Genomic DNA, 56447 nt, shown 5'->3' on the forward strand with positions numbered 1-56447 from the left:
ATGCGGCGTTGAAGAGCCGCACCGAATGGCTGAACGGCCACAATTTCCACGCACTGCATTTCACCGGCCCCGGCACCGACCTGACCGTCGGGCTGGCCGACGGCCACGAGTGGATGGGCGGCGCCTCGACCGCCAAGAACGGCATCACCTGCAACCCGAACATCCCGACCGAAGAGGTTTTCACCACGCCGCATGCAAGGCGCGTCGAAGGCCACGTCACGAGCACCAAGCCTCTGTCCTACCAGGGCACGCTGATCGACGGCATTGCGGTGCGTTTCGAGGCGGGCCGCATCGTCGAGGCCAAGGCCTCGAAAGGTGAGGATGTGCTGCAGAAGGTGCTCGATACCGACGAAGGCTCGCGCCGTCTCGGCGAGGTGGCGCTGGTGCCGCATTCCTCGCCGATCGCCAAGAGCGGGCTGCTGTTTTTCAACACGCTGTTCGACGAGAACGCCGCCTGCCACATCGCGCTTGGCCAGTGCTACTCGAAGTGCTTTGTCGACGGCGCCTCGCTCAGCCAGGACGAGATCGCGGCGCGCGGCGGCAACAAGAGTTTCATCCACATCGACTGGATGATTGGCTCGGACAAGATCGATATAGACGGCGTCCACAAGGACAGCAGCCGCGTGCCGGTGATGCGCAAGGGCGAGTGGGTTTAAGAGCACCAGCACGCAGCCGCGCCGGTGACGCATGCGGGGTTGGCAATGGAACTCGCGGTCAAGCGCATCTATGAGCCGCCGTCGCCCGATGACGGGCAGCGGGTGCTGGTGGACCGCATATGGCCGCGCGGCATCGCCAAGCAGGACGCGGCGCTGACGCTATGGCTGAGGGACATCGCGCCAAGCGACGCGTTGCGCAAATGGTTTGGCCATGAGCCGGCGCGCTGGGCGGAGTTCCAGCGGCGATACAGCGATGAGCTCGACCGGAACGGCGAGGCGGTGGCGGAACTGCGCGCCTTGCTGCGTGAGGGCAAGGTGACGCTGCTCTACGGCGCGCATGACGAGGCCCATAATAATGCGGTCGCGCTGGCGAGCTATTTGCATGGGAAAACCACAAGCGTCTGATACGATCGATATTCATGCCGGCAGGACAGAGGGGGGCGCGACGGATCGCGGTCGGTCGGTTCTACTTCCTACCGATCGCCTCTTGATAAACATCAGGCTTGAAGCCAACCAGTATGCGATCGCCAAGTTCCAGCACCGGACGCTTGATCATCGTCGGCTTTGCCAGCATCAGCGCCTTGGCCTTCCTTTCATCCAGGCCCATCCTGTCCTCCCCCGACAGTTCGCGAAACGTCGTGCTCGCCTTGTTGAGCAGAATTTCCCAGCCGACTTTGCCTGACCAGCCGTTCAGCCGATCCGCATCCAGCCCGTCGACCCTGTAGTCATGAAAGCGATAGGCAACATCATGGCTCGCCAGCCAGGAACGGGCCTTCTTGATCGTATCGCAATTGGTGATGCCATACATGGTGATCGTCAAAAACGGATCCTCGGACCGGTCGAATCTGACGGCACCCTAAAACCGCACCTCGCAGTTTTCCAGCGGCCTTGCCGGGCATCCATGATTTTCGCCCTTGCCAATAGTAAGGAATTTCCCTAAGTGTTTCTAAGCCAACTCTGGTCACGCGGAATGGCCGAGGCAAGGAAACGACTATGACGAGCCTGCAGACCGAAAGCCCCCCGCCCGTCGACGGCATTTTCCGGGCGCTCGCCGATCCGACCCGGCGACGCGTGGTCGAACGACTGAACCGAAGCCCCGCCTCGGTCAGCGAGCTTGCCCAGCCGTTCGAGATGGCCCTGCCATCGTTCATCGAGCATCTCAGGGTTTTGGAAGGCTGCGGGCTGGTGCATTCGGAGAAGGCAGGCCGCGTCAGGACCTACCGGCTCGCGCCGGAGCCGCTGAAGCTCGCGGAAAACTGGCTGGCCGAGCAGCGAGCGCTGTGGGAGCGCCGTCTCGACCAGTTCGACGACTACGTGCTGAAACTCAAGGAGAAAGACAGATGAACATGGCTCCGTTGTTCCAACCCGATCCGAAGCTCGACCTCGTGCTCGAACGGTCGATCGAGGCGCCGCGCGAACTGCTGTGGATGGCCTTGACGAAGCCCGAGCATGTCCGCCAATGGTTCACGCCGAAGCCGTGGATCATCACCGATTGCGAGATCGACCTGCGGCCCGGCGGCCTGTTCCGCACCCGCATGCAGTCGCCCGACGGCAAGGAGGTCAACGACAGGCGTTGCTGCTACCTCGAGATCGTCCAGGACGAGCGGCTGGTGTGGACCGATGCGCTGCTGCCAGGCTACCGGCCGTCAGGCGACCCGTTCATTACAGCCGTCATATCGCTGCAATCGCGGGGCGAGGCGACGCGCTACACCGCGACCGCCATCCACCGCGACGAAGCCACGCGCAACAGCCACGAGGAGATGGGCTTCTACGACGGCTGGGGCACGGTGGCGGATCAGTTGGCGGGTTACGTCAAAACGATCTGAGCTTCTCGAAGACGGCCAGGTCATCCTCCCGGCCGCCATGCTTATTGTTCAACCTTGCAGCGGCTCCCGGAAGCCGGTGGTATTTCCGGCCTCAATAGTAGAACCGCTCTTCTGTGATCTTGCCGTTCTTGACCGTGTACAGACCAACCTCATCTATGGTGGCACGTTCGCCGGTAGCTTTGGGCGTTATGTCAAACTTGAAGCGCACTGCGAACTGGTCGCCGTTGACATATGGGCCCTCGACCGAACCGCCATGCACTTCGTTGTTCTCTTGCCACCACTGGTTCTTTTGCTTCAGAGCTTCCTTGCCACGGGAGACGGCCATCGGCCCCTCCATGGCTTCGTAGCTGGCGACGTCGTCGGCATTGTACTTCTCAGCAGCACCTTGGTGATCGCCCTGCTTGAGGAGCTCGGTGAAATCCTTGGCAATTTCCGTGATCGTCATGGGGGTTCCTCCTGTTAAGACGCATTGGAAGTAGCGGGTCGCGTGCTGGCCTGCCATCGTCAATCCCGAGACAGCTGACATGCCATGTCAGGATGATGAATATCGTGCGGGGGCTCTACATCCCGGCCAAGGCATCGTCTTGGCCGTTCAATTGCCAACGTGCGCGCTCGCGGTAAATCCCCTTGCCGATTACACTGTGGATCAGCACAAAATCCCGGACTGTCCAGCCAATTGGATCAATCGACCGTTCGCGAAATCCTGGGGACACGGACTTCGTCACGAAGCAGCGTAACATGCGGTTCAATGGACTTCGTGAGAAAGAGCTTTAGCGGGCTGTCGGAAATCAGAGCGGTGAGATTGCGCCAGAATTCTTGGAGCGCTGGATTGCTGTCACCGTTGCGCAGAACCAGCGAACCACCACCAAAAGCCGTCAGGCGATCGAAAGAAACATCGAACGGTTTTGCAACGATCATCGAGCCGATATGCCGAGCGATTTCAACCAGCTCTTCCGGATACCCATCATGGTCACCGAGGCCGACGAGCGAGATATGGATGTGCTTTTCCGGAACAAACCAGCCTTGCAGCCCTAACTCTCGATTCAAGGCGATAGCCTTTCGCGCCAAGGGACCAGCGACCGCGCTCTCAGCCAAGATGGCGAAGAATATGCGGTCGTCGAAACGTCGCTTGGACCGCTCCCATCGGAAAAAGGTCTGGCCGTTGTTCGCGGCTCCGAATGCAGGTTGCCCACTCATAATTGATCTCTCGTCCGGCAAATTGTATCCGACCGAGAAATTTAGAACAAACAGAGAACTCGTCAAATGGAAACGCAACGGGCGCTGAATGCTTTCCGCGCCAACACCCGCGATTTCAGCTGTCGAGGAAGCCCTGCCGAGCAGGAATTCGAACTCTGCGCCCCGTTGCCGATAGTGTGGGAACACTCCGGTTTTCTGGAAGTTGAAAATCAGACTAGCTGGGCAGCATAGGGCAGTTGGCGCCGCGGCGCAGGCTGATATGCGCCACATCGCCGACGCTGAATTGAGAACCCTCTGTCGGGCGTGGCGCGTCGATCACCACCTGTGTCCCCTGCCCCAGCTCTGCATGAAGGCGCAAGGTGCGGCCGTGGAAGACGATGCTGTTCACCCGCACCGGTACAGTGCCGGCCGTGGCCTCGGTCGTCGCCAAAAGATCCTCCGGACGCACGCCGATGGTGCGCACCGTGCCCTCGCCAGGCAGTTCGCCCGTCTCCGAAACCGCTTCCAGCGGCAGGGCGCCGGCGGCGAACCGCAAGCGCTCGCCGTCGCGGCCGACAAAGCGCGACTGCAGAAGGTTCATCGTGCCGATGAAGCTGGCGACGAATTTGGTTGCGGGCCGGTCGTAGAGGGTCGCCGGCGGCGCGGTCTGCTCGATGCGGCCTTTGTTCATGACGACGATGCGGTCAGAGATCGACAGCGCCTCGGTCTGATCGTGCGTGACCATGACGAAAGTGGTGCCGAGGCGCGACTGCAGGCGCTTCAACTCGACCTGCATCTGTTCGCGCAGATGCGCATCGAGCGCCGACAGCGGCTCGTCGAGCAGCAGCACGCGCGGTTCGCAGACTATGGCGCGGGCAAGCGCGACGCGCTGGCGCTGGCCACCCGACAGTTCGGACACGCGGGCGCCGAGCTTGTCGGCAAGGCCGACCATGTCGAGCGCCGCGCCGACGCGCTTCGCCTGTTCGGCACCGGCGAGCTTGCGCAGCGACAAGCCGAAGCCGACATTTTCGGCGACGTTCATGTGCGGAAACAGCGCGTAGTCCTGGAATACGGTGTTGACCGGGCGGTCGAAGGGCCTGAGCCCCGTGATGTCGCGCCCTTCGAGCAGGACCCTGCCGCTCGACGGGCCTTCGAAACCAGCGATGACCCGCAGGCTGGTGGTCTTGCCGCAGCCGGACGGTCCGAGCAGGGTCAGGAACTCGCCGCGCGAAATATTGAGATCGACAGTGTCGAGCCCGACGATGCCGCCGGGGAAAATCTTGGAGACCTTGTCCAGCCGGACGAGCGGATCAGGCGCCATCACGAACCTCGGACGGCTTGGTGGTGTTGACCCACAGGATCTGGCAGCGCTCGCTGCCCGGATTGCGGAAGGCATGCAGCAAGGTGCTCTTGAAGGCGAAGCTGTCACCGGCCTTCAGCCCGTATCTGGTCGAATCGACCACCAGCTCGACCTCGCCCGACAGGACGAAGCCGAATTCATGGCCGGCATGGGCGTAGGCTTCGGCGGTGCCGCCACCGGCTTCCACCGTCACCAGCATCCCGGTCAGCGTGGCAGCCGGCGGCGACAGCAGCGCCTTGGCGATGCCTTCCGACTTGACCGGGATCTGACGCCGGCTGTTGGCGCGAACGCAATACAGATCGTTGCCGGCATCGTTGCCATCAACAATCAGCGCCGACGGCTCGATGTCGAGGGCGGCGGCAAGCGGCCAGATCACTCGCACCCGCAATGACGACATGCCGCGCTCGATCTGGCTCAGCGCACCGATCGAGACGCCGGCTTTGGCGGCGAGTTCGGCCAGGGAGAGATTGCGCTCCAGCCTGAGCGCCCGCACGCGCCGGCCGACCCTGACGTCGGCGTCATCCTTCGGCTTCTCAGCCGCTTCGTCCAGCATGTCCATTCGTTCGTCCTTATTTGGTAAGGTTTTCCCTCCCCTTGTGGGAGAAGGTGGATCGACGCGAAGCGCCGAGACGGATGAGGGGTGTTGGCCGGAGTGCCGTCGGTGCCATCTGGAACACCCCTCATCCGTCGCCTTCGGCGACACTTCTCCCGCAAGGGGAGAAGGAAGTACGAACTCAGCCGCCCGCCTTGACCTTCTCGAACATCTTGGCGAGTTCGTCATTCTGTTTCATCGGCCCGGTGAAGATCGTGGTCTTCAGCATCACCTCGGGATCGGAAGGCAGCTGCAGTTTCTCCAACTCCTCCTTCGGCACGGCGGCGAAAGCCGAGCTGATCGAGCTGCCATAGCCGTAGGCCTGGATCAGATACTTTCCGGAATCCGTCTCCAGCCGGCTGTTGATGAAGTCATAGGCTAGGTCGACGTTCTTGGCGTCCTTGAGCATGACGAAGCCGCAAGCCCAGGTCAGCATGCCTTCTTTCGGCTTCATGAACTCGACAGGCACGCCCTGCTTCTTCAGCGAGGTGGCCGAGGCGTTCCAGGTCATGGCCGCGACCAGCTGCCCGCTCGCCAATGCTTGCTCGACCGAGGTCATGTCGGTGGTGTAGTTCGAGAGCAGCGGGCGCTGCTCGCGAAGTTTTTCTGCCACCTTGTCCATCTGTTCCGGTGTCATGTCGAATGGATTGACGCCGGCGAGAAGGGCCGCCACCACCGGTGTGTCGTGGACGGCATCGATGGTCGCCATCCGCCCGGCATATTGCTTGTCCCAAAGCAGGTTCCAACTGGCTTCCGGGTTCTTCACCAGATCGGTGCGATAGAGGATCGCGGTATTGCCCCAGTCCCACGGCACCATCCAGACCTTGCCGTCGCCGGCCTGCAGGTCGGGCAGGTTCTTGAAGACCGGGAAGATCGAATCCCAGTTCTTGATGCGCTTGGTGTCGATCGGCTGCAGCAGGCCTTCCTTGTTCCAGCGCGCCACCTTGTCATAGCATGGGTGCGCGATATCGGGGCGGAAGCCGGCCTTGACCTTGGTGAAAGCGTCATCGTCGTCGCCAAACATCGAAGCTTCGACACCATCGGGGTGCGCGGCGAGGAAGCTCTTGTTGAAGTCGGGCAGTTCATAACCCGACCAGGTGAAATATTGCAGCTTGTCCCCGGCAAAGGCGACAGTCGACGCAAGCGCCAGCGCGAAGGCAGCCAGTCCGGTTTTCGCTGTCTTTGCCGTTATCGATTTCAGGTCGAATGCCATTGCAGTTCTCCTCCTTCGGTTTCTTCTGGTTTTGACAGGTTGGCGCGCGCTGACCGCCGGGTGGCAGCAAGCCCGCGATGGCGAAGCATTTCGGCGAGTGCGGCGATGAGAAACGACACGGCCAGGATCGCGGTGCCGAGCGCCATGACGGTCGGCAGCGATTTCGGGAAGCGCAGCTGGCTCCAGATATAAAGCGGCAGCGTCGGCTCGGTGCCGGCAAGGAAGAAGGCGACGATGAACTCGTCGAAGGAGGTCAGGAAGGCCAGCATGAACGCCGAAATAATGGCCGGCAGGCTGAGCGGCAGCATCACCCGTCTGAAGGTCGTCCAGTCGGAAGCGCCGAGGTCGAGCGCTGCCTCGCGGATGGTCTTCGGGATGGCGGCGAAGCGGCTGCGCATGACCACCACCGTCGTCGGCAGCGCCACCAACACATGGCCGAGCACAATGGCAATGCGCGACGGCCCCAAGCCGGCGAGGTTGACCAGGATGAGCAGCGATATGCCGACGATGACGCCTGGGATCAGGATCGGCAGCCGCGCTATAGCACTGATCGTGGCGGCCAGCGGCGAGCGGCCGTAGAGGTCCATATAGGACACGGTCACGCCGCAGAGTGTTGCGCCAGTGGCAGCAGTTGCGCCGATGACGAGGCTGGTGGCAAGCGCGCTGGACAGCGCCGAATTGCCGTAAAGCGTGCCGTACCACTCAAGCGTGAAGCCTTGCAGCGGAAACGCCGCCTGGATCGAATCGTTGAAGGAAAACAGCGGGATCAGCAATATCGGCAGATACAGGAACACCAGATAGGCAAGGACGTAGGCTCCCAGCCAGCCGCCGCCCTGCCTTGCATCGATACGCGCCGTGTTCATGTGCGGCTGCCGTATCGGCGGTCGGCGAAGCGCACCACCAGCACCACGGCGAGAATGACCAGCATGACGGCGACGGCGAGTGCGGCGCCGAACGGCCAGTCATTTGCCTTGCCGAACTCGGCCTGGATCAGCGTACCGATCATGGTGCTGGCCGGGCCGCCGACCAACGCCGGGGTGACATAGTCGCCGACGGTCGGCACGAAGACGACGAGGGCCGCCGCCAGCACGCCCGGCATCGAATTGGGCAGCACGATGCGGCGGAAGCTGGTGAACGGTTTTGCGCCGAGATCGGAAGCGGCTTCGAGCAGCGATTTCGGGATCGTGTCCAGCGCCACATAGATGGGCAGGATGGCGAACGGGGCATAAGCGTGGGCAAGCGTGACGACGACCGCTGCCGGTGTGTTGAGAAAGGCCAATGTCGGCTCCGACCAGATGCCGCTTTCGATCAGCGCCGAGTTGAGCACGCCATTATAGGCAAGCACGATCTTCCAAGCGAAGACGCGCAGCAGATAGCTGGTCCAAAACGGCAGGGTCAGCAGGAACAGCAGCAGCCCGCGTCGCCGCCCGGCATGAAAGGCCAGATAGTAGGCGACAGGATACGCCGTGACGACCGTTGCCAGCGTCACCACGCCGGCGATACCCAGCGAGCGCAGCGTCACCGTCCAGTACAGCGGATCGGTTGCCACGGTGACGAAATTAGCAAGGGTGAAACCAGCCCCCAGCAGCGAGCCGTCATTGCCGCGGAAGGCGAGGAAGAACACAAGGCCAAGGGCGAAAAGGATCAGCACAAAGGTGACGAGCCCGCCCGGCAGCAGCATGGCGAAACGGAAACCCGGCGAAGACCGGGTTTCCGGCAGCGGCTGGGTTGCGGCGATGGTCGACATCGACTGCCTATGGTATTTGAAATCGACTAAGCTTTTTTCATATTCGTGAAGCTGTCAAGCTGTTTCACGTTCGGGAATGAACGTCAGCGTTCGAAGGCGTCCAGCATTCGGTACCAGGCGATGGTCGCGGCAACGCCGACCTGCCGAAAGGCGTGAAACGGAATCGGCCGGATCGGCGAGATCGGGAACGGCAATTGCCTGGTGTCGCCGCTCGACAGGTAGGAGGCGATGCGCTCGCCAAGGGCGGTCATCAGGCCGATGCCGCGGCCCTGGCAGCCAACCACCGCCAGCAGACCCTTCTCTGGCTCGTGGATATGCGGGAGATGGTCCGGCGTCATTGCAACCCGGCCGAACCAGCGCTTTTCAATGGCCACGTCGGACAGCGCCGGGTAGAGTCGCAGCAGCGCGCGTTCCAGATGCGCCCAGTCGGCCGGGCCGTTCGGCAAGGCCATGCGGCCGCGTCCGCCAAGCACCAGCCGACCATCGGCACTCTTGCGGTAATAGACGAGGATGCGGCGCGAATCCGAAACCGCCTGCCCCTCCGGCAGGATCGCCGCCGCGAGATTGGACGATAGCGGCGCTGTCGCGATCTGAAAGGAATGCAGCGGGACGATCGTCTCGGCGAGGCCGGGAAGCAGGCCGCCAGTATAGGCGTTGGTCGCCAGGACGACCGCCCTGGCCTTGAGTTCGGCGCCGCTTTCCGTGGCAACGTGCCAAATACCAGCATCCTTGCTGATCTGCATCACGTTCTGGCGCTCGGCGATCTTTACGCTTGCCGCTGCAGCGACGCGCGCCAGTTCCGACGTGTAGGCGAGCGGATCGATGACGCCGGCACGGCGATCGAGCCAGCCGCCGAGATAGCCTTGCGCGCCGGTCATCGTCGCGATCTCCGTCCCGCTCAGCAACCGGACATCGGCGCCCCGCGCCCGCCACTGCCGATCCCGATTCGCCGCCGCTATCAGCGCGGTCTCGGTGTGCGCGGCCTGAATCCAGCCATTGCGAACGAACGGCACCGCCAGTTTTTCGTCGCGGATCAATTCGAAGACGGCGTCCGCCGTCGAGGCGGCAAAGTTGACGAGCGCCTCACCGCGTTCGAGAGCAAAATGCTCCAGCAGCCAGTCCGGATCGTATTTCAGGCCAGGAATAACCTGACCGCCGTTCAGACCGGACGCGCCATTGCCAATTTCGCCGGCCTCCAGCACCTGGACCGCAAGGCCGAGCCGGGCAGCGTGCAAGGCCGTTGACAGCCCCATGATGCCGCCGCCGACGATGACGACATCGACGCATTGGCCGGCTGGAAAAAGCGACTGGAACGCGGTGGCTGTCCGCGGCTTCTGCCAGATTGGGTCGGAAAACCGTAAGAGCAAGCGTCACCTGGAGACTTCAGTAGGTGAAAAACCCTAGCGACGGTTTCATTATTTTGAAAGAGCGTTTTCCGTCGCCGTTGGCGCACGTCAGGCTCGATCAAGGTCCAGCGATGCGAAGACCCAAAGAATTGACAAAGCTCGCCCTGCAAGCGGGATAGACCTTTGGCGGGAATTTGTTGAAAGTGCCGCGGCCGAAGGACAAGACAACAGGAAATACAAGCCATGACGAACGCCACACATTTGCCCGCCGAAGGCCTCTTCGTGGGCCGCGCCCGGGCGAGCGATGCTTCCCATCCGCTGGTGGTCACGGTGCGTGACGGCACGGTCTTCGACATCATGTCAAATGTGGCACCGACCGTACGCGACGTTTGCGAATTGCCGGATCCGGCAGCGCACGTCCGCTCGGCAAAGGGGCGGCCGATCGGCCCGCTCGATGCCATTGCGGCCAACAGTTTCGAGACAGCGCGCGATCCGGGGAAACCGTACCTGCTGTCCCCCGTCGACCTGCAGGCGATCAAGGCGTCTGGCGTCACCTTTGTCGTCAGCCTGCTCGAACGGGTGATCGAGGAGCAGGCGCGCGGTTCGGCGGAAAAGGCCGACGCCATTCGCGCCGACATCGCCGGGCTGATCGGCCACGACCTGTCGAAGCTCAAGCCCGGCTCGCCGGAAGCGATGGAGATCAAGGCCAAGCTGATTGCGCGCGGCGCCTGGTCGCAATATCTGGAAGTCGGCATAGGCCCCGATGCCGAGATCTTCACCAAATGCCAGCCGATGGCCTCGGTCGGCTTCGGCGCCGATGTCGGCCTGCATCCGGTTTCGACATGGAACAATCCGGAGCCGGAGATCGCCATGATTGCTGCGAGCAGCGGCAGGATCGTCGGGGCGACGATCGGCAACGACGTCAACCTGCGCGACGTCGAGGGGCGCTCGGCGCTGCTGCTCGGCAAAGCCAAGGACAACAACGCTTCGGCAGCACTTGGCCCCTTTATCCGGCTGTTCGATGAGACATTTTCCATCGGCGACGTGAAGCAGGCGATCGTACGGTTGAAAGTCGAAGGCGAGGATGGGTTCTCGCTGGAGGGCGCCAGTTCGATGGCCGAGATCAGCCGCTCGCCAGAAGAGTTGGTCGCCGCCGCCATGGGGCCACATCATCAATACCCGGACGGGCTGGCACTCTATCTCGGCACGATGTTCGTGCCGTCGAAGGATCGCGGCGAAACAGGCAAAGGCTTTACCCACAAGGTCGGCGACATCGTCACCATATCGTCGGAGAAGTTCGGTGCCTTGGTCAACCGCGTGCGGCTGTCACCCGACTGCCCACACTGGACCTACGGCGCCAGCCATCTGATGCGTGACCTCGCAAGGGCCGACCTCATCTAGTCCCCCAGCCTCACATCCGATAGATCTAGAATTCTCTGATTGGAAATTACCTGCTCGTCGGCATTCGGGAGAGTCCATTGATCGTCGCTCTTGAGGGCAAGACCCTTGTCGTTACCGGCGGGACGCAAGGGCTTGGCGAGACCATCGCCCGGCTGGCCTCAGCCGGCGGCGGCGAAGGGATCGCCATTGTCGGCCGCAATGCCGAGCGTGGCGCACGCATCGCCGAAGAGCTTTCACGACCAAGCCGGCCCGTCGTCTTCATCCAGGCCGAGCTTGGAGATCCGGCCGCGCCTGCAGCTGTCATGGCGGAAGCGATCAAAAGACTCGGCCGCATCGATTGTCTGGTGAACGCTGCGGCCCTCACCGACCGGGCCTCGCTGGAAACTGGCACAATCGACGACTGGGACAGGTTGTTTTCCGTCAATGCGCGCGCGCCGTTCTTCCTCATGCAAGCGGCCGTAGCCGACATGAAGACACGGCAGGCGGCGGGCGCCATCGTCAACATACTGTCGGTGAATGCGCATTGCGGTGCGCCGGACCTTGCCATCTATTCCGCCACCAAGGGCGCGCTTTCGACGCTGACCAGAAACATTGCCAACGCGCATCTTTCCGATCGCATCCGCGTCAACGGCATCAACATGGGCTGGGTAGCGACGCCGGCCGAACAAGAGATGCAGGCGCGCACGCTGGGCAAGGGCGAAAACTGGGCAAAGATCGCCGCCGCCGGCCTGCCGCTTGGTCGATTGCTGACCATGGACGAAGTCGCCCAGCTAACGCTGTTCCTGCTCAGCGACGCCTCCGGGCTGATGACCGGGACGCTTATCGACCTAGAGCAATCCGTGCTCGGCGCGCCGCCGCGCGGCATTGCGTGACGGTCGCAGGGCCGATCGTCGGCCGCCTGGAAAATATCAGCCAAACTGATGCAATCTGATGGGATTGCTGATGGCGTCGTGCATTGCGCCAACGTCCATTGGCGGATGGAGGCTTGCCATCGATCGAAAAAGGGAATGCTCTAATGCGCCCAGGTCGACGCTGGCAAAATGCGCACCACCGTTTTGGCCGCGCACGGCCTTTCGCGGTGATCGTCGTCGGAGGAGGAGTTCGGTTCAAATGGGAGGAAATCACATGCTGACGAGGCTAAGACTGCTTGTACTTGGCTTGGTAGTGGCGCTGGCCATTCCGGCCGCGGCACAGGCCAAGACGTTCTACTGGATTTCGCATGGCGGCCCGGCCGATCCGGTCTGGACCTACTTCCTTGCCGGGGCCAAGCAATGGGCGGCGGACACCGGCAACACTGTCAACACATCGTTCCACAATGGCGACGTGGCGTCGCAGCAGGAGGCTATTCGCGCCGCGATTTCCGCCAAGGCCGACGGCATCACCACGACCAGCCCTGATCCGGGCAGCCTTGTCGAGATCGTCAAGGAAGCGCGGGCGGCGAACATCCCGATCATCAACTTCAACACGCCCGACCCGAAGGCGGACTTCAACGCCTATGTCGGCGGCGACAACGTCACCTTCGGCAAGCACTGGGCGCAGTATCTGGTCGACAAGGGCCTGGTGAAGAAGGGCGACTTCGTCTGGATGCCGGTCGAGATTCCCGGCGCCACCTATGGCGTCCAGGAAGAGGAAGGCATCAAGAGCGTGTTCGAGCCGCTCGGCATCACCTACGAAATCACCGAAGCGACGCTCGACCAGGCCGAAGTGATCAACCGCATGGTCGATTACCTCACCGCCAACAGGGCCAAGGTCAAGGCGGTTATCGGCCTCGGCGACCTGGTCACCGGTTCGATCAAGCGAGTGTTCGACCAGGTCGGCGTCAAGCCGGGCGAAATCCCGGTCGTCGGCTGGGGCAACTCGCTCGACACCACTCAGGAAGTGCTGAACGGCTACGTCAATGCCGCGCAGTGGCAGGATCCGCAGGCGACCAGCTACGTCGCGCTCTCGCTCGCCAACATGGCGGCAAGCGGTATCCCGCCAGGCTTCGACGTGATCACCGGCGCGCTCTACGAGAAGGACACCGCCGCGGTATACGACAAGATCCTGTCCGGCAAATAGGTCCGCGATCGAGTTGGTCACGGCCGCTTCGGCGGCCGTGACCGTCTCATCATTCCGCCGAACCGCTTGCGGTCTCGGCCAAATCCAATCCTATCGCGGGTCCAAGGTGGAAAATCGTTCTCTTATCCAACGCTCGATCGCGCGGCCTGAGTTCGGGCCGTTCGTGCTGCTCGTCATCGAGATCGCCGTGTTCTGGGGCATCAACCACGACTTCCTGTCGCCGCAAAACATCTCGAACACGCTGGCCTTCACGGTCGAACTCGGGCTGATCGCGCTGGCGATGACGCTGTTGATGACATCAGGCGAATTCGACCTCTCGGTCGGCTCGGTGTTCGGCTTCTCGCCGGTCCTGATGTGGACCTTGTTCAACAGCGGCGTCGCCTCGCTCGAAGCCGCCTTCGTCGTTGCGCTGGTGGTCGCTGCCTTCATCGGACTGGTCAATGGCTGGTTCGTGACGCAGCTCAAGATCCCGTCCTTCCTGGTGACGCTTGGCATGCTGCTGGTGGTGCGCGGCACCGCTTTGTTCGTCACCAGCGGGTTTCCGCAGCGGACCTGGAGCGCCGAGGGCAGCTGGCTGGCGGAAGCCCTGGTCGGCGATTTCTTCATCGGGCCGTTCCGTATCTATATGTCGCTGTTCTGGTTCATCGCCGCCGCAATCGCGCTCGGCTACGTGCTGACGCAGAGCCGGACCGGCAACTGGATCCAGGCGGCCGGCGGCAACCCGAGTGCCGCAAGGGCGCGCGGCGTCAATGTCAGCGGCGTCAAGATCGGCCTGTTCATCCTGTCGTCGATCCTGGCCTCGCTCGCCGGCGTCATCTCCTCGCTGCGTACCTCGGCGGCCAACCCCAACAGCGGCACCGGCTACGAGCTCGAAGTCATCGCCATGGTAGTGATCGGCGGCACGGCGCTGACCGGCGGGCGCGGCACAATCATCGGCACGGTGCTCGGTATCCTGATCCTGCGCGTGATGCGCAACGGCATCGTGCTGATCGGTGTGCCGGGCCTTGCGTACAACATCTTCATCGGCGCCATCATCCTCGGCATGATGGCGCTCCACTCATGGCTGGAACGCCGGCATCAGGCAGGGACTTGAACCATGGCCGAACCGCTTGTCCGCATGGAAAATATCCGCAAGTCCTATGGGCGCGTGCAGGCGCTGGTTGATGCCAATTTCCATGTCAACGAAAGAGAGATCGTCGGACTGCTCGGCGACAACGGCGCCGGCAAGTCGACGCTGATCAAAGTGCTGTCGGGCGCGGTCCCGCTGACCAGCGGCGACATCTTTATCGGCGGCAAGAAGGTGAATTTGCGCAGTACCAGCGACGCCATCGCCCATGGCATCGAGACGATCTACCAGGATTCCGCGTTGGTGACGCAGCTGTCGATCGCCCGTAACCTGTTCCTCGGACGCGAGCCGATCAAGCCGCCGCGTTTCCTCAACCGCATGGACCAGGAGGCGATGAACGTGGTTGCCCGTGACCTGCTCAAGCAGGTCGGCATCTCGAAGAACATCCCGCCGACGACGCCGATCGGCTCACTCTCCGGCGGCGAGCGGCAGGCGGTGGCGATTGCGCGCGCCATGCATTTCGACAGCGACCTTATCATCCTAGACGAGCCGACCAACAATCTCGGCGTCGCCGAAACGCAAGGGGTGCTGAGCTTCGTGCGCAGTGCCCGCGATTCCGGCCATTCCTGCATCTTCATCGCCCACAACATCCATCATGTCTTCCAGGTGGTCGACCGCATCGTCGTCATGCGCCGCGGCAAGGTGGTCGCCGACGATATCGACCCGAAGAAGACCAGCGTCGCCGAAGTCGAGCGCGTCATCACCGGCATGTCGGACAAGGAGATCCGTGACGCGCTGGCCGAGGGCACGCAACGGCCCGGGTGAGCAGCCGGGCCGGGCTTATCGTCGAGGCACTGGATCGCATCGCCACATGGTTGCGACATGAAAGCCACCGTTTCGGATATTGCCAGGAGCTGCGGCCTGTCGACCGCGACGGTCGACCGTGTGCTCAACAACCGGCCGGGGGCGAGTGCCGCCAACCGGCAGCGCGTGATGGAGGCGGCCAAGCAGCTCGGCTATCTGCCGGTCGTCGACCAGGTCGCGTTGCCCTCGCGGCCGGCACATCTCGAATTCTTCCTGCCGATGGGCAGCAATGCCTTCATGGCCGATCTGGCCAGGCACATCGAGGATTATGCGGCGCGCCTGCCGCTGGTCGCCTCCTGCCGCATCCACAAGCTCGCCGGCATCTCGCCGAGTGCCTTGCAGATGGCCGTCGAAAACCTCTCGCTCAAGGCGAACGGTGTCGGCGTCATCGCCATCGACCATCCGAGAACGCGCAACATCTTGCGCGAGATCGTCGAGGCCGGCATCCGCCTGGTCACGCTGGTGTCCGACGTTCCCGGCGCGCCGCGCTCAGCTTATGTGGGCATCGACAACAGGGTGGCCGGCCGCACCGCGGCGCTGCTGATGGGACGGTTCCTCGGCGGCCGCCAGGGCCATCTGGCGATGGTGGTCGGCTCACGTTCCTATCGCGGCCACGAGGAACGCGAAATGGGCTTTCGCTCGGTGCTCGGCGAGGAGTTCCCCAATCTGACCGTCACCAGCGCCGTCGAGATCAACGACGAGCCGGAGGTCAGTTATACCGCGACCATGAAGGCGCTGCACAACGAGCCGGAGCTGCTCGGGATCTACTGTATCGGGGCCGGGCGCTCGGGCGTGGCAAAAGCATTGCTCGAAGCCAGGCCGCGGACGAAGCCGGTGTTCATCTGCCATGACCTGACGCGCGAGACGCGCGGCTATCTGGTCGACGATCTGCTCGACGTCGTCATCGACCAGAATGCGCGGCTGATCGCCGAACAGTCGGTCATTCGCCTGCTCGGCTCGATCGCCTCGTCGGCGCCCTATCTGACGCGGAAATTCATCGAGCCGCGCCTGATCTTCAAGGAAAATGTCCCGGTGCAGTGATGTCGTGCGGGGGCGATGGTCGCTCGGGCCTTGATCGTTAAAATTCGGTTGATACCGCAAATCTGCACATCACCTATGCAACTTTTGTGGTTGCCGAATCATTGGGCAATTGATAGTTTCGCAGGTGTCGGCCATCTACTCCTCCCAGATGCGATGCCGACGCTGAGTGCGGTACACCTCCTCCCGTGCCGTATTCGAAATCGAGCCCGCTGCCACCTCCTCCCGGCAGCGGGCTTTTTTTGTTCCGGCGCCGGGATAGCGGGCGATGCTGGGGGGCGTTACTAGCATCGAACACGGCTGTTGATCCGCAAATCGTTGAGCTTCGCCGCGGCTGTCGGGCAGAATCCTGTCACACTTGTCACTCTCACCGGTTCGCCTGCGGCCCTATCCTGCCTCACGACCAGCAAACAACGCCGCGCCAGCAATGCTGCTGCGGAGGATCGGCAAGGGAGACGCGAGATGGCACATCGCGATGGGACGAGACATCCCCCGGCGGCACGGCGCGCAATCGAAACGCCGCGGATCGTTTCGCCGCTTGCGAGATTATCTGGCCCTGAAAGAAGTGATCAGGCCTTCCGCCATGCGGACGAACTGCGCGCTCGGGCCCTCGGCGCCGACGCTTTGCAGGCTGACGCGGGCGCCCTCGAGCAGAAGCGACAGCGTATCGGCGAGAAGCTCGGCCTGTCCGATACCCGCATCGCGACACAGCGAGACCAGACGCTCGCGCTGCGCTTCCTTGAGTTCCTTGATCACTTGCCTTGCCGGATGATCGGCCTCGCTCAGCTCGATGGCGGCGTTGGCCATGTCGCAACCGCGGCGATCCGACATCAGGCAATCGGCCGCCATCCTGACCCAGGCGTGCAGCTGCGCCAGCTTGTCGCCCGGATTCTCCGCCTCGAACTTCTCCCACATCGCGTTGGCGCTGCAGGCGGTCGCCCGCAGACATTCGATGATCAGGTCGTCCTTGGACTCGAAATGCCGGTAGAGCGTCATCTTGTTGGTGCCGGCGGCCTCGGTGATGGCGTCGATGCCGACGCCGCGAATGCCATGCTTGTGAAACATGTCCCGTGCCGTCTCCAGGATCCTGTCCCGGGGGCGAACACGCTCCACAACACCGTCTGTCATCAAAACCTCCGTGATTGCGTTTCCGAAATTCCCTCGGTGCACCTCTTGACTAGGGTGTTACCGGTCTGTAACGTTAGAGATGTTACTTACCTGTAACACCCGCATTGCATTATGTCAAATTCGCAAGTGCCGGTCATCAGCCCCGCCCCGATCGGCAAGGGGACGAACCGCACCTCACGGCCTCGGCCGGCGAGCAAGAGAACACCAGATCCGCGGCTCGCCACGGATCGCCAAAACCAGGAGCCGCTTCGATGTCGCAGCGCAATGATCTGACGATCGATGAAGTCGTGAGGGATCCGATGATCCGCATGCTGATGAAAGCCGACCGCGTCGACCCGCGGTCTTTCGAGGCGATGCTGCGTGCGCTGGCGGACGAGCAGGCCGAGCGCCGCAATGCGCCGCGTCGTCCCCTGCAAGATTTCGGCTTTCTCGAAGATTCCGGCTCTACGCGCAGCCGGCGGCTGTCCAGGGTGGCCAAGGCCTTCGGCCGGGCCAGAGCATCGGGCGAGGCGTGCATCTCATGGTAAACTTCTTCATCCATCGTCCGATCTTTGCGTCGGCGATCGCCATCATCATGGTGCTCGCCGGGGGGATCTCTTATTTCCTTCTGCCGGTCTCGCAATTTCCCGACATCACGCCGCCCCAGGTCGTGGTCAGCGCCCACTACCCGGGCGCCAGCGCGCAGGTCGTCGCCGACACGGTGACGACACCGCTCGAACAGCAGATCAACGGCGTCCAAGGCATGATCTATATGTCGTCGTCGAGCTCCAATGACGGCTCGTCGACGATCACCATCACCTTCGACGTCGGCTACGATCTGAGCACGGCGGCCGTCGACGTCCAGAACCGCGTTTCGCAGGCGGCTTCCTCGCTGCCGGCCATCGTCAATCAGGGCGGCGTGACGATCAAGAAGCAGAACCCGAACTTCGTCCTGATCGTCGACCTCACCTCGCCGGACGGTTCCGTCAATCCGGTCGCGCTGAGCAATCTCGCCTATCTGCAGGTGGTCGATCCGCTGAAGCGCCTGCCCGGCGTCGGCGACGTGCAGATCTTCGGCGAGCGGCGCTATTCGATGCGCATTTGGCTCGACCCCGACAAGCTCGCCAATCTCGGCATTACTGCCGTCGACGTGCAGAACGCCGTCGCCGAGCAGAACGTCCAGGTGGCGGCCGGCAAGATCGGGCAATCACCGGCTCCAACCGGCACTGCCTTCGAGATGCAGGTCAACGCCGTCGGCAGGCTGAGCGATCCCAAGGAGTTCGGCGACATCGTCGTGCGGGCCAATACCGCCAACGGCTCGCTGGTCAGGCTGCGCGACGTTGCCCGCATCGAACTCGGTGCGCTGCAATATTCGTCGTCGGCCTTCTTCGGCAAGGACCCGACGGTGGTGCTCGCGGTCTACCAGATGCCGGGCTCCAACGCGCTCGATCTGCAGCAGCGCGTCAAGGACAAGATGCAGGAGCTGTCGGCCCGTTTCCCGAAGGGCGTCAGCTACGCCATGCATTACGATACGACACGTTTCGTTTCGGCCTCAATGCACGACGTGCTGATCACGCTCGGCGAAGCGCTGGTCCTGGTCGTCGCCGTGGTGTTCATCTTCCTGCAAAGCTGGCGCACCACGATCATCCCGACGATCGCAATTCCGGTGTCGCTGGTGACGACGCTGGCCGTCATGCATATGCTTGGCTTCTCGCTGAACATGCTCAGCCTGCTCGGCATGGTGCTGGCGATCGGCCTCGTCGTCGACGACGCCATCGTCGTCGTCGAGAATGTCGAACGCCAACTTGAGGCCGGCCTCAAACCTCTGGCTGCCACGCGCACGGCGATGGCCGAGGTCACTGGCCCGATCATCGCCACGACCGCCGTGCTGATGGCCGTGTTCGTGCCGGTCGCCTTCATTCCCGGCGTGTCCGGCCGACTCTACAACCAGTTCGCCCTGACCGTGGCGATCTCCTTCGGCATCTCGGCCTTCGTCTCGCTGACGCTTACCCCGTCGCTCAGCGCCGCCTTCCTGCGCCACCGGCCGGAAACACAGTTCGTGCTGTTCCGCTGGTTCAACATGGGCTTCGAGCGGCTGGCGCATGCCTATGCGAATGGCGTACGCATTCTCATCCGCCTGCGCTGGATCATGCTCGGCGTGTTTGCGGCCGGACTTGTCGCGACCTATTTCGTCTGGCAGCGCCTGCCGTCGACCTTCCTTCCGGTCGAGGACCAGGGCTATTTCTTCGTCGTCATCCAGCTCCCCGACGGGGCCTCGCTGGAACGCACCGATGCAGTGGCGCAAAAGGCGCGCGACATTCTGCAAAACACGCCCGGCGTCGACATCGTCGGCTCGATCAGCGGCTTGAACTTCCTGACCAGTGCCGCGCAGTCGAACTCGGCGGTCGAATTCGCGATCCTGAAGCCATGGGACGAACGCGGCCCCGACCAGAGCGCCTCGAAGCTCGTCGCCGACGTGCGCAACAAGCTGCTGCAAATTCCGGAGGCTTTTGCGCTGAGCTTCGACCCGCCGTCGATCCCGGGCATCGGCACCACTGGTGGCTTCGAGTTCCAGGTCGAGGACCTGACCGGCCGCGGCAGCGTGGCGCTCAACGATGCGACGCAAGCGGTGATTGCCGAGGCGCGCAAGCAGCCGGAGCTCAACCCGCAGCAATTGTTCTCGTCGTTCTCGACCTCGACGCCACAGTTCAACTACGATCTCGATCGCGCCAAGGCGAAGCTGCTCGGGCTCAACCTGCCGGACGTCTTCAACACGCTGCAGATCTATCTCGGCTCGCTCTATGTGAACGATTTCAACCTGTTCGGCCGCACCTTCCGGGTGACGATCCAGGCCGACAAGGACTCTCGCGCCGGTCCGGCCGACATATCGCGGCTCTATGTCCGCAATGCGTCGGGTGGCATGGTGCCGTTGAGCACGTTGGGCAAGCTTGTGCCGATCGTCGGCCCCGAGACCGTGCCGCATTACAACAACAATGCGTCGGCGCTGATCAATGGCGGCGCCGCCCCCGGCTTTTCGTCCGGCCAGGCGGTGGCGGCAATGGAGCGTGCCGCTGCCACGGCATTGCCGAGAGATTTCGGCTACGAATGGACCGGCATCACCTATCAGGAGCTCAAGGCAGGATCGATCGCATCCGTCGTCTTCGGCCTTGCAATCGTCTTCGTCTTCCTGATCCTCGCCGCGCAGTATGAGAGCTGGGCGATGCCGTTCATGGTGCTGCTGGCGGTGCCGCTCGCATTGTTCGGTGCGTTCGTCGTGCTGTGGCTGCGCGGCATGCAGATCGACGTCTATTCGCAGATCGGCTTCGTCATGCTGATCGGACTGGCGGCCAAGAACGCGATTCTGATCGTGGAGTTTGCCCGGCGTCGGCGCGAAGAAGGCCTCAGCATCGTCGACGCCGCAATGGAAGCGGCGCGGCTTCGGCTGCGACCGATCCTGATGACCGCCTTCGCCTTCATCCTCGGCGTGCTGCCGCTGATGTTCGCCACAGGTGCGGGTGCCGCAAGCCGGCAGTCGATCGGCACCACCGTCTTTGGCGGCATGGTCGCGGCGACGATCCTGTCGCTGGTGTTCGTGCCGGTCTTCTATGCGGTGATCGAGCAACTGCGCGAGCGCCGCAGCGAGAGCGAACCGGTTTCCGAAGCGACCGAACAACCAACTGCCGAACCCGCCTTCGAGCCCCTGGCCGAAGCGGCTGAATAGGACTGGAGAATTGATCATGCGTAAATGGAAAATCGCGCTGGGAACGGCCGTCGCCCTTGGGGCGATTTCGGTGGCGAGCGTTCACCTGCTCGACATGGGCAGCCTCAGCCTCAACGCCGGCACAGCCGGGGCGGCAACACCCAAGCCGGAAGCCTTCGTCATGCCGGTGCCGGTGGTGAGCGTCGTCAAGAAGACGATCCCGATCTATCTCGACTACGCCGCCCGGGTGGAGCCGATCCGCAGCATCACGCTGCAGGCGCGCGTGCCGGGCTACCTGCAGGAGCAGGTCGCCATCGACGGCAGTGACGTTGCGAAGGGCGACCTTCTCTACAAGATCGCCCCTGAGGATTTCCAGGCTGCCCTTGAGCAGGCGAAGGCGCTTATCCAGCGCGACACGGCAACACTCGACTATGCGCGCTCCAATCTCGGGCGCGGCAGCGAGCTCGCCAAGAGCGGCTATCTCGCCAAGGACGTGTTCGACCAGCGCACCAGCACCTTGCGTGAGGCTCAGGCCTCGCTCGCCGTGAACCAGGCCGCCTTGCGCACCGCCGAGCTCAATTTGAGCTATACCGAAATCCGCGCCCCGTTCGCGGGACGCATCGGACGCAGCCAAGCATCCGTTGGAACGCTGGTCAGCGTTGCCGGCACGGTGCTCAATTCGCTGGTGCAGCTCGATCCGATCTACGTCACCTTCAATCCGAGCGAAACGGACCTGACACAGATCGAGGAAGCCCGGGCCGCGGGACCGATCAGTGTCGATGTCCTGCTTCCCGGTGAAACGGAACCGCGCCAGAAGGGCGATCTTACCTTCATAGACAACTCGATCGATCGCTCGACCGGCACGATCACGGCACGGGCGACGATCGGCAACGCCAAGTTCACGCTGCTCCCCGGCCAATATGTCCGCGTCCGGCTGCACGTCAAAGAGCAGCCCGATGCGCTGATGGTACCGCAGACGGCACTCGGCTCAGGCCAGCTCGGCAAATACCTCTATGTCGTCGGCAAGGACAACACGGTCGACCAGCGTATCGTTTCGCTCGGACCGACCAATGGCGATCAGGTCGCCATCTTGAGCGGTGTGGCCGAAGGCGACCGGGTCATTACCGGCAATCTGCAGAAGATCGGCCCGGGAATAGCGGTCTCGCCGCTGCCCGAGAAACCGGCCACCTGATAACCCCCATCAGGTCCGGTCCCGCGGCGCCCTCGGCTCCCACGCCAAGGGCGCCGTTTTGCTATGTTTCGTTTTACGCAATTCCTTGGGGAAAGCGCTACATACGCCGGCTTCGAGAAGCCGGCGTGATGTTCAGCGGGGTCGGTTTTTGCGGCCGTGCGGCCTGACGGCCTTGCCTGCGCCGCAAGCCGCCGGCCAAGCGGAAGTCAAGAAATCCACGACCCGCCTCTTGTAAGATTGTCGACAATCTGTTTTTCCTTTCGGTTTGCTGGAGCAGCCGGAATGGCAACGCTGGATTTCAGTCCGATCGCCGACACCACAAGACGCGCCGAGATCGTGGCGCTGCTCCGGCGGGCGATCCTGACCGGCCAGTTGGAACCGGGGCAGAAACTCAACGAACTCAGGATTTCCGAGCAGATGCGGGTGAGCCGCGCGCCGCTGCGCGAGGCGATGCGCGAATTGGTGCAGGAAGGCATCCTGACCAGCATCCCCTACGCCGGAACCTTCGTCATCGACGTTACCGCGAAGGATATCGACGATGTCTATTCGCTCAACAAGGTGCTCGACGAATTCGCCATCGCGCGGACCTGGCCGCTTCGCGACCAGCGCTTCTTCGACGAGCTCGACCGGCGCCATGCGGCGGTGAAGCAGGCGACGCGCGAACTGGACACGACGCGGCAGATCGAAACGGCGCTGCAACTGCATGGCCTGATCCATGAATGGGCCGATAATTCGGTGCTCCTGGAAACCTGGCAGCGGCTGACCAGCCGGCTGCAGATGTATTTCGCGCTGCACCAGCGGGCGCGCAACGAGCCGGTGCCTGCCGAAGATGCTCACGAGACCTATGTGCGGCTGCTCAAGGGCAGCGACATGCGCGCTGCCCAGCGCCACGCCAAGGAGCACATCGATTTCGATTTCGAGGCATTGCTCGCCTATGCGCGCGGGCTGGAACAACGGGGCTCAAAGGGCGCCGACGCCAATCGTACCGGCCGCCTAAAGGCCGTTGAGCCAGACAATTCTGGTGGTCATCCCGGAAAATAGGCAACGGACAGAAAACGTGCAGATCAAAACCATCAAGGCCTATCATGTCGTCCAGCCCTTCGTTGACGGGCCTTACCGCATGTCCAAGGGGCGCGTCGCCGATGCGTTCGAAGCGGTGATCGTCGCCGTCACCACCGATAGCGGGCTCACCGGCTGGGGCGAGATGGCGCCGCTCGGCAACTTCTATTCGCCTGCCTTCGCCGCCGGCACGCGCGCCGGCGTCGTCGAGATCGCGCCGCATCTCATCGGCCATGACCCACGCGGGCTTGCCAGTATCAACAGGCTGATGGATACGGTGTTCAAGGGCCATCCCTACATCAAGTCGGCGCTCGACATGGCATGCTCGGATCTCGCGGCGCGCGCCGCCGACGTGCCGCTGGTCACGCTGCTTGGCGGACGCGAGAGCGAGACGGCCGAACTCTACAGGGTCGTCACCCACGGCACCGTCGACGCGATGGCCGCACTCGCCAAGCGCATCGTCAACGACGGTTTTCATCGGCTGCAAGTCAAGGTCGGCGGCAACGTCCATGACGACATCGAACGCGTCACAGCCGTCGCCGCCGCCGTGCCGAAGGGCACCGTCATCTTCTGCGACGCCAATGCCGGTTGGACGTCTTACCAGGCGCGCCAGTTCGCCGATGCGACGCGCAACATCGACTACACGTTCGAGCAGCCCTGCACGACGATCGACGAATGCCTGTCGGTGCGCCGCTCGCTCGACAAGCCGATGGTGCTCGACGAATCCGTCGCCTCGCTTGACGATATGCTCGACATCCATCGCAAGGGCGCCGCCGACGGGTTGACGCTGAAGATCTCACGCCTTGGCGGCGTCACCAAAACGCGCCAGATCCGCGACCTTGCCGTCGACCTCGGCTTCATGATCACGGTCGAGGACACTGGCGGCGCCGAGATCGACACATCGGCCATGGCGCATCTGTCGCTGTCGACGCCGGAGGAGCGCCGGCTGCACGCTATCGCCTTTCACGAATGGGTGACGGTGCGCACCGCATCCAACATGCCGCCGGTTTCGGGAAGCCGTATGGGCATTCCGGATGGGCCGGGCCTCGGCATCGATGTCGTTCCCGGCCTGCTCGGCGCGCCCTTCTTCGAAATCGGCAGCTGAACTGCAATAAGGCTGCACCGAATCAACCTGAATATGCTGCGTCCTTCTGACTGCGGAGGCACGGCCGTGTGGATTGACCGCTCATCCAATCGTCCTCGACCGATTGCAGAGCGGCAATGCCCAATTGCCGGTTGAAATATTTTTCATTTGCAAATAGAAATGTTCAAAACGCTGATTTGGACGCTGCGGCGCGTCAGGAACTGGAGGAAGCGACATGTCCCATCCGCAATTTGCAGCGGAACTTCTGCAGCGCGCTGAACAGCAGGGGCCGATCACCATCGGGCTTGCCGGCGCCGGGCAGATGGGCACCGACATCGTCGTCCAGGTCGCGCTGATGCCGGGCATGCGGATCGGCGCCATTTCTGAAGTCAGGCCGCAGGCAGCGATCGACGCGGCGCTGCTCGCTGGCCATGACCATTCCGACATCGTTCAGGCCGGCAATGCCGCGGCGATCGACCGCGCCATCGAGGCGGGCAAGATCGCGGTGACCGAAGATTTGCATGCGCTGGCGGCGGCCGGCCGGATCGACGTCATCATCGACGCAACGGGCAATCCCAATATCGGCACGCTGTTTGCGCTCGAAGTAATGAAGAACGGCAAGCATATCGTCATGCTCAATGTCGAGGCCGACATCACCATCGGCCGCTTCCTGAAGGAGGAGGCACGCAAGGCCGGCGTCGTCTATACCGGTGCCGCCGGCGACGAGCCCGCCTGCACGCTGGAGATCATCGGCTTTGCTAAAAGCCTCGGCTTCAACATCATCGCCGCCGGCAAGGGCAAGAACAATCCGCTGAAGATCGACGCCATGCCGGCCGACTACGAGAAGGAGGCGGCCGAGCGCAACATGAATGCGCGCATGCTGGTCGAATTCGTCGACGGCTCGAAGACGGCGATCGAAATGGTGGCAATCGCCAATGCGACCGGCCTGGTGCCCGATGTGCCGGGCATGCACGGCCCGACCGCGACGCTGGAGGAGCTGGCAAGCGTGCTTTGCCCGCGCGAGGATGGCGGCGTGCTGCACCGCAAGGGCGTTGTCGATTACTCGATCGGCAAGGGTGTGGCGCCCGGCGTGTTCTGCATCATCGAGACCCGGCATCCGCGTGTGCTGGAGCGCATGATCGACCTCAAGGTCGGCCAAGGCCCCTATTTCACGATCTTCCGGCCCTATCATCTGACCAGCCTGGAAGTGCCGCTGTCGGCGGCGCGCGCGGTCGTCTACAAGCGTGCCGACATGGAGCCGCTCGACCATCCGGTCGCCGAGGCGGTGGCGGTTGCCAAGAGCGATCTCGGCGTTGGCCAATCTCTCGGCATGATCGGCGAGAACGACTATCGTGGCTTCGCCATGACCTGGGAGGATGCGCGCGCCCGCGGCGCCCTGCCGCTCGGCCTTGCTGAACGCGCCAAGGTGGTCAAGCCGCTCAAGACCGGCGACTTCCTGACCTATGAAAATTGTGTACCCGACGATTCGATGGTGATAACCCAGATCCGCCGCCGTCTCGACCAGTCAGACGGACGGTTCGCCACCAACGCGGCCTGACCCCGCCGGATCTCCGCCTGATGGAAGATGTCGTAATCGGGATCGACGCCTCGACCACGGCCGTGAAGGCAATTGCCTTCTCGCGCGACGGCGAGGAGCTGTTCCAGGCGCGCGAGCCGTACCCGCTTTCAAATCCGAAGCCCGGCCATTTCGAGCAGGACGCCGAACATTGGTGGACGGCGCTGCTTGGCGCATTGAAGCAGGTCACCGAGGCGGTCGGCGCTGCGCGGGTGGCGGCGATCTGCATCGCTCATCAGCGCGAGACCTTCACGCTGGTGGACAGCGCCGGCAAAGCACTCATCCCGGCGATCCTGTGGCTGGACGAACGCGCCCGTCCGCAGGTTATCAGGCTTTCGGCCGAACTCGGCCGCGAAGCGATCCGCGACTGGAGCGGCAAGCCGCCGGACCCGACGCCGGCACTCTACGCCATCGCTTGGCTTGCCGAGCACCAGCCTGAAGTGCTTCGCCAGGCAGCGGCGCTGGTCGACGTGCACGGATTCTTTGTTCAGCGACTGACCGGGCGATTGGTCACCAGCACCGCAAATGCGGATCCGCTCGGGCTGCTCGACATTGAGAAAGGCACTTGGCGTCCAGAGCTCGTTGCGGCGGCGGGGCTGCAACTGGAGCAATTGCCCGAGCTGGTCGCGCCGGGCGTGGTCTGCGGCAGTCTTTCCGCAAGCATAGCGCAGCTGACCGGCCTGAAGGCCGGCACGCCGGTTGTTGCCGGCGCCGGTGACGGCCAAGCTATGGGCCTCGGCATGGGCGTTTACGGCGAGGGCAAGAGCTATCTCTCGCTCGGCTCCGGCGTGGTCAGTGGCTGCTATTTCGGCAAGGTGAAAACCTCGGACGCCTTTCGAACGCTGGTCTCGCCGACCGGCTCCGGTTTCATGCTGGAGACCGTGCTGCGCTCGGGCATGCAGCTGGTCGACTGGATCGTTCGCACGACCGGTTCGCCATCGGCGGCAGCGCTGGAGAAGGCTGCGCTGGATGTTGCTGCAGGCAGCGACGGCCTGCTCATCATGCCCTATTGGGCCGGCGTCATGAGCCCCTATTGGGACGGTGCGGCGCGCGGCGCCATTGTCGGCCTGTCGCTGGACCACCGGCCGGAGCATCTCTTCCGCGCTGTCCTGGAAGGCATCGCCTTCGAGCAGGCCGTCGCCACCGAGGCCATGGAAGCCCAGGCCGGCGGACCGGCGGCGATGATTGCCGCCGGCGGCGGCACCAATTGCGCGCTGCTCATGCAGATCATGGCAAGCGTGCTCGAGCGGCCGCTCTCGGTCTCGCCGGTCAACGAAGCCGCCGCGCTCGGCGCTGCCATGCTGGCGGCAGCGGCTGTCGGCTGGTTTGCCTCGCCGGAAGCCGCAGCAGAGGTAATGGCTGCCGCTCCCACCAGGCATGTCGATCCGGTCGACGGGCTTGTCGCCGCCTATCGCGACCGCAAGGCAATCTACCGCGACCTCTACCAGGCGACGCGCGATATCCATACCCGCCTCGGCGCTCTCGGCGAAATCTAGCGGTTGAGCAGGCCCTTTGCCGCGTCTTCGTCGGTGATCAGAACCGATACCTTGGTGTTGGCAAGCGCAGCCCGCATCACCGCAACCTTCTCGCTGCCTCCCGACACCAGGATGATGCTCGGGATATCCGACAGATCCTGCAGCGGATAGGCGCAGACGCGGCGGTTGACCTCGTGGTCGACCGGGCGGCCCTCGGCGTCGATGAAATGACACAGAATATCGCCGACGGCACCGGCCGCCTGCAATTCCTCGAGTTCGCTTGGCTTGATGAAGCCATAATTGGCGATCGGGCTGTCGTTGGAAAACGAGCCGACGCTGAGCACGGCGATGTTTGCCCGGCGTGCACGGAAGACGACGTCCTGAACGCTGCGCTGGCTCATGAAGGCGTCGCGCTGCTCCGGCCTGTCGGCATAGACCGGCACCGGCAGCAGGAAGCATTCCGCACCGATCTTTTCGGCGAAATCCCAGGCGCTTTCTGTCGGATTGAGCGGCTGGGCATGGGTGAGGCCGCCAAGCATCGAAACCACCGTCGTCCTGGCGATGGGCCGCCGCGGCAATTCATTGATGGCGAATTTCAGTGTCCGCCCCCAGCCCAGCGCGATGACATCGCCGGCATTCACATGGTCGGCCAGGTAGGCGGCAGCGGCGTGGCCGATCATCAGCGGCGCATTGCTTCGGTCGGCTGCCGACGGCACGACCACGGCCTGGCTGAGCCCGAACCGCTGTTTCAAGCTTTCCTCCAAAATCACGCATTCGACGACGCTGTCACGGATGCGAAACTGGACGACCCCCTCTTCGCGGGCGGCGGAGAGAATGCGATGCACCTTGATGCGGCCGACGCCGAGAATTTCGGAAATCCGTTCCTGTGTAAGACCCTCGACGTAATAGTGCCAAGCGGCGCGGGCCTTGAGTTCGGCGTCGGGGAAGCGCGAGGCTCTTTCGTTCTCTACGATCGTCATCTGTTTGCCTTGCCGCAGCCGCCGGCTCTGCTCATGAAATTCCAATGCGGCGACTTCGAAATGCCCAAGATTTCGCAGACCTTGCGTAAGGCAAACCGGCGGACAGCGCAAACCCGTCCTCGAATGAAGCGGCAGGCCTTGACAATTTTCCGACGAACAGTTTAGCTGAACAAAATTGCATGTTAAAGATAAATTGTTCACAGGGAGGAGCCTGGTGAGCAAAGTGGCCCGGTGATGCAGTGCCGGATTGCTGTGGAGGAGAGAAAGTGGCTGTGAGCAACGACGCAAGCAATTTGAAGGCAAGCGAGTTGAAGGCAGGCTCTGGCGCGCAGGCTACGGCGGGCGCAAGGTTTTCAGCTGTCTTTGCCGGAACCATGGGTCCGCTGATCGGGCTGGTTCTGCTGTGCCTGGCGCTCTCGCTGACCACCGACACGTTCCTGACCATCCGCAACATCCTCAACGTGCTCGACCAGGTCACCGTGCTCGGCATCATGGCGATCGGCATGACGCTGGTCATTCTGATCGGCGGCATCGACCTGTCCGTCGGCTCGGTGCTGGCACTGGCTTCCATGGTGATGGGCTTCGTCGCCCATCCGGACTATCTCAATCTCGGCCTGCCCGCCGGCATCGCCGCGGCCCTCGTCGTCGCCGGTCTTTGCGGCCTGGTTTCGGGCCTGCTGGTCACGATCACCAAGCTGCCACCCTTCATCGCCACGTTGGCGATGATGTCGGTGGCGCGCGGTCTCGCCAACATGATCACCGACGGCTCGCAGATCGTCGGCTTTCCCGACTGGTTCACCAGCCTGTCGATCATCCGGCATTTCGGCTTCCTCTCGGTCACCGTCGGGCTGATGATCGTGCTTGCCGTCGTTTTCGCGATCTTCCTCAACTACCGCGCCACCGGCCGTAGCCTGTACGCAATCGGCGGCAGTGCCGAAGTCGCCCGGCTGTCCGGCATACCGGTCAAGTCGCTGACGAACTGGGTCTATGCGATCTGCGCCGTACTGGCCGGTCTCGCCGGCATCGTGCTTGCCGCGCGGCTCGATTCCGTCCAGCCGAGCTCCGGCCTCGGCTACGAACTCGACACCATCGCGGCGGTAGTGATCGGTGGCGCCAGCCTGTCGGGCGGCGTCGGCTCGATCGGCGGCACCGCCATCGGCGTCCTCATCATCGGCGTGCTGCGCAACGGGCTGAACCTGCTCGGTGTCTCGCCCTTCATCCAGCAAGTGGTTATCGGCGTGGTGATCGCGCTGGCAGTGGCCACCGACACCTGGCGGCGCCGAGCACAATGAAGAATGGGGCACAATGAAGAATTGGGCTCAATGAGATTCACCCGGATATTCGGGCGAAAACGGATCGGTGATCCGAAACTGGGAGTTGTTCGGCCAAGGGGCGCCGCGATGCGCGGGCAGGACAGATTGAACATCAACGGAGGAATAACATGCTGACCAAACGTTCATTGCTGCTTGCCGCCGCGGCCGTCATCCCGCTGCTTGGCCTGTCCGATATGGCCTCGGCCAAGGAGGCCAAGAAGCTCGGCCTCGCCGTCGCCAATCTGCAGGCCGACTTCTTCAACCAGATCAAGCAGTCCGTCGAAGCCTATGGCAAGGAAAAGGGCATCGAGGTCGTTACCGTCGATGCCAAGGGCGATTCGGCGACCCAGGTCAGCCAGGTGCAGGACCTGATCACGCAGAACATCGATGCGCTGATTTACATTCCAGCCGGCGCCACCGCCGCCACCGTGCCGACCAAGACGGCCAAGGCGGCCGGCATCCCAGTGATCAATGTCGATCGCAACGCCGACGGCGCACCCGGCGACACCTTCATCGCCACCAACAGCGTGGCATCGGCCAAGGCGGTTTGCGACTACATCGCCAAGCAGGCCGGCGGCAAGGGCGAGTTGATCATCATCCACGGCCAGAAGGGTACGACGCCCGAGGTCGATCGCTCGAAGGGCTGCGGCGAAGCGCTGAAGAACTATCCCGACATCAAGGTCGTCGGCGAATTGTGGAGCGAAGGCTGGCACCAGGACGAAGGCTTCAAGCTGACGCAGGATCTGTTGCAGTCGCATCCGGATGTGTCGATCGTCATCGGCCAGGCCGACGCGCTGGCGCTCGGTGCGGCGCAGGCGGTAAAGGTCGCCAATCCCGGCCACAAGGTCTGGGTTGCCGGCTTCGACGGCGACGTGGCGGCGCTCAAGGCACTAAAGGACGGCGTCTTCGACGTGACGGCAACGCAGCAGACGCAAGGCATGGGCCGGCTTGCCGTCGACGCGGCAATCAAGCTGGTGGCCGGCGAGACCATTCCCGCCGAACAGCTGCAGGATGCGACTTTGACCACCAAGGACAATGTCGAGCAGTTCATCGCCAAGCATCCCTGATTAAGATCAGTCCGGCAGTCAGCGAGCGCAACGATGTCCACCGATCCTCGCCATACGCACAGCCCCCATAACGGGCTCGTCGTCAGCGGCCTCTGCAAGAGCTACGGGCCGGTGCAGGTCCTGGCCGATGCGAGCTTCGAGGTGCGGCCGGGCGAGGTCGTGGCGCTGCTTGGCGAAAACGGCGCCGGCAAGTCGACCGTCTCGAACATCATCGCCGGGTCGACGAAACCCGATGCCGGCACCATCACCTGGCGGGGGAACCCTTATTCCCCCGCCAATCCTGCCGCGGCGATCGACGCCGGCATCGGCATGATCCACCAGGAGCTGAAGCTCTTGCCCGATCTGTCGGTCGCCGAAAACGTCTATGTGGGGCGCCTGCCGATGCGCGGCGGCCGCATCGACCGCGCGGCAATGAATGCACGGGCATCGGCCCAGTTGAAGCGCCTCGGCCTCGATGTCTCGCCCGAGCGCAAAGTGCGCACGCTGCGTATCGCCGCCCAGCAGCAGGTCGAAATCGCCAAGGCGCTGACGCTCAATGCCGAGCTGCTGATCTTCGACGAACCGACGGCCGCCCTTGGCGGCGAGGAAACGGAGCTCCTGTTCCAGCAAATCCGCAAGCTCAAGGCGGAAGGCATGTCCTTCATCTATATCAGCCACCGGCTGGACGAGATCGCCCAAATCGCCGACCGCGTGGTGGTGATGCGCGACGGGCGCATCGTCGCCCGGCACGAGCGCGCCGACATTCCGGTCCGCACCGTGGTCGAGCAGATGGTCGGCCGCAGCGTCGAGCGGATGTTCCCTACGGTATCGGCGCCGGGCAACGACACGCTGCTCGAAGTCGAGAACCTGTCCTCGCCGGAACGCAGCTTTCAAAATGTCAGCTTTTCAGTGCGGGCCGGCGAAATCCTCGGCATTGCCGGGCTGATCGGCGCCGGACGCACGGAGCTGGTGCGGGCGATCGCCGGTGCCGATCCGATCTCATCGGGTTCGGTGCGCGTCGCCGGCAAGCCGGTGCATCTCAACGGCCCGGCGGCGGCGATCAAGGCCGGCGTCGTTCTCGTACCGGAAGACCGCAAGGCGCAAGGCGTGGTGCTCGACCAGACGATCGGCGAGAACCTGGCGATCGGCAATTTCGACCATGTCGCGCCGAATGGCTGGGTGTTCCCGAAGGCGGTGCAGAAATTCGCCGAGGCCGGCATTCGCCGGCTCGGCGTCAAGGGCCGGCCGAACCAGGCGGTCAGCAAGCTCTCCGGCGGCAACCAGCAGAAGGTGATCATCGCCAAATGGGTGTCGCGCCCGCCCAAGGTGTTCATCCTGGACGAGCCGACGCGCGGCATAGACGTCGGTGCACGCGCCGCGATCTATGATGTCATCGCCGACCTTGCCCGTTCCGGCATGGCGGTGGTGGTGGTGAGTTCCGACCTCGAGGAAGTGCTCGGCCTGTCGCATCGCGTGCTGGTGCTGAGCCGCGGCCGGCAACGCGGCATTCTCGACCGCAGCGAAGCGAGCAATGTCGCCGTGATGGAACTCGCCACGAGCTAGGACGGCCCATCGAAACAAAGCGCAGCAGGTGGTATCCTCCCGGGCACCAGACCGCGCGGGGCGCCAGCAACAGAGTTGGCGCCCCTTTATTTCCGGAGGACGGCGGTTGGAACAGAGGGACCGACGATGAAACTATTCGAACTTCATGGTGACGTGGCACTTGTCACGGGCGCCGGCAGCGGCATCGGCCAAGCAATCGCCATCGGCTTGGCCGAGGCCGGCGCCGACATAGCCTGCTTCGGCCACGCCTCCAAAGGCGGGCTGGAGGAGACCGCGCACCGGATCACGGCACTTGGCCGCAAGGCGTTGGTGCTGAACGGCACGGTGACGTCAGAGGCCGATCTCGCGGCCGCGATCGAGCGTACTGAGGAGGAACTCGGGGCGCTGACGGTCGCCGTCAACAATGCCGGCGTCGCCGGAGCTGAGCCGGCCGAGACGCTGTCGCTGGAGAAATGGCAGAAGCTCTACGACGTCAATGTCAGCGGCGTATTCCTGTCCTGCCAGGCCGAGGCCCGCGTCATGCTGACGCGGCGCAAAGGCTCGATCATCAACATCGCCTCGATGTCGGGCTCGATCGTCAATCGCGGCCTGACACAGGCGCATTACAATTCGTCGAAGGCCGCGGTCATCCACATGTCGAAGAGCCTGGCCATGGAATGGGCCGATCGCGGCCTGCGCGTCAATGTCGTCAGCCCCGGCTACACGCTGACGCCGATGAACAAGCGACCTGAGGTCGCCGACCAGGTCAAAATCTTCGAGCGCGACACGCCGATGGGCCGCATGGCGGCGCCAGAAGAAATGGTCGGCCCGACCGTGTTCCTGGCCAGCCGCGCCTCGAGTTTCGTCACCGGCATCGACCTGATCGTCGATGGCGGCTTCGTCTGCTGGTAGAAGAAAAGATGCAGAAGCGATTCCAGGGAAAAACGGCGGTCATCACCGGCGCCAGCGGCGGCATTGGGGCGGCAATGGCCAGGCGCTTCGCCGCGGAAGGTGCGGCGGTCGTCGTCAGCGCCATCGACGCGCGCGTCGATGAGGTTGCCGCCGACCTGAAGGCTGCGGGCGCCAGGGTCGCATCGCTGCGCATGGACGTGACCAGGAAGGACGAGGTCGTCGCCCTCTATGACCTGGCCGAGCAACAGTTCGGCCGCGTCGACATCTCCGTACAGAATGCCGGTGTCATCACCATCGCCAGGGTCGAGGCGATGACAGAGGCCGAATGGGACAAGGTGATGGCGGTCAACACCAAGGGCGTGTTCCTGTGCTGCCAGGAGGCGATCGCGCGCATCCGCAAGCACGGCGACGGCGGCCGGCTGATCAACACCGCATCCGGCCAGGCGCGGCAGGGCTTTATCTACACGCCGCATTATGCGGCCTCGAAATTCGGCGTCGTCGGCGTCACCCAGAGCCTGGCCAAGGAAGTGGCAAAGGAGAAGATCACCGTCAACGCGATCTGCCCCGGCATCATCGACACCGACATGTGGGCCTATAACGACGCGGCGTGGGGCAAGCTGATGGGCGATTACAAGCCCGGCGAACTGATGGCCGAATGGGTGAAGAACATCCCGATGGGCCGCGCCGGCAGCGGCGAGGATGTCTCCGGCCTGGTCAGCTTTCTCGCCAGCGACGATGCGGCCTACATCACCGGGCAGACCATCAATGTCGATGGCGGCCTGATCATGTCGTGAGGATACTCGGGCGGCAGTGCCCTGTCCGAATTGCATGACCGTGACGGCATTACGCGTTGCGAGACATGAATGTTGGTATATATAATTTCATCCCATGAAACGGCTCTGGCGAGATGGGTTCGCCAGGCCGACAGCTGAGATCATGGGACCTTGATGGCTCGCACCTTTCATAGCGCCGCCAGACCGGCGATCGATCCGCGGACTGCCTTGGCGGCAATCCATCGGCAGCCATGACACGGTCCCCTCCGGCACATTTTCACAAAATTGGGCACCATCCGCTCTGCGCCGCTTCAGCGCCGGCAGCAATCTGGCGCCAACGCCCTTGCGCAACGACCAGCTTTTCCAACACAATCAAAAAAAGACGCAAGAAGGGAACGAACGATAACTTCACCAGAGCTTGACAGGAGAACAAGCATGTCACTTCGGAACATGATTTCGAGTTTCTCAATGGGAGCCTTAACACTTGCCGCAGCCGCACTGACATCTTCGGCCTATGCGGCAGCGCCGGAATCCAACGACCCGATCAAGATCGCGCTGTTCGACTGGACCAGCGTCAATCTGAACGCCAAGATCCTCGGCGGCATCCTCGAAAAGCTCGGCTACACCGTCGAGTACCCGACCGCCGACTATCTCTCCAGCCTGACCACCGGCCTGACCAATGGCGACATCGATGTCGGCCTGGAATTCTGGGACACGACGGCCGGCGAGGCGATGAAGGCCTCGGACGCGACGGGCCAGACCGAACGCCTCGGCAAGCTCGGACCCAAGGCCAAGGAAGAATGGTGGTTTCCCGAGTATATGAAAGAGAAATGCCCCGGCCTGCCTAACTGGGAGGCGCTGAAAGACCCGAAATGCGCCGAAGCGTTCTCGACCGCCGAAACCGCGCCGAAGGGGCGTTATCTCGGCGGACCCGTGACATGGGAAGGTTTTGACGACGAACGCGTCGAGGCGCTGAAACTGCCCTTCACCGTCATCCATGCCGGCACCGATGCGGCGATGTTCGCCGAACTGGACTCGGCCTATCAGCGCAAGGCGCCGATCATGCTGTGGATCTATTCGCCGCATTGGGCGCCGGCCAAATACAAGGGCGAATGGGTCGAATTCCCCGACTATACGCCGGAATGCTACAACGACCCGAAATGGGGCGTGAACCCAGATGCCAAATATGACTGCGGCAAGCCGCATGGCGAGATCTGGAAATATTCCTGGGCCGGCATGAAGGACAAATGGCCGGTCGCCTACAAGGTCGCGAAAAACTACACGGTCGATACCGACGAGCTCAACAAGATGAGCGGCGAGATCGATCTCGAAGGCAAGACGCCGGAAGATGTCGCCGCCGCCTGGATCGCCGCCCACGAAGCCGACTGGAAAGCCTGGGCCGAGTGACCGTCTGACTGGAAACGCGACGACCCGGCCATTCAGGGCCGGGTCTCGATCCCCTATTCCAGAAGGACGGTTGAATGAGCGATACGATTGAACAGGCGGCGAAAGCCGGCAACGATGCACGCCCGATAAAGCTTGCCTGCCGCAATGTCTGGAAGCTGTTTGGGGCGGACGCGGCCAATTTCATCCGCCGGCGCGACGGCAAGGCCAGCCTGGCGGACATCGCCGCGGCCGGACTGGTCGGCGCGGTGCGCGCCGTCGATCTCGAAATCCGACAGGGCGAGATCTTCATCATCATGGGACTTTCGGGGTCAGGCAAGTCGACGCTGGTGCGCTGCATGTCGCGGCTGATCGAGCCGACCCACGGCAAGGTCGAATTCGAGGGGAAGGACCTGCTCAAGATTTCCGATGCCGCGCTGATCGAGCTGCGACGCCATCGCATGGGTATGGTGTTCCAGAATTTTGCCTTGCTGCCGCATCTCAACGTACTGGAGAACATCGCCTTTCCCTTGGGCATCCAGGGGCAGGACCGGCCGACGCGCGAGAAGCGAGCCCGTGAAGTCATCGAGCTGGTTGGCTTGCGCGGCCGCGAGCATTTCTATCCGCGCGAGCTTTCCGGCGGACAGCAGCAGCGTGTCGGCATCGCCCGCAGCCTCGCCACGAAGCCGGAAATCTGGTTCCTCGACGAGCCGTTCTCGGCCCTCGACCCGCTGATCCGCCGTGAGATGCAGGACGAGCTGATGCGGCTGCAGACCATGCTGCACAAGACCATCGTCTTCATCACCCATGATTTCGACGAGGCCATCCGGCTAGCCGATCGTATCGCCATCATGAAGGACGGCGAGGTCATCCAGATCGGCACGCCGGAAGAGTTGGTGGTCAACCCGGCGACCGACTATGTCGCCGAATTCACCCGCGACGTCGACCGCGCCAAGGTGATCTCGGCGCGCAGCCTGATGCGCGCCTGCGATGGCGCCGAGTACGGCGGCACGGTCGCGCCGGATGCCAAGATATCAAGTTTTTCGGCTGATATCGTCTCTGCCGGCAAGGCCTTCGCGGTGGTCAACGGCGCCGGAAAGCCGATCGGCGAGGTCACGCCGCAGGCGGTGATCGATCTTCTCGCCGGCATAGAACGTCGTGGGGTCGGCGCATGACGGTCACGGCAAGCGCCAGCGCAGCGAGGCCCCGGCCGATTCAAACCTGGCTGGCGATCTGGGCCTGCGCGCTCGCCGCCGTGCTTATCGTCTTCCTGCTGCAGGAAAGCCTGCCCTGGGCGGTCAATTACCCGGCCGGCGCGATCGTTCCTGTCGCAGACTGGGTCGGTGCGCTGATGAACTGGGTGAAGTCGAATTTCTCCTGGCTGACCCGTTCGATCACCGCGGTGCTCGGCGTGCCGCTCGATTTCGCGCTCGCTCTTCTGGCCAAAAATTTCAAGATCGGCCATGGCGCCGATATGGTCGTGTTGCCGCGCCTGTCCTGGGTCGGCGTCTGCGCTGCCGCCTACCTTGCCGGACGCGCGGCCGGCGGCTGGAAGCTGGGTGCGCTGGCCGGCGGCTGTTTTCTCTACATCGCGCTGTTCGGGCAGTGGACCAGCGCCATGCTGACGCTGGGCTTAATCTCGATCGCCGTGCCGTTTTGCATTGTCACCGGGCTGTTCGCCGGCATCTGGGCATGGCGCAAGCCTTGGGTGGAGAGGCTGTTGATCTCCCCTGCCCTCGATCTGATGCAGACGATCCCGACCTTCGCCTATCTCATCCCGATGCTGCTTCTTTTCGGCAACAGCCCGGTCTCGGCAATGATCGCGACGGCAATTTTCGCGACGCCGCCAATGGTGCGGGCGACGATGCTCGGCCTGTCGCGGGTGCCGTCGGAGATCGACGATTTCAGCGAGATGGCCGGCTGCACGGCACGGCAGAAGCTGTGGCGAGTGCTGTTGCCGTCGGCGCGGCCGACATTGATGGTCGGCGTCAACCAGGTCATCATGCTGGCGCTCAATATGGTGATCATCGCCTCGATGATCGGCGCCGGTGGGCTCGGCTATGACGTGCTTTTGGCGTTGCGCGCGCTCAAGGTCGGCGAGGCGATGGAAGCTGGCCTCGCCATCGTCGCACTGGCGATTGCACTCGACCGGCTGAGTCAGGCGATCGCCCACAATCACGCCAAGGGCAATGTCCGCCATCAGGCCGGCACCAGCTTCTGGCGGCGTTATCCCAATCTGACGCTGGCCGTCGCCATTCTCGCCGTCACCACGCTGCTCGGCCTGTTCGTGCCGGCCTTCGCCGCGATGCCGAAGGCGATCACCTTAACCACCGCACCTTTGTGGAAGGCGGCGGTGAACTGGATCACCATCAACTTCTTCGACACGATCGAAGCGTTCCGCGTGGCGCTTATCGTCAACGTGCTGAACCCGGCGCGCGCCTTCTGCGAGGGCTTTCCGTGGCTGGGCGCGGTTTGTCTCCTCGGCCTTGCCGGATACCAGCTCGGCGGCTTGCGTCTCGCCGCCCTGGTCGCGGCATTGACAGCGTTCTGCGCCGTCACCGGCCTTTGGGAAAAGACCATGGCGACGGTCTATTTGTGCGGCATCTCGGCCTTTATCGCTTGCCTCATCGGCATCCCGATCGGGCTGATGGCATCGCGCAGCGACCGCTTCGAAAAGACCGTCACGCCGGTCATCGACACACTGCAGGTGCTGCCGTCGTTCTGCTTCATCATTCCGGTGGTGATGCTGTTCAGGGTCGGCGACGTCACCGCGATGATCGCCACCGTTGCCTTCGCCGTGGTGCCGGCGATCCGCTACACCAATCACGGCATTCGACAGGTGCCGCCGGCGCTGATCGAGGCGGCGAAGGTGTCCGGCTGCACCAGGCGCCAGACCTTCTTTCGCGTGCAGCTGCCGCTGGCGCTTCCAGAGATCATGCTTGGCGTCAACCAGACAATCCTGATGGCACTGGCGATGATCATCATCTGCGCCATGGTCGGCACGCGCGATCTCGGCCAGGAGGTGTTCATCGCCCTGTCCAAGGCCGATTCCGGCCGCGGCATTGTCGCCGGCCTGGCCATTGCCTTCATCGGCATCGTCGCCGACCGGCTGTTCAACGCCTGGACGGCGAAGGCTCGCGCAAGGCTGGGATAGTCCGGAATAGGACGGCCTCAGGAAGCTGCCGCCAAGCGCGCCGCTAACGAGGCACCGATCCCTACGCCTAAAGATATAGCCATTCGGGATGATTGCTCGCTGTTACCTCACATCGTACGGCTGTCATCGGACGGGCAGGCTCAACAGGAGAGCGAACAATGGCTATACGCGTTCCCTTTACTCCCGGTGATCTAGTAGACCGTCAACGGGGCACCGATGACGTCCTCGCAGGCGATCTAAATACAAACACCTTAATCGGCGATGCTGGCGGCAGCCTGCTAGATTTCTCGAGGGGCGGCAACGACATCTTCACGGGATCGCCATCCTCCACCACCACTGCTTACGGAGATGCCGGCGAGGATAGCTCGGACCACAGCAAGGGCGGCGACGACAGTTTCACAGGCGCCTCGCTGGGCACCTACGTCTTCTACGGTGACGTCGGCGGCAACATGTTCGTTCATGCTCTGGGCGGAGACGACAGTTTTAGAGCCGAGGGCGACTCGTTCAACACTTTTTACGGCGATGCCGGCGGCGATATGTCGGACCACAGCAAGGGCGGCAACGATACGTTGAGCAGTGAAGTGGGTAGACGGGTAGACAACACGTTCTACGGTGACGCCGGCGGCAACATGTTCGGCTTTGCTCAAGGCGGCGACGACATTTTCGTGACCAGCACTCGACAAGGAGCCGATCACACCTTTTACGGTGACGCGGGCGGCGAGATGTCCGACCATGGCAAGGGCGGCAACGACACCTTCCAGGGCTCGATAGAAGCCAATAACATTTTCTACGGTGACGCGGGCAGCAACATGTCCGGCAATGCGCAAGGCGGCGACGACAATTTCACGAGCAGGACCGACTCATTCAACACTTTCTACGGCGATGCCGGCGGCGATATGTCGGCCTACAGCAAGGGTGGCAACGATACCTTCACGGGTGGCTTCTTTTCCACCAACACTTTCTTCGGCGACGCCGGCGGCAACATGTCTGACCATGCTCAGGGCGGCGACGACCACTATACGGACCTGGGTGGGGAGATCGGGAGCAAAACTCTTTATGGCGATGCGGGCGGTGATCTTTCCGGTTTCGCCGCGGGCGGCAACGACACTTTCACGAGCGCGGGTGGCTCGGAGATAACTTTCTACGGGGACGCGGGCGGCAGTATGTTCGACCACGCGCTGGGGGGCGACGACGTGGCCGTGCTGCAAGGCACTCATAATTTGGGGTATGGCGATGCGGTCACGATGCTCGGCAGCGCTGTGGGCGGCAATGATACCCTGACTGGCGGGGACAAAAGCGCCTTTCCTGATGTTCTAAACGAGTTATACGGCGACGCGCGCTCTATGTCCGGTTCCGCCCAGGGGGGCAACGACATTCTTACCGGGGGCCACAACAGCGAAAGCGGCCAGGTCCGTAACTTCCTGTGCGGCGACGCTGTGCAAATGTCCGGTTCGGCCAAGGGCGGAAACGATACCCTGTACGCCGGGAGCGCGGCACCCGGCTGCACGGTCATCAATGACATGTGGGGCGACGGGCAACTGAGCGAGTTCGCTCAGGGCGGCAGAGACCAATTCATATTCAAGGACGATGGTTCCATGACGGTCGGAACCCAAAACACCATCTACGATTTCAGCCAGACCCAAGGCGACACTATCGTGTTTAGTGGCGTGGAGGGCGTGCAATCGTTCGATGATCTCACTATTGCGCAAACTGGAACCGACACCATCATTACCGCGGGAGTCGATCAAGTTACTCTCGCAAACTTTACGAACACGCTGACAACAAGTGACTTTTTGTTCGTCTGAGAGAATGAACACCTACCCTTTTCGAAGGAGCTGGAATGCGGTGAGAGTTCGTGCACGATAGTCGCGCGGCCGGTCGCCCAATTATGCTAGACCGGCCGATCGACAATCCAAGCCGCAGGTATGGATCACACGGCCAGGAATCTCTCGGTCAGTCGAGCCCAGAGCGCTGCGCCGACGGTCAGATTGCCGTCGTTGAAATTGTATTTCGGGCTGTGCAGGATGGCTGAATCCTCGCCGTTTCCGAGGCGCAGGAAGCAACCGGGTTTGTGTTCGAGGAAATAAGAAAAATCTTCGCTGCCGGGGATCAACGGGCAGACAGACACCTTGTCCTGACCGACGAGCTCGACAGCGACGTCTGTCGCGAAGGACGTCTCGCCCTCGGAATTGATCACCACCGGGTAGCCGCGCTCGTAATCGATCTCGACCGTTGCGCCATGCGCCTGCGCCACAAGTGCTGCGATATTGCGAATACGCTGCTCGAGCGTGTCGCGAATCTCGGCCGAGAAAGAGCGGACGCTCAGCGTGATTTCGGCGTGTTCCGGGATGACGTTGGAGGCCGTGCCGCCGTGAATCGTGCCGACGGTAACGACAGCCGTCTCGATGGGGTTGACGTTGCGCGACACCACCGTCTGCAGGGTCATGACGGTGTTGGCGGCAGCGACGATCGGGTCGACCGTCAGGTGCGGACGCGAGGCGTGGCCGCCACGCCCGGTTATCTTGATCGTGACGGTATCGCTCGCCGCCATCAGCGGCCCGGCGCGCATCAGGAACGAACCCGTCGGCGCGCCCGGATGGTTATGCAGCCCGAATATCGCATCGCAGGGAAAGCGCTCGAACAGGCCGTCGGCGATCATCGCCTGCGCCCCGCTTCCCTTGCCGGCTTCCTCGGCCGGCTGGAAGATGAGGTTCACCGTGCCGTTAAAATGCCGCGTGCGCGCCAGGTATTCGGCGGCGCCGAGCAGCATCGTGGTGTGGCCGTCATGGCCGCAGGCGTGCATCTTGCCGCTGGCCTGGCTGGCATAAGGGAGATTGGTCGCTTCGGTAATCGGCAAGGCGTCCATGTCGGCGCGGATGGCGATGCTGCGGCCGCTGCCCTGGCGCAAGCGGCCGACGACCCCGAGGCCGCCGACATTGCGCGTCACCTCGTAGCCCCAGCCTTCGAGCCGTTCGGCAACGTATGCAGCCGTTTCGTGCTCCTGGAATGAAAGCTCGGGATGCGCGTGCAGGTGCTGGCGAACCGCCGCAAGCTCGGCGGCCTTGTCGGCGAAGTCGGAAATGTCGGCGAACTGGTTGGAGGTCTTTGGCATGGAAGGTCCTTTGCCGAGCACGTAATCGTGCCGGCTTTGCTGTCAGATGAAACGGCTTAAAAAGGCCCGCGTGCGCGGGTGCCTGGGTTTGGCGAGAACCTCGTCCGGAGGCCCGGCCTCGATCACATTGCCGTCGTCCATGAACACCACCCGATCCGCCGCCTCGCGGGCAAAGCCGATCTCGTGCGTGACGACGATCATGGTCAAGCCCTGCTTGGCAAGATCACGCATGGTGGAGAGGACCTCGCCGACCAGTTCCGGATCGAGCGCCGACGTCGGCTCGTCGAAGAGCATCAATTTCGGGCGGATGGCGAGCGCGCGGGCGATGGCGACGCGCTGTTGCTGGCCGCCTGAAAGCTGGCGCGGATAGGCGTCGATCTTGTCGGCGAGACCGACACGGGTCAGCAGTTCGCGGGCGTAGCCGATCGCCTCCTTGCGGTTCTCCCGGTGAACGCCGAGCGGAGCCTCGATGACGTTCTGCAGGGTCGTCATGTGTGGATAGAGGTTGAACTGCTGGAACACCATGCCGATCTTGCGCCGCTGCGCCGCGATCGCCCGGTCGGAGAGTTTGTCGAGCCGGCCGTTGTGCAGCCGGTAGCCGATCTGCTCGCCGTCCACCTCAATCGACCCTTGGTCGATCGCCTCCAGATGATTGATGCATCGCAGGAAGGTTGATTTGCCGGAGCCGGACGGTCCGAGAATGACCACCACCTCGCCAGGCGCGACATCCAGGTCGATGCCCTTCAGCACCTCGAGCGGGCCGAACGCCTTGTGAACGTTGCGTGCCCTGACCAGGGGCGTGTCATGCGCGCTCATTGGCGGCCTCCAGTGTGGCGGTCGCCGTCTTCTCACGGGCGCCGCGGTCGCCGCGGCTGTAGTGACGTTCGATCGCGCCTTGCGCGACATTGAGGATCGAGGTGATCAGCAGGTACCACAGCACTGCAACCATCAGCAGCGGAATGATTTCGAAGGTGCGGTTGTAGATCGACTGCACCGAGTAGAGCAGGTCGGCCATGGCGATGACGCTGACAAGCGACGTCGCCTTGATCATGCTGATTAGCTGATTGCCGGTCGGCGGCACGATCGACCGCATGGCTTGCGGGATGATGATTCGCCGCAAGGCCCGCGCGCGCGTCATGCCGAAGGCTTCAGCCGTTTCGGCCTGTCCCTTGTCCACCGACAGCAGCCCGCCACGAATGATCTCGGCCATGTAGGCGGCCTCGTTCAGCGCCAGACCAAGAACGGCGGCCGTCAAAGGCGTGATCAGGTCGTTGGTATTCCAGCTGGCGAAGCCGAGGGAAATGCGCGGAAACAGCGTCGAAAGGTTGTACCACAGGATCAATTGCACCAGCAGCGGCGTTCCGCGGAAGAACCAGATGAACAGGCCGGAGAGAAAGGATGCCAGCCTGTCGTTCGACATGCGCGCGATGGCGAGCAGCAGGCCGAGCACGATGCCCAGGATCATCGCCACGACCGTCAGGCCGAGCGTTACGGAAAGCCCCTGCATGACCGTCGGATCGAAGAAATACTGGGCGACCACGGGCCAGCCGAAATTCGGGTTGACCGCGACGATATAGGCGAAGCCGGCGGCGACGGCGACGGTGAATGCCCAGAGCGCCAGCCGGACGAGCGGGAATGGCCGGTGGGCTCGTTTGACGTCGCGCAGCGCGTCGTCGGGACGTCGCGGCAGCCCGGCCGCGTAGTAGGCAGCGGTCGCGTCGGTCATGGCAGCCTCTACTGGCCCTGGTTGATGCCGGGCGCGTCGATCATGTTCTTCTCGAGGCCCCACTTCTTCATCACCGCGGCGTAGGTGCCGTTCTTCATCAGGATCTTGAAGGCGTCGAGCAGCACGCCGCCCAGCGGCGAACCCTTCTTGACGACGGCGCCTTGGTAGATGTCCTTGAAGCCGTTGGCCTGGCCGACCCCGGCGAGTTCCAGCTGGCCCTTCGCCTGTTCGACGAAATAGGTCAGCGGCGCCTGCGAGGAGAAGAATGCGTCGGAGCGTTTCGACCGGACGGCCAGTATCGAGCTCGGCTGGTCGGTGAAGGATTGCACCTCGACGGCCGGCTTGCCCCCCTCGGTGCATTTCTGCGCCTGCTGCTTGATGACCTTTTCGGCCGAGCCACCCGACATGACGGCGATGCGCTTGCCGCACGCGGTGTCGAGCGAGGTGATGCCTTGCGGGTTGCCCTTCTCGACGGCGAAGACGACGTATTCGCGCACCCAATCGATGAAGTCGTTGGATTTCTGCCGGTCGGGATAGTCGCCGACAGGCCCCATCGCGAACTGATAACGGCCGGCATTGATGCCGCTCAGCAAAGCCGGCAGGCCGGCGACCGAGGCATGATCGATCTCGACACCGAGCAGCTGGCCGATGGCGTCGGAAATGTCCCTGGTCGCCCCCGACAGTTCGGTGCCGGTGACGATCTCATAGGGCGGGAACGAGCCGTTGTTGACGGCTGTGATCTTTCCCGCCGTGCGGATCTCTTCCGGCAGCCGGGCCTGCAAATCCTCGTTCACCGATTGCTTCTGGATATCCTGGGCAAAGCTGGCCTGCGCCAGCATGGTGACGAGCGAGGCGAATATGAAGCTGATTGTCCTCATGGCATTCTCCTTCGTGTTCTTCGTTGTGCGTTGTCAGGCTGCGGTGGCCCGCGATCTGGCCTCGAAAGGAAACAAGGCTTCGGCGGAAATCGGTTCCGCCAGAATGCCCTGGGCATGGAGCTCGGTGACGAAATCCTCGATCATGCGCCGGTTGGCCGGCAGGCCGCTGGCGTTCCAGGAGGCAGGCAGGTCGCGCCCCGCATGAAGCAGCTCCTCGAGGATCCAGGGCGAGGTATCGGCATATTTTCGGCGCTTTGCCGTCCAGACGCGCTGGCTTTCGTCGATCAGCCTGGCGAGTTCCTGCGGCAGCCAGGGGTGCTCCCTGACCAGGGCGGCCTTGACGGCGACCAGATGCATGCCCGGGATATAACCGACGTCGGCGAAATAGGCGCGTTCGGCCGCGCGAAAATCGCGCAGCACTTGCCGGAAGCCGGAAGCCGGGCCGAAAAAGCCGTCCGGCATGAAGGGCGTGAAAACGGCATCGAGCTCGCCTTGCGCCAGCAACTCCATCATCGGGCGCTCGCCCGGTGCTGCTTCGATGCGCCCCGGCCTGCCGAATCCGTCGAGGCGGTCGGCGATCGGGTGCCCCGATGTCAGCCTGCCGGCGAACCAATAGGCATCCTCGACGCCGACGCCTACCCGGCGAAGCGCCGCGCGCGTCCATGTGTTACCGGAATCGCGCCAGCCGGTCACGCCGATGCGTTTGCCGGCAAGGTCGGAAAGCCGTTCCAGCGGGCTGGTCTCGACCGTTATGATGCAGCGATGGCGAAAGCCGCGCATGATGAAGCACGGTAATCCAACCACCGTATCGACGCCCGAAGCCATGGCCGACACATAACGGCTGAATGAGACCTCCGCCGCATCGTAGTTCGGATCGGTACCGAGGTCCGGAATGAGCGTGGCGACGCGATCAACCTTCACCGACAAGCGGCTCGAAGTGACGTCACCCAGCACCAAAGGGGTGAGATAGTCCCAATCGCGGGTGGCTACAGTGATGGAAACGGGCATCGGCATGAACTTCAACGCTATGTTTGACCGGCGATTGGTAAATGTTTAATTTTGGCCGATCAAATGTTATTATGTTATTGAACATTAGCTTTAATGGTCGCGGGTGCCGATGGATTTCGATGCAGGATGGTTCGCTGATCGCCTTGGCGACCGCACGATGCGCGGCATCGCGCGCGAGACCAGTGCGCTGATCAGAAGCGGCGCGCTGCCTGTCGGCGCAAAGCTTCCGCCGGTGCGCGATCTGGCCTATTTGCTTGGCGTCAGCCCGGCGACGGTCTCGCAGGCGTGGAGCGAGTTGCGGCGCTACAAGATCATCGGCGGCCGCGGACGCAACGGCACCTGGATCATGGGCAACCGCTTTGCCGCCCGGCCCGAGCGCCACATGAGCGGCGGCAATTACGGACAGGATATTCTGAACCTGGCGATCGCGGAGCCCGATGTGAGGCTCTTGCCGCCGCTCGACATCGCGCTGGCGCATGGTGCGCGCGCCGAAAAGCTCAACAGCTACGAGCGGGTGCGCATCCTGCCCGAGCTGGAGGCCGCAGTGCGCCCGTCATGGCCGTACGATCCCGGCGCGTTCCTGGCCACCAATGGCGGTTACAACGCCATCTACACCTTGCTGCATGCGCTGGTCCCGCCGGGGGCGCCGGTGGCCATCGAGAACCCGACGGCGCTTCGCCTGCTCGACATTCTCGAGGATCTCGACGTGCCGATCATCCCCGTGGATTGCGACAGCGACGGTCCCTTGCCGGATGCACTTGCCAACGCTCTGCGGCAGCGGCCCGTCGCGTTCCTGTTCCAGCCGCGCGTCCATTCGGTTACCGGCGCCTGCATGTCGTCGGCGCGGCTGGAAGTCATCGGCGACCTGCTCGCCGGCACCGACGTGCTGATTGTCGAAGATGACGGCGTCGGCGATATTGCCTCGGCGTCGCGCATTTCGCTTGGCCGGCGTTTTCCCGATCGCGTCATCCATATCCTGTCCTATTCCAAGACCCATGGCCCGGATCTGCGGCTCGCCGTGCTGTCCGGATCGGCGACGATCGTCGAGCAGATCCAGTCCTACCGCAGCTTCAGCTCGGGATGGACCAGCCGCATCCTGCAGGCAGCCACCGCCTGGCTGCTGCAAGACCCGGCCACGGCCGCCCTGGTGGAGCAGGCGAAGGAGGTATACCGCGGCCGTCGCGAACGGCTCGCCGGCGAACTGGCCAAACGCAATGTCGATATCGACGCCGGACACGGTCTCAGCGTCCTCATTCCGGTTGCTTCGGAACCTTACGCGATGGTCACGCTGGCCGCCCACGGCATCGCGGCCCATGCCGGGGCGAAGTTTTCGACCGGAAAGACCAGCGCCGTGCGCGTCGCGACCAGCATCCTGAGCGAGGAGTACCTCGAGCACGCCGCAAATTCCCTGGCGCTGGCAGCCGATCCGGCGCGGGAGGTTGTCTGAGGCAAGTCATCGCCGTTCTGACTGCTACTCCGCCGCCACGCCCTTCACCTCGAGATAGCTCTCCATCGAATCGTCCATCGCCTGCAGCCACGGCGTATGGTGCAAAGGCGCCATCGTTCCGGTCATCAGCGAGCGATAGGCATGGTCGCGGAAGCCCATAATGTCTTCCGCCTTGTGGTGCTCCCACTCCATGAAGGTCCGATTGACGGCCTCGACGTCGAAGCCCGGATAGTCGGTCTGCTCCATCAGCTCCCTGGTGTAGTCGCCCTGGAACCAGATCATCTGCTCGGCGTCTTCCAGCGTCTCCTCGCGTGCCCGCCATTTCCGGCCGTGCTCCGCCATCGCTTCGGCCGAGGGCAGCTCGATACGGCCCATGATGACGTCGCGGGCGAACCAGGCCTGCGCGTCGAACATGTTGAAGGTGTAGAACTGGTCCTGCATGCCGATATAGGACAGCTTCGGGTTTTTCTCCCAGACGACGCCCTCGTAGAGCCCGTCCGGCCACATACGGTTGGCGGTCTTCAGCTTCAAATCCTCGGTGAGGAACGGGAAGGAATGGAGGTAGCCGGTGCACAGGATGATGGCGTCGACGTCTTTGGTGCTGCCATCCTTGAAATGCGCGGTCTTGCCGACGACCTTCTGCAGCAGCGGCACTTCCTTCCAGTTCTCCGGCCATTTGAAGCCCATCGGCTTCGAGCGGTAGCTCGAGGTTATCGATTTGGCGCCGTATTTGTAGCATTGCGAGCCGATGTCCTCGGCCGAATAGGAGCGGCCGATGATCAAGATATCCTTGCCCTTGAATTCCATCGCGTCGCGGAAATCGTGGCTGTGCAGGATGCGACCATTGAAGGTCGAGAAGCCCTCGAAATAGGGAACGTTGGGCACGGAGAAATGCCCCGAAGCGACGACGACATTGTCGAACTCTTCCGAATAGGTGACGTCGTTGGTGCGGTCATGCGCGGTGACGGTGAATTTTTTCGTCGTGTCGGAGAAGGTGACCATGCGCACCGGGCTGTTGAAGCGCACCCATTGACGCACACCCGATTTTTCGACGCGGCCCTTGATGTAGTCCCACAGCACGGCACGGGGCGGATAGGAGCCGATCGGCCGGCCGAAATGCTCCTCGAACGTGTAGTCGGCGAATTCGAGGCATTCCTTCGGCCCGTTCGACCAGAGGTAACGGTACATCGAGCCATGCACCGGGTCGCCGTGCTCGTCGAGGCCGGTGCGCCAGGTGTAATTCCACAGGCCGCCCCAGTCGGACTGCTTTTCGAAGCAGACGATCTCGGGAATATCGGCGCCCTTGTCGGCGGCCGACTTGAAGGCCCGGAGCTGGGCCATGCCGGACGGCCCGGCTCCGATGACGGCAACACGATCTTTCATGCGGGCCTCCCGATCTCATTTCTCTAACGAAACAAATTTCACTGACAGGACAGTAATTGCCCCTTCGATGCTGTCAACAGGGCTTGTCGCGAAACCGCGCTTCGCCGAGCTGGATTTCTAAACGACGTGGAAGCTCGGGCGAAGTCCGGTCATTGCGCAATTCGGCTTGCCGTGAGAGTTGCGCTTCTGTATCGGCACCGAATATGTTCACCGTGAGTGAAATGAATCGGCAAGGTCCGGGGTGGCGAAATGGCGAAAAGAGCGTCCAATCTGAAGCAAGATGCCGGCGCCGCGGCGGGCAAAGCCAAACCCGCCGCGATCGAGCCGCGCAAGATACGCGTGCCGCTCACCCAGAACCCGCACGCCATTCGCGACACCCGCGAAAAAGTGCTTGAGGTCGCGATCGGCCGCGAGGTGCGAGCATTCCGCAAAAAGCTCGGCATCACAGTCGCCGATCTGGCTGCCGCCACCGACATTTCGCTCGGCATGCTGTCGAAGATCGAGAACGGCATTACCTCGCCATCGCTGACCACGTTGCAGGCGCTGTCGCGGGCGCTCGGCGTTCCGGTCACCGCCTTCTTCCGCCGTTTCGAGGAGGAGCGCAGCGCCGTCTTCGTCAAGGCCGGCGAAGGCCTCGACGTCGAACGCCGCGGCACGCGCGCCGGCCACCAGTACAATTTGCTCGGCCATATCGGCTCCAACACCAGCGGCGTCGTCGTCGAACCCTATCTGATCACGCTGACCGAGGATTCCGACGTGTTCCCGACCTTCCAGCATGAAGGCATGGAATTCCTCTATATGCTCGAAGGCGAAGTGGTTTACCGGCACGGCAGCAATCTCTACCCGATGAAGCCCGGCGACAGCCTGTTCTTCGACGCCGATGCGCCGCACGGACCGGAAGTGCTGAGCGTTCTGCCGATGCGCTATCTGTCGATCATCTGCTACCCGCAGAGCGCGGGGTGAGTTGGCCAATCTCCCCCCTCGTGGGGGAGATTAGCAGCTTCGCGGGCAGCTTTAATCCGGCCCAAAGCCTGGGCTTGTCGAGCTGCCATCATCCAATTTCGACAGCCATTCGACCAGCGTCGGCCGATAGCGCGTCAGGCCCTTGTAATTGGCGAGTTCGTCTGGCAGGTCGCGGATGACGCGGTGCAGGCGGCGTGCCCATTTCGGCTGCGTCACCAGTTCGTCCATCTTGATGAGGTAACAGCGGATCGGGAAGACGATCGCATTCGAGCGCGGCAGCCGCCAGAAACTCTGCAGTTCGACGCGCAGATGCACTTTTTCGCCAACGTTTTCCGGCGTCACCGTGGCGCGGTCCGGACCCCATTTGTGGTAATTTTCCGGGCTGGTGTCGAGGCGCGGATTGATGGTCATCGTCCAGTTCAGCCGGCGCGCCGGCTTACCCTGCTGTATGTTGGTGAGGAATTTCAGCGCCCGGACGAAGATCCCCTTCTCATGCGCCAGCGGCACCGGCGCGTGCCATTCGAAGAAGTTCATGCCGATGTCGAAATCGAGCGACCAGTCGGCCTGGGTGGTGACCATGCCGGCATCCATCCACAGATTGCCGTCGCGCTGGTCGAGAATGCAGAAATCGCCCTGGCTCTGGCGGGTGATATATTCCATCGGTCCATAGGGCAGCGTCGAGACGTCGCCGAAGGTGAAGCTGTCGTCGATGCCGAGCGGCCGGTTGATCCAGCGCCAGCGATCGCCGTCGCGGATCAGCGTGAAATGCTCGGGATAGCCCAGCGCCTGCTGCTCCATCAGGAGTTCGAGCAGATCCCAGCCGGCCAGCGTCATGTGCGGCAGCGACTGGCAGCGCAGCGGATCCTCGGCCAGCACCAAAGCGCGGTCCTGCATCTCGGCGACATAGTGCTCGTCGACGTCGATCAAATTCTCCAGCACGCTGCCCCTCGGCCCGACGACATGCGGCTCGATGTTGACCGCATACATGTAGCTGTCTTCATGGAACGGGAACGGGAACCGCCTGATGTGCTCGGGGCTGTTCCTGAAGGTGAAGTCGTCGCGGAACGTTTCCTTGCGAAAGGTGATGCCCAAGCTCGCCTCCTATCTTTCCAGCACCAGCGACCTGCCCTCGAAGCGCGAGACGCAAGGCATGATCTTGCAACCCGAACGGTGGTCTTCCTCGCTCAGCCAGTGGTCGTTGTGGATGAATTTGCCGTCATGCGAAATCACGTTGGTCTCGCATTGGCCGCAGACGCCGCCGCGGCACAGATAGGGCGGATCGACGCCGGCCGCCTCGATCGCCTCCAGCAGGCTCTGCTGCTCGTCGACACGGATCGTCTTGCCGCTGAGCGCCAGCGTCACGTCGAAGGGCGCGCCGGGCTGGGGTGCGGCGAAATGCTCGAAATGCACGGTCTCTGGCGGCCAGCCGAGGGCAGCGGCGCGTTCGCGCACCCAGCCGATCATGCCGGACGGCCCGCAGACATAGAGATGCGTGCCGAGCGGCTGCGACGACAACAGCCGGTCGAGATCGACGCGCTCGTCGCGGTCGTCGTGATAGAGCCTGACCCGGCGATCGTAGCGCTCTCTCAGCAGGTCCGCATAGGTGCCGAGCGAGGCGGTGCGGCAGGTGTAATGCAATTCGAAATTGCCGCCTTGCGCCGCCAGCTGCGCGGTCTGCGCCATAAACGGGGTGATGCCGATGCCACCGGCCAGCATCAGATGCTTCCTGGCCCGAAGATCGAGCGAGAACAGATTGACGGGGTAGCTCACCACCATCTCCGTGCCCGGCCTGACCTGCCTGTGCATGAACAGCGAGCCGCCGCGGCCAGCATCGTCGCGGCGCACCGAGATGGTGTATTCGCGGGTGTCGAGCGGTGAGCCCATCAGCGAATAGGGATTGAGCCTGGTACGTTCGCCATCGCGCATCTCGACGACGACATGGGCGCCGCCGGAAAAGGTCGGCAAAAGCTGGCCGTCGCGCCTGCGGAAATGAAAGCGCGTCACCAACTCGTTGACCGGGACGACATCGCTGACGACGACATCGAGTTTGGTAGTGCCGGTGCTCATCGAAAGACCTCCTCGATCGGAGGAATTTCGCTGCGGTCCTCGGCGTTGATGCAGACGCCCTGGAAGGCGGCGAGGCGCCGCGAATAGTGGTCGCGCACCAGAAGCAGCAGGCCGCAATGCGAACAGGTTGCCGGCTGCGTCGTGACGTTCTCGGTGATGCCCTTGCAATGGACGCACTGCACGCGGCGCGCCAGCGAGCCGCGATGCTCGGTCTGGATCGAGGTGTGGTCGATGCCGGCTTCGAGCGCCGCCTGCATGGCCTGGCCGATCAGCCCTTCGGTGCCGGCAAGGTAGAGCCTGAGGCCCATATGGGCGTTGGCCAGCGTCTGCTTCAGCCGCGGCAGGGCACTGGCGAAGGAATGGCCGAGGTAGAGCTGCGCCGGCTTCAGTGCTTCGACCGCCTCGGCGTATTTACCGTCGCGGCCGGGAATGAAGATGATGTGGGCGCCGCCGAAGAAATCCGCCGGTGCCTTGGCAGCCAGATCGGTAATCGCCAGCGCTCCCTCTGCGTCCGCTACGAAAAGATGGTGCTTGCCGGGCTGTGGAGACAGGGTCCCATAGACCGGGCGGCTGATGATGCTTTTTGCTGCCATACCCGCAGTATGCCTCAGCCTTTCGCCGTGCGCTTGGTCTTCTTCGGGTCGTCGAACGGAAGCGGCTCGGCGGTTGCGCTGATGGCGCCGCTCCTGTTGCGGATCTCGAGCCGGGTGCCCTGGACCGCGCAGTCAACATCGAGCCGGGCGATGGCCATCGATTTCCTGACCAGCGGCGAATACATGGCGCAGGTCACCACGCCGACCTTCTTGCCGTCGCGATAGACCGGTGCGCCCTCGTCGGCCGGCTCCCTGCCTTCGAGCAGCACACCGAATATCTTGAAGCGCTCCTTGCCCTTCAGGCGGTAGTGCTCCTCGGCACCGCGAAAGCCCGTCTTGCCCGGGCTGACGGTGAAGTCGAGACCAAGCTCCCACAGCGTGTCGCCGGGCCCCTCATTCTCGAACGGATATTTCTGCGAATTGTCGTAGGGGTAAAACAACAGGTAGCTCTCGACGCGCAGCATGTCGAGCGTGGTGAAGCGGCACGGGATGATGCCGGCGCTCTTGCCCTCGTCGAGGATCCTGTCCCAGATCGTTCCGGCGTCCTGGCCACGGCAGAAGATCTCGTAGCCGCGCTCGCCGGTGTAGCCGGTGCGCGAGATCATCACCGGAAAGCCGAACAACTGCGTCTGCATGTGGTGGAAATAGTTGAGGTCGCGAATGCCGGGCACATGCTTTGCCAGATAATCCACGGCTAGCGGCCCCTGCAGCGAAAGGTCGTGCAGATTGTCGTCGAAGCGCAGCGACACGTCGCGACCGACGGAAGCGCGCTGCAGCTCTTCATGGCCGGTGCCCGAGCCATGCACGACCATCCAGGAATTCGGGCCGGTGCGGTAGAGGATGCAGTCGTCGGTGAACTTGCCGGCCTCGTTGAGCATGCAGGCATAGGCCGACTTGCCGGGATAGATCTTTTCGACGTCGCGCGTCGTCGCCAGGTCGATCAGGTGAGAGGCGTGCGGCCCGGTGATGTGGATCTTCTTTAGGCCCGACACATCCATCAGGCCGGCCTTGGTGCGGATGGCGATATACTCTTCGTCGGCGTCCTTGTCGTAGGTCCAGGCGGTGCCCATGCCGCTCCAGTCCTCGAGCTTCGAGCCGAGCGCGCGATGGCGGTCCGCAAGCGTCGAAAATCTCCAGGATGCCGTCATCCGCTGTCCTCCGTTTCGAAAAACGTTTGCTTTCCCCTGCTCCCTGCACACAGGCGGGAGCGTTGCCTTGAATATTGATCGCAAACGCCGGGAGCCTGCAATACCCGTAAGCAAATAATTTCATTGTCAGGCAAATCCGGCGAGCCCGAACAAACGGTTAACGTCGCGTAAAATCGTCTTGACAATTCCAGAATTCGGCCGGATTTTATGAAAAAAATTTCACTCTCTTGAAAGAGGGCAATGACCGGCCAGTCCGGGCCGGCGTTGAAAAAGGGGAAAGCCGATGTCCGACCTGCAACAGCGCGTGGAAGCGTTGTACCGTTCCGACGTGCGTGGATCCATGCTCCTGATCGTCTGCCTGTGGGCGACGATCCTCTTTGTCCTGTTCATGACATGGCCATTCATCCCCGATGCCGGCATCAAGCTCGTCGTCGCGGTCGCCGCGGCCGCCGTGCTGATCTTCAACACGGCCGCCATCCTGGCGATGGTCAATCACTACAAGGAAGACAAGGACTTCATCTACGGCCTCGACATCAAGAATGCCGACGCCTACCGCAACCGCAAGTCCTGAGGGGGAGACGCATGGCCCGCTATACACCGCCCGAACAGAGCAAGGCCGGACAGGTTTTCGATATCGCCGTCGTCGTGGTCGCGATTTTCGTCGCGCTGTGGCTGCCGCTGAAACTAGGCCTGGCAGGGGCGGCAAAATCCATCGACGCGCTCGACGCCAAGACGTGGGAAGCGCTCGGCCAGAACCCGACCATGGCCTCGATCTGGGAAAAGCTCGGCTACACGCCGGAAACCGCGCACGACATCATCCAGAACCGGTTCCACTACATCATCGACTGGCCGACGCTGATCATCATGGCCGCGGTGCTGATTGGCTATTTCATCTTTCTGTTCCGCGCATCTGACCGCGAATACCGCGACGTCATCGACGAAAAGTTCGGCGACAAATAGATAGGAAGCATCGTCATGTGGGTGGCACTCTCTTACGCATGCTGGGGCATCTCGATCGTGCTCGCGCTGTGGATGCTCTACGACTGGTTCAAGATCGACACGACCTATTCCGAAGAGATGCTGACCTCGTCCAGGGAAGGCGAGCTTGAAGCCGTGTCCGAAAAACACCGGATCTGAGTGGGGGATTGAACGATGACGATCACGGCTGAACCAGCGGTGCAAGTGCAAGGCGACAGGGTCTCACTGCTCAGGGTGCTCGGCCCCGCCCATGTCTGGGCGCTCGGTGTCGGCATCGTTCTGGTCGGCGAATTCACCGGCTGGAATTTCGCGGCGGACAAGGGCGGCGCGCTGGCGGCGCTGATCGTCTGCTGGATCGTCGGACTGCTCTACACCTCGGTCGCGATGATCGATTCCGAAGTCACCTCGACGGTTGCCGCCGCCGGCGGCCAATATGCCCAGGCCAAGCACATTGTCGGGCCGCTGATGGCCTTCAACGTCGCGCTTTTCCTGGTCTTTGCCTATACCATGCTCGAAGTGTCGGACGCGATCCTGCTTGGCGACACCATTGTCGCCAAGGCCGGCGTCGAGGGCCTCAACCACAATTCCTTCATCGCCGCGACCATCGTCGTGCTGGCATGGCTGAACTATCGCGGCGTGCTGATGACGCTCAACGTAAACTTCGTCATCACCGCCATCGCCTATGTCTCGATCGTCATCCTGTTCTTCTCGGTCAGCCCGTGGACCCAAGGCGCCGTGCTGAAGCTCAACGAGCTGGTCACCCCCGGCAACGCCCTGCCCTATGGCTGGATCGGCGTCATCGCCGCCTTCCAGTTCGGCATCTGGTACTATCTCGGCATCGAAGGCACCACGCAGGCCGCCGAGGAAGTTCGCTCGCCGGCGCGCTCGCTGCCTTACGGCACGATGGCCGGCATGATCACGCTTCTGATCGCGGCCGCGATGACCTGGTATGTCTGCGCCTCGCTGATGCCCTGGGAATATCTCGGCATCACCTATTATCCGCTGTGGGACGCAGGCAAACTGACCGGCAGTGCGCTGCTCGAGAACCTGTTGTTCATCGCGACGCTGCTTGCTGCACTGGCTTCCGCCAATGGCTGCATCAACGACGCCGCGCGCGCCTGGTTTTCGCTCGGCCGCGACCGCTATCTGCCGACCTGGTTCTCGGCGGTGCATCCGAAATACCGCACGCCCTATCGCTCGATCCTGTTCCTGCTGCCGATCGCGCTCGCCTTTGCCTTCATCGCCGACCTCAACCAGGCGATCACCTTCTCGATCCTGTCGGGCGTGCTGCAATACACCTTCATGAGCATCAACATCATCATGTTCAGGAAGAAGTGGCCGCTCGGCTCGATCCGCCGCGGCTACACCCATCCCTTCCATCCGCTGCCGGCCATCGTCTTGTTCTGCCTTTGCGTGGTCACCTTCTTTGCGATCTTCCTCGGCTTCGGCTCGCAGCTGATCGCCATGGTCGCCTTCTACTTCCTGATCTCGCTGTGGTTCCACTTCTACCGCTACAAATTCGTACGCCGTGGTGCCCAGTTCACCATGCCGTGGCCGAAGCCGCAGGGGTACTGACGGCGCGCCGGTCTGGGCGGGCATTTGCGTGACGAGGTGCGCTAGGTGATCTCAGCATTGCTCGCCGGGGCGGTTGCCCTGGCTCTCGTCCTCCACATAGCCTGGCTTGCGCGCGCCAGCCGCGCCAAGGCTTCGACTGCGCTTGCCGCCGACGAAGCGGGGCTTCGCGATATCATCCCCGACGTGGCAAACATCTCGGACGGCGCCGCCGGCGTCGTCACCTTCGCCGGCTCGTGGAACGGCCGGCGGGTGCAGGTGCGGACGATCGTCGACACGCTGGCGATAAGGAAGCTGCCGGCGCGCTGGCTGAGCGTTTCGATCACCGAAAAGGTCGCGGTGCCAGGCACTTTCGACATGATGATGCGGCCGGGATCGCCGACGACGTTTTCCAATTTCGATCATCTCGTCCAGACACTGCCGAAGGCCGCCGGATTTCCAGCCGAGGCGGTGCTGCGGAGCGACCGCAAGGGCGTGCGCTTCCCCGAAGCCGTCATCGCCGACCACCTCGATATCTTTGCCGACGAGCGCGCCAAGGAACTGCTGATCACACCAAACGGCGTGCGCATCGTCTGGCTGCTGGCCGAGGCCGAGCGGGCGCGCTACGGCGTATTCCGGCAAGCCGAATTCGGCACGGTCAGGCTCGATCCGGGGCTGATCGAGAGGCTGCTGTCGTCGGCTTCGGCGCTGCGCGATGCCATCAATCAAAGCGAACGGCAGGCGGCATGACCAGCCAGATCAGCACCTCCCCCGCACCACCGAGCCCCTATCTGGTTCTCGGCGCTGCGATCGTCTTGCCGGCGAGCGGGCATGTCGTGCTCGGCGTGCCGGTGCGCGGCCTGCAATTCCTGTTCTTCATGGTGGTCCTGGCCTGGGTCACCGCCAAGATCGCGCCGCCCGATGCCAGCTTCATCGGCCGCCATGCCGGCGGCG

At 63.0% G+C, this 56447-nt stretch carries 55 protein-coding genes (2 of these 55 running past the window's edge); 34 read left to right on the top strand and 21 right to left on the bottom strand.

From position 1 onward, the window contains the following. Window positions 1-656 carry the 3' portion of an aminopeptidase gene (locus NKH80_RS04855; RefSeq protein ID WP_352505263.1) on the top strand. Its footprint begins 601 nt before the window's first position, so the window shows 656 of its 1257 coding nt (coding positions 602-1257); the start codon falls outside the window, past its left edge; it ends in the stop codon at window positions 654-656. Between the two features lie 39 nt (window positions 657-695). Beyond that, window positions 696-1061 carry a DUF488 domain-containing protein gene (locus tag NKH80_RS04860; RefSeq protein WP_352505264.1) on the top strand — a complete coding sequence of 122 codons (366 nt, stop codon included), beginning with the start codon at window positions 696-698 and terminating at the stop codon, window positions 1059-1061. Between the two features lie 61 nt (window positions 1062-1122). Here NKH80_RS04860 and NKH80_RS04865 read toward each other — a convergent pair whose 3' ends face one another. After that, the gene (locus tag NKH80_RS04865; RefSeq protein WP_352505265.1) at window positions 1123-1476 is read right to left on the bottom strand and encodes an ArsC family reductase; all 354 of its coding nucleotides are present in this window, start codon (window positions 1474-1476) and stop codon (window positions 1123-1125) included. 173 nt (window positions 1477-1649) lie between these two features. Here NKH80_RS04865 and NKH80_RS04870 point away from each other — a divergent pair, with 173 nt between their 5' ends. Then, on the top strand, window positions 1650-2000 hold the full coding sequence (locus NKH80_RS04870) for an ArsR/SmtB family transcription factor (protein WP_254820403.1): 351 nt from the start codon (window positions 1650-1652) through the stop codon (window positions 1998-2000). 2 nt (window positions 2001-2002) lie between these two features. Next, a complete protein-coding gene (locus tag NKH80_RS04875; RefSeq protein WP_352505457.1) occupies window positions 2003-2482 on the top strand; it encodes an SRPBCC family protein in 480 nt (159 codons plus the stop codon). 91 nt (window positions 2483-2573) lie between these two features. On the opposite strand, the gene NKH80_RS04880 is transcribed toward NKH80_RS04875, so the two are convergent. The 8 genes from NKH80_RS04880 to NKH80_RS04915 all read right to left on the bottom strand — a co-directional run bounded on the left by NKH80_RS04880 (window position 2574) and on the right by NKH80_RS04915 (window position 9937). Beyond that, window positions 2574-2927, bottom strand: a complete 354-nt coding sequence (locus tag NKH80_RS04880; protein WP_352505266.1) for a SnoaL-like domain-containing protein — start codon at window positions 2925-2927, stop codon at window positions 2574-2576. Between the two features lie 236 nt (window positions 2928-3163). Continuing rightward, window positions 3164-3865, bottom strand: a complete 702-nt coding sequence (locus NKH80_RS04885; RefSeq protein WP_352689760.1) for a 2'-5' RNA ligase family protein — start codon at window positions 3863-3865, stop codon at window positions 3164-3166. A gap of 28 nt (window positions 3866-3893) precedes the next feature. Next, a complete protein-coding gene (locus NKH80_RS04890) occupies window positions 3894-4979 on the bottom strand; it encodes an ABC transporter ATP-binding protein (RefSeq protein WP_352505268.1) in 1086 nt (361 codons plus the stop codon). Beyond that, window positions 4969-5577 carry a cupin domain-containing protein gene (locus NKH80_RS04895; RefSeq protein WP_254820400.1) on the bottom strand — a complete coding sequence of 203 codons (609 nt, stop codon included), beginning with the start codon at window positions 5575-5577 and terminating at the stop codon, window positions 4969-4971. Before NKH80_RS04895 ends, NKH80_RS04890 begins: the two co-directional genes overlap by 11 nt. A gap of 175 nt (window positions 5578-5752) precedes the next feature. Continuing rightward, complete coding sequence (locus tag NKH80_RS04900; RefSeq protein ID WP_352505269.1) at window positions 5753-6823, bottom strand: ABC transporter substrate-binding protein; 1071 nt, start codon at window positions 6821-6823, stop codon at window positions 5753-5755. Continuing rightward, window positions 6808-7686, bottom strand: coding sequence for an ABC transporter permease (locus NKH80_RS04905; protein WP_352505270.1), 879 nt, complete (start codon window positions 7684-7686; stop codon window positions 6808-6810). Before NKH80_RS04905 ends, NKH80_RS04900 begins: the two co-directional genes overlap by 16 nt. Next, complete coding sequence (locus NKH80_RS04910; RefSeq protein ID WP_352505271.1) at window positions 7683-8570, bottom strand: ABC transporter permease; 888 nt, start codon at window positions 8568-8570, stop codon at window positions 7683-7685. Before NKH80_RS04910 ends, NKH80_RS04905 begins: the two co-directional genes overlap by 4 nt. Before the next feature lie 83 nt (window positions 8571-8653). Further along, on the bottom strand, window positions 8654-9937 hold the full coding sequence (locus tag NKH80_RS04915) for an NAD(P)/FAD-dependent oxidoreductase (RefSeq protein WP_352505272.1): 1284 nt from the start codon (window positions 9935-9937) through the stop codon (window positions 8654-8656). Window positions 9938-10159: 222 nt separating this feature from the next. Between NKH80_RS04915 and NKH80_RS04920 the strand changes: the two genes are divergently transcribed. The 6 genes from NKH80_RS04920 (at window position 10160) to NKH80_RS04945 (ending at window position 16346) form a co-directional block, all read left to right on the top strand. Beyond that, complete coding sequence (locus NKH80_RS04920; protein WP_352505273.1) at window positions 10160-11317, top strand: fumarylacetoacetate hydrolase family protein; 1158 nt, start codon at window positions 10160-10162, stop codon at window positions 11315-11317. A gap of 77 nt (window positions 11318-11394) precedes the next feature. Beyond that, window positions 11395-12189 carry an SDR family oxidoreductase gene (locus NKH80_RS04925; protein WP_254820394.1) on the top strand — a complete coding sequence of 265 codons (795 nt, stop codon included), beginning with the start codon at window positions 11395-11397 and terminating at the stop codon, window positions 12187-12189. A 253-nt stretch (window positions 12190-12442) separates the two neighbouring features. After that, entirely contained in the window at window positions 12443-13375 is a 933-nt protein-coding gene (locus tag NKH80_RS04930) for a sugar ABC transporter substrate-binding protein (RefSeq protein WP_352505274.1), read from the top strand. Window positions 13376-13481: 106 nt separating this feature from the next. Beyond that, entirely contained in the window at window positions 13482-14468 is a 987-nt protein-coding gene (locus NKH80_RS04935; protein WP_254820392.1) for an ABC transporter permease, read from the top strand. A gap of 3 nt (window positions 14469-14471) precedes the next feature. Next, entirely contained in the window at window positions 14472-15266 is a 795-nt protein-coding gene (locus NKH80_RS04940; RefSeq protein WP_352505275.1) for an ATP-binding cassette domain-containing protein, read from the top strand. Between the two features lie 57 nt (window positions 15267-15323). Continuing rightward, the gene (locus NKH80_RS04945) at window positions 15324-16346 is read left to right on the top strand and encodes a LacI family DNA-binding transcriptional regulator (RefSeq protein ID WP_352476602.1); all 1023 of its coding nucleotides are present in this window, start codon (window positions 15324-15326) and stop codon (window positions 16344-16346) included. Window positions 16347-16889: 543 nt separating this feature from the next. On the opposite strand, the gene NKH80_RS04950 is transcribed toward NKH80_RS04945, so the two are convergent. Further along, complete coding sequence (locus tag NKH80_RS04950) at window positions 16890-17471, bottom strand: TetR/AcrR family transcriptional regulator (protein WP_031211029.1); 582 nt, start codon at window positions 17469-17471, stop codon at window positions 16890-16892. A 251-nt stretch (window positions 17472-17722) separates the two neighbouring features. Between NKH80_RS04950 and NKH80_RS04955 the strand changes: the two genes are divergently transcribed. The 7 genes from NKH80_RS04955 (at window position 17723) to NKH80_RS04985 (ending at window position 27557) form a co-directional block, all read left to right on the top strand. Continuing rightward, window positions 17723-17998 carry a hypothetical protein gene (locus NKH80_RS04955; protein WP_352476600.1) on the top strand — a complete coding sequence of 92 codons (276 nt, stop codon included), beginning with the start codon at window positions 17723-17725 and terminating at the stop codon, window positions 17996-17998. Beyond that, window positions 17992-21171 (top strand): efflux RND transporter permease subunit, encoded by a 3180-nt coding sequence (locus tag NKH80_RS04960; protein ID WP_352989979.1) that lies wholly within the window; start codon window positions 17992-17994, stop codon window positions 21169-21171. The genes NKH80_RS04955 and NKH80_RS04960 overlap by 7 nt, the downstream gene beginning before the upstream one ends. Before the next feature lie 16 nt (window positions 21172-21187). Next, window positions 21188-22342, top strand: coding sequence for an efflux RND transporter periplasmic adaptor subunit (locus tag NKH80_RS04965; protein WP_352989982.1), 1155 nt, complete (start codon window positions 21188-21190; stop codon window positions 22340-22342). 282 nt (window positions 22343-22624) lie between these two features. Beyond that, on the top strand, window positions 22625-23383 hold the full coding sequence (locus NKH80_RS04970; RefSeq protein WP_352505278.1) for a GntR family transcriptional regulator: 759 nt from the start codon (window positions 22625-22627) through the stop codon (window positions 23381-23383). 16 nt (window positions 23384-23399) lie between these two features. Continuing rightward, complete coding sequence (locus NKH80_RS04975; protein ID WP_352989985.1) at window positions 23400-24506, top strand: mandelate racemase/muconate lactonizing enzyme family protein; 1107 nt, start codon at window positions 23400-23402, stop codon at window positions 24504-24506. Window positions 24507-24720: 214 nt separating this feature from the next. Then, window positions 24721-26043 (top strand): NAD(P)H-dependent oxidoreductase, encoded by a 1323-nt coding sequence (locus tag NKH80_RS04980; RefSeq protein ID WP_254820384.1) that lies wholly within the window; start codon window positions 24721-24723, stop codon window positions 26041-26043. 20 nt (window positions 26044-26063) lie between these two features. After that, on the top strand, window positions 26064-27557 hold the full coding sequence (locus NKH80_RS04985) for a xylulokinase (protein WP_352989988.1): 1494 nt from the start codon (window positions 26064-26066) through the stop codon (window positions 27555-27557). Here NKH80_RS04985 and NKH80_RS04990 read toward each other — a convergent pair. After that, the gene (locus NKH80_RS04990; protein ID WP_031211026.1) at window positions 27554-28516 is read right to left on the bottom strand and encodes a sugar-binding transcriptional regulator; all 963 of its coding nucleotides are present in this window, start codon (window positions 28514-28516) and stop codon (window positions 27554-27556) included. The genes NKH80_RS04985 and NKH80_RS04990 overlap by 4 nt on opposite strands. 308 nt (window positions 28517-28824) lie before the next feature. Here NKH80_RS04990 and NKH80_RS04995 point away from each other — a divergent pair, with 308 nt between their 5' ends. The 9 genes from NKH80_RS04995 to NKH80_RS05035 all read left to right on the top strand — a co-directional run bounded on the left by NKH80_RS04995 (window position 28825) and on the right by NKH80_RS05035 (window position 40444). Further along, window positions 28825-29808 carry an ABC transporter permease gene (locus NKH80_RS04995; protein WP_502900909.1) on the top strand — a complete coding sequence of 328 codons (984 nt, stop codon included), beginning with the start codon at window positions 28825-28827 and terminating at the stop codon, window positions 29806-29808. Between the two features lie 149 nt (window positions 29809-29957). After that, the gene (locus NKH80_RS05000) at window positions 29958-30896 is read left to right on the top strand and encodes a sugar ABC transporter substrate-binding protein (RefSeq protein ID WP_352899273.1); all 939 of its coding nucleotides are present in this window, start codon (window positions 29958-29960) and stop codon (window positions 30894-30896) included. 33 nt (window positions 30897-30929) lie between these two features. Next, window positions 30930-32438: a sugar ABC transporter ATP-binding protein gene (locus tag NKH80_RS05005; protein WP_352645416.1), complete on the top strand. Its 1509-nt coding sequence runs from the start codon at window positions 30930-30932 to the stop codon at window positions 32436-32438. 126 nt (window positions 32439-32564) lie between these two features. Next, on the top strand, window positions 32565-33329 hold the full coding sequence (locus NKH80_RS05010; RefSeq protein ID WP_352989995.1) for an SDR family oxidoreductase: 765 nt from the start codon (window positions 32565-32567) through the stop codon (window positions 33327-33329). Window positions 33330-33337: 8 nt separating this feature from the next. Further along, window positions 33338-34123, top strand: a complete 786-nt coding sequence (locus NKH80_RS05015; RefSeq protein WP_352989998.1) for an SDR family oxidoreductase — start codon at window positions 33338-33340, stop codon at window positions 34121-34123. A gap of 414 nt (window positions 34124-34537) precedes the next feature. Further along, window positions 34538-35509 carry an ABC transporter substrate-binding protein gene (locus NKH80_RS05020; RefSeq protein WP_352645412.1) on the top strand — a complete coding sequence of 324 codons (972 nt, stop codon included), beginning with the start codon at window positions 34538-34540 and terminating at the stop codon, window positions 35507-35509. A 74-nt stretch (window positions 35510-35583) separates the two neighbouring features. Beyond that, window positions 35584-36660 (top strand): quaternary amine ABC transporter ATP-binding protein, encoded by a 1077-nt coding sequence (locus tag NKH80_RS05025; protein ID WP_352990001.1) that lies wholly within the window; start codon window positions 35584-35586, stop codon window positions 36658-36660. After that, window positions 36657-38639: an ABC transporter permease gene (locus tag NKH80_RS05030; RefSeq protein ID WP_352990004.1), complete on the top strand. Its 1983-nt coding sequence runs from the start codon at window positions 36657-36659 to the stop codon at window positions 38637-38639. The genes NKH80_RS05025 and NKH80_RS05030 overlap by 4 nt, the downstream gene beginning before the upstream one ends. A 158-nt stretch (window positions 38640-38797) precedes the next feature. After that, the gene (locus NKH80_RS05035) at window positions 38798-40444 is read left to right on the top strand and encodes a hypothetical protein (RefSeq protein ID WP_352820529.1); all 1647 of its coding nucleotides are present in this window, start codon (window positions 38798-38800) and stop codon (window positions 40442-40444) included. 125 nt (window positions 40445-40569) lie between these two features. Here the strand turns inward: NKH80_RS05035 and NKH80_RS05040 are convergent, their stop codons facing one another. From NKH80_RS05040 to NKH80_RS05060, 5 genes are all read right to left on the bottom strand, one after another. After that, a complete protein-coding gene (locus tag NKH80_RS05040) occupies window positions 40570-41751 on the bottom strand; it encodes a M20 aminoacylase family protein (RefSeq protein ID WP_352990007.1) in 1182 nt (393 codons plus the stop codon). A gap of 42 nt (window positions 41752-41793) precedes the next feature. Continuing rightward, entirely contained in the window at window positions 41794-42567 is a 774-nt protein-coding gene (locus NKH80_RS05045) for an amino acid ABC transporter ATP-binding protein (protein WP_352990009.1), read from the bottom strand. Then, the gene (locus tag NKH80_RS05050; RefSeq protein WP_352990012.1) at window positions 42554-43477 is read right to left on the bottom strand and encodes an amino acid ABC transporter permease; all 924 of its coding nucleotides are present in this window, start codon (window positions 43475-43477) and stop codon (window positions 42554-42556) included. The genes NKH80_RS05045 and NKH80_RS05050 overlap by 14 nt, the downstream gene beginning before the upstream one ends. Window positions 43478-43485: 8 nt before the next feature. After that, window positions 43486-44316: an ABC transporter substrate-binding protein gene (locus NKH80_RS05055; protein ID WP_502900459.1), complete on the bottom strand. Its 831-nt coding sequence runs from the start codon at window positions 44314-44316 to the stop codon at window positions 43486-43488. 72 nt (window positions 44317-44388) lie between these two features. Further along, window positions 44389-45363: a substrate-binding domain-containing protein gene (locus NKH80_RS05060; RefSeq protein ID WP_352505295.1), complete on the bottom strand. Its 975-nt coding sequence runs from the start codon at window positions 45361-45363 to the stop codon at window positions 44389-44391. A gap of 109 nt (window positions 45364-45472) precedes the next feature. On the opposite strand from NKH80_RS05060, the gene NKH80_RS05065 reads away from it, so the two are divergent. Next, complete coding sequence (locus NKH80_RS05065) at window positions 45473-46810, top strand: aminotransferase class I/II-fold pyridoxal phosphate-dependent enzyme (protein ID WP_352505296.1); 1338 nt, start codon at window positions 45473-45475, stop codon at window positions 46808-46810. Window positions 46811-46834: 24 nt separating this feature from the next. On the opposite strand, the gene NKH80_RS05070 is transcribed toward NKH80_RS05065, so the two are convergent. Next, window positions 46835-48193, bottom strand: a complete 1359-nt coding sequence (locus NKH80_RS05070) for a trimethylamine monooxygenase (protein WP_352505297.1) — start codon at window positions 48191-48193, stop codon at window positions 46835-46837. Between the two features lie 249 nt (window positions 48194-48442). On the opposite strand from NKH80_RS05070, the gene NKH80_RS05075 reads away from it, so the two are divergent. Then, the gene (locus tag NKH80_RS05075) at window positions 48443-49156 is read left to right on the top strand and encodes a helix-turn-helix domain-containing protein (protein WP_352645392.1); all 714 of its coding nucleotides are present in this window, start codon (window positions 48443-48445) and stop codon (window positions 49154-49156) included. A 51-nt stretch (window positions 49157-49207) separates the two neighbouring features. Here the strand turns inward: NKH80_RS05075 and NKH80_RS05080 are convergent, their stop codons facing one another. The 4 genes from NKH80_RS05080 to NKH80_RS05095 are packed head-to-tail and all read right to left on the bottom strand — an operon-like array spanning window position 49208 to window position 52964. Continuing rightward, window positions 49208-50248, bottom strand: a complete 1041-nt coding sequence (locus NKH80_RS05080) for a heme-dependent oxidative N-demethylase family protein (RefSeq protein WP_352751099.1) — start codon at window positions 50246-50248, stop codon at window positions 49208-49210. Window positions 50249-50257: 9 nt separating this feature from the next. After that, a complete protein-coding gene (locus tag NKH80_RS05085) occupies window positions 50258-51223 on the bottom strand; it encodes a PDR/VanB family oxidoreductase (protein WP_352505299.1) in 966 nt (321 codons plus the stop codon). Next, complete coding sequence (locus NKH80_RS05090) at window positions 51220-51816, bottom strand: dimethylamine monooxygenase subunit DmmA family protein (protein ID WP_352505300.1); 597 nt, start codon at window positions 51814-51816, stop codon at window positions 51220-51222. Before NKH80_RS05090 ends, NKH80_RS05085 begins: the two co-directional genes overlap by 4 nt. A 14-nt stretch (window positions 51817-51830) precedes the next feature. Further along, a complete protein-coding gene (locus tag NKH80_RS05095; protein WP_352990017.1) occupies window positions 51831-52964 on the bottom strand; it encodes an aminomethyl transferase family protein in 1134 nt (377 codons plus the stop codon). A 283-nt stretch (window positions 52965-53247) separates the two neighbouring features. On the opposite strand from NKH80_RS05095, the gene NKH80_RS05100 reads away from it, so the two are divergent. The 6 genes in view from NKH80_RS05100 to NKH80_RS05125 are tightly spaced (at most 45 nt apart) and all read left to right on the top strand, a layout consistent with a single transcriptional unit that may run on beyond the window. Continuing rightward, entirely contained in the window at window positions 53248-53535 is a 288-nt protein-coding gene (locus NKH80_RS05100) for a hypothetical protein (protein ID WP_352990020.1), read from the top strand. 11 nt (window positions 53536-53546) lie between these two features. Then, window positions 53547-53924 carry a hypothetical protein gene (locus NKH80_RS05105; RefSeq protein ID WP_023673992.1) on the top strand — a complete coding sequence of 126 codons (378 nt, stop codon included), beginning with the start codon at window positions 53547-53549 and terminating at the stop codon, window positions 53922-53924. A 15-nt stretch (window positions 53925-53939) separates the two neighbouring features. After that, on the top strand, window positions 53940-54101 hold the full coding sequence (locus NKH80_RS05110; RefSeq protein WP_023673991.1) for a hypothetical protein: 162 nt from the start codon (window positions 53940-53942) through the stop codon (window positions 54099-54101). Between the two features lie 15 nt (window positions 54102-54116). Next, complete coding sequence (locus tag NKH80_RS05115) at window positions 54117-55517, top strand: APC family permease (RefSeq protein ID WP_292653875.1); 1401 nt, start codon at window positions 54117-54119, stop codon at window positions 55515-55517. A gap of 45 nt (window positions 55518-55562) precedes the next feature. Further along, a complete protein-coding gene (locus tag NKH80_RS05120; RefSeq protein WP_352990023.1) occupies window positions 55563-56243 on the top strand; it encodes a hypothetical protein in 681 nt (226 codons plus the stop codon). After that, window positions 56240-56447 carry the 5' portion of a hypothetical protein gene (locus NKH80_RS05125; protein WP_352505304.1) on the top strand. 125 nt of this gene lie beyond the right edge of the window, so 208 of the gene's 333 nt are visible here — the first part of the coding sequence; the start codon lies at window positions 56240-56242; its stop codon lies beyond the right edge, outside the window. Before NKH80_RS05120 ends, NKH80_RS05125 begins: the two co-directional genes overlap by 4 nt.

Source organism: Mesorhizobium sp. M0904, from assembly GCF_040319475.1.
GTDB lineage: Bacteria > Pseudomonadota > Alphaproteobacteria > Rhizobiales > Rhizobiaceae > Mesorhizobium.

What these genes read in the sequence shown, in the direction of transcription:
- NKH80_RS05015 (WP_352989998.1), top strand. Translation starts at nt 33,338, where the DNA reads ATGCAGAAGCGATTCCAGGGAAAAACGGCGGTCATCACCGGCGCCAGC.
- NKH80_RS05090 (WP_352505300.1), bottom strand. Translation starts at nt 51,816, where the DNA reads ATGGCAGCAAAAAGCATCATCAGCCGCCCGGTCTATGGGACCCTGTCT.
- NKH80_RS04990 (WP_031211026.1), bottom strand. Translation starts at nt 28,516, where the DNA reads ATGACGATCGTAGAGAACGAAAGAGCCTCGCGCTTCCCCGACGCCGAA.
- NKH80_RS04940 (WP_352505275.1), top strand. Translation starts at nt 14,472, where the DNA reads ATGGCCGAACCGCTTGTCCGCATGGAAAATATCCGCAAGTCCTATGGG.
- NKH80_RS04900 (WP_352505269.1), bottom strand. Translation starts at nt 6,823, where the DNA reads ATGGCATTCGACCTGAAATCGATAACGGCAAAGACAGCGAAAACCGGA.
- NKH80_RS05050 (WP_352990012.1), bottom strand. Translation starts at nt 43,477, where the DNA reads ATGACCGACGCGACCGCTGCCTACTACGCGGCCGGGCTGCCGCGACGT.
- NKH80_RS04875 (WP_352505457.1), top strand. Translation starts at nt 2,003, where the DNA reads ATGGCTCCGTTGTTCCAACCCGATCCGAAGCTCGACCTCGTGCTCGAA.
- NKH80_RS04880 (WP_352505266.1), bottom strand. Translation starts at nt 2,927, where the DNA reads ATGACGATCACGGAAATTGCCAAGGATTTCACCGAGCTCCTCAAGCAG.
- NKH80_RS05060 (WP_352505295.1), bottom strand. Translation starts at nt 45,363, where the DNA reads ATGCCCGTTTCCATCACTGTAGCCACCCGCGATTGGGACTATCTCACC.
- NKH80_RS04920 (WP_352505273.1), top strand. Translation starts at nt 10,160, where the DNA reads ATGACGAACGCCACACATTTGCCCGCCGAAGGCCTCTTCGTGGGCCGC.
- NKH80_RS04960 (WP_352989979.1), top strand. Translation starts at nt 17,992, where the DNA reads ATGGTAAACTTCTTCATCCATCGTCCGATCTTTGCGTCGGCGATCGCC.
- NKH80_RS05030 (WP_352990004.1), top strand. Translation starts at nt 36,657, where the DNA reads ATGACGGTCACGGCAAGCGCCAGCGCAGCGAGGCCCCGGCCGATTCAA.
- NKH80_RS04985 (WP_352989988.1), top strand. Translation starts at nt 26,064, where the DNA reads ATGGAAGATGTCGTAATCGGGATCGACGCCTCGACCACGGCCGTGAAG.
- NKH80_RS05055 (WP_502900459.1), bottom strand. Translation starts at nt 44,316, where the DNA reads ATGCTGGCGCAGGCCAGCTTTGCCCAGGATATCCAGAAGCAATCGGTG.
- NKH80_RS05110 (WP_023673991.1), top strand. Translation starts at nt 53,940, where the DNA reads ATGTGGGTGGCACTCTCTTACGCATGCTGGGGCATCTCGATCGTGCTC.
- NKH80_RS05025 (WP_352990001.1), top strand. Translation starts at nt 35,584, where the DNA reads ATGAGCGATACGATTGAACAGGCGGCGAAAGCCGGCAACGATGCACGC.
- NKH80_RS04890 (WP_352505268.1), bottom strand. Translation starts at nt 4,979, where the DNA reads ATGGCGCCTGATCCGCTCGTCCGGCTGGACAAGGTCTCCAAGATTTTC.
- NKH80_RS04930 (WP_352505274.1), top strand. Translation starts at nt 12,443, where the DNA reads ATGCTGACGAGGCTAAGACTGCTTGTACTTGGCTTGGTAGTGGCGCTG.
- NKH80_RS04945 (WP_352476602.1), top strand. Translation starts at nt 15,324, where the DNA reads ATGAAAGCCACCGTTTCGGATATTGCCAGGAGCTGCGGCCTGTCGACC.
- NKH80_RS05035 (WP_352820529.1), top strand. Translation starts at nt 38,798, where the DNA reads ATGGCTATACGCGTTCCCTTTACTCCCGGTGATCTAGTAGACCGTCAA.
- NKH80_RS04980 (WP_254820384.1), top strand. Translation starts at nt 24,721, where the DNA reads ATGTCCCATCCGCAATTTGCAGCGGAACTTCTGCAGCGCGCTGAACAG.
- NKH80_RS05085 (WP_352505299.1), bottom strand. Translation starts at nt 51,223, where the DNA reads ATGAGCACCGGCACTACCAAACTCGATGTCGTCGTCAGCGATGTCGTC.
- NKH80_RS04950 (WP_031211029.1), bottom strand. Translation starts at nt 17,471, where the DNA reads ATGACAGACGGTGTTGTGGAGCGTGTTCGCCCCCGGGACAGGATCCTG.
- NKH80_RS05100 (WP_352990020.1), top strand. Translation starts at nt 53,248, where the DNA reads ATGTCCGACCTGCAACAGCGCGTGGAAGCGTTGTACCGTTCCGACGTG.
- NKH80_RS05010 (WP_352989995.1), top strand. Translation starts at nt 32,565, where the DNA reads ATGAAACTATTCGAACTTCATGGTGACGTGGCACTTGTCACGGGCGCC.
- NKH80_RS05040 (WP_352990007.1), bottom strand. Translation starts at nt 41,751, where the DNA reads ATGCCAAAGACCTCCAACCAGTTCGCCGACATTTCCGACTTCGCCGAC.
- NKH80_RS04965 (WP_352989982.1), top strand. Translation starts at nt 21,188, where the DNA reads ATGCGTAAATGGAAAATCGCGCTGGGAACGGCCGTCGCCCTTGGGGCG.
- NKH80_RS04910 (WP_352505271.1), bottom strand. Translation starts at nt 8,570, where the DNA reads ATGTCGACCATCGCCGCAACCCAGCCGCTGCCGGAAACCCGGTCTTCG.
- NKH80_RS05020 (WP_352645412.1), top strand. Translation starts at nt 34,538, where the DNA reads ATGTCACTTCGGAACATGATTTCGAGTTTCTCAATGGGAGCCTTAACA.
- NKH80_RS04895 (WP_254820400.1), bottom strand. Translation starts at nt 5,577, where the DNA reads ATGGACATGCTGGACGAAGCGGCTGAGAAGCCGAAGGATGACGCCGAC.
- NKH80_RS05105 (WP_023673992.1), top strand. Translation starts at nt 53,547, where the DNA reads ATGGCCCGCTATACACCGCCCGAACAGAGCAAGGCCGGACAGGTTTTC.
- NKH80_RS05005 (WP_352645416.1), top strand. Translation starts at nt 30,930, where the DNA reads ATGTCCACCGATCCTCGCCATACGCACAGCCCCCATAACGGGCTCGTC.
- NKH80_RS04905 (WP_352505270.1), bottom strand. Translation starts at nt 7,686, where the DNA reads ATGAACACGGCGCGTATCGATGCAAGGCAGGGCGGCGGCTGGCTGGGA.
- NKH80_RS05000 (WP_352899273.1), top strand. Translation starts at nt 29,958, where the DNA reads ATGCTGACCAAACGTTCATTGCTGCTTGCCGCCGCGGCCGTCATCCCG.
- NKH80_RS04970 (WP_352505278.1), top strand. Translation starts at nt 22,625, where the DNA reads ATGGCAACGCTGGATTTCAGTCCGATCGCCGACACCACAAGACGCGCC.
- NKH80_RS05075 (WP_352645392.1), top strand. Translation starts at nt 48,443, where the DNA reads ATGGCGAAAAGAGCGTCCAATCTGAAGCAAGATGCCGGCGCCGCGGCG.
- NKH80_RS05065 (WP_352505296.1), top strand. Translation starts at nt 45,473, where the DNA reads ATGGATTTCGATGCAGGATGGTTCGCTGATCGCCTTGGCGACCGCACG.
- NKH80_RS05045 (WP_352990009.1), bottom strand. Translation starts at nt 42,567, where the DNA reads ATGAGCGCGCATGACACGCCCCTGGTCAGGGCACGCAACGTTCACAAG.
- NKH80_RS05115 (WP_292653875.1), top strand. Translation starts at nt 54,117, where the DNA reads ATGACGATCACGGCTGAACCAGCGGTGCAAGTGCAAGGCGACAGGGTC.
- NKH80_RS04955 (WP_352476600.1), top strand. Translation starts at nt 17,723, where the DNA reads ATGTCGCAGCGCAATGATCTGACGATCGATGAAGTCGTGAGGGATCCG.
- NKH80_RS05095 (WP_352990017.1), bottom strand. Translation starts at nt 52,964, where the DNA reads ATGACGGCATCCTGGAGATTTTCGACGCTTGCGGACCGCCATCGCGCG.
- NKH80_RS04870 (WP_254820403.1), top strand. Translation starts at nt 1,650, where the DNA reads ATGACGAGCCTGCAGACCGAAAGCCCCCCGCCCGTCGACGGCATTTTC.
- NKH80_RS05070 (WP_352505297.1), bottom strand. Translation starts at nt 48,193, where the DNA reads ATGAAAGATCGTGTTGCCGTCATCGGAGCCGGGCCGTCCGGCATGGCC.